Consider the following 54770-nt stretch of genomic DNA (forward strand, 5'->3'; position numbering starts at 1 on the left):
GGTCCCCCGCTCTGCGTGGCTCCCGCTCCGCCCGCCGGCGCCCCCCCCGCCCGGGCGGGCGGGGGGGGCGGGGGCCCCGGGGGGGCGCGGGGGGGGGGGGGGGGGGGGGGCCGGCCCCGCCCGGCTGGGACCGTCGTCACTCGGTGAGCCGGTGCATGTCGAGGCGGCCCCGGGCGAACGCGTCCACCCGGCCCCACCGGCCCGGGATGTCCAGCACCTCGATGCGGCCCATCCCGATCGGCAGCCGGGGGTCCACCGCGAGGTGCCCCTCGTGCGGCTCCAGGCCGAGCATCGTCCGCAGCAGCAGCAGCGGCGTGCCGGTCGACCAGGCCTGCGGGCTGCACGCCGTCGGGTACTCCACCGGGAACTTGGTCAGCTCCCGGGGATAGCCGCCGAACGCCTCCGGCAACCGGCCCTGGAAGTAGGTGCTCGCGTCGAGGATGCCGCTGGCGATGACCGCCGCCTCCTCGGCGAAGCCGTACCGACGCAGGCCCCAGGCGATGAACGAGTTGTCGAACGGCCAGATCGTGCCGTTGTGGTAGCCGACCGGGTTGTAGCGCACCTCCCCCTCGGCCAGCGTCCGCACCCCCCAGCCGGTGAAGAGCCGGGGCCCGACCAGATGGTGGGCGATCTTCTCGGCCCGCTCGTGGTCGACGATCCCGCTCCACAACAAGTGGCCGATGTTGGAACTCAGCACGTCGCACTGGCGGCCGTCCGGGTCGAGCGCCAGCGCGTAGTACTCGCCGTCCTCCACCCACCAGTCCCGGTTGAACCGTTCCTTCAGCGCCGCCGCCTCCCGCTCCAGCCGGTCGGCGAACTCCGGGTCACCCCAGAACTCCCGGGCCAGCCGGGCGGCCCGCAGCTTCCCGTCGTACGCGTACCCCTGCACCTCACAGGTGGCCCGGGGGAACGGCGGCAGCGTGCCGTCCCGGTAGGAGATGGAGTCCCAGGAGTCCTTCCAGCACTGGTTCTCCAGGCCGGTGTCGGTGTTGCGCCGTTCGTACCAGATGTAGCCGGTGCCGACCAGGTCGGCGTAGTCGTCGATCCACTTCAGCGCGGCGCGGCACTCCCGCTCCAACTCCATGACCAGCTCGACGTCGCCGGTCCACTTCTCGTACTCGTCGAGCAGCACCAGGAACAGCGGGGTGGCGTCCACCGACCCGTAGTACGGCGAGTGCGGCTGTTCCTCGAAGGCGGCAGTCTCGCCGTACCGCATCTCGTGCAGGATCCGGCCCGGGTCCTCGTCCCGGAAGTCGTCGAACCGGGTGCCCTGGAGGGAGGCCAGGATCCGCAGCGTGGTCTTCGACAGGTCCGGCGTGAACGGCAGCGTCTGCAGACAGGTCAGGATGCTGTCCCGGCCGAACATGGTCATGAACCAGGGCAGGCCGGCGGCCGGCAGTGACGCCCCGCCGAGCGACAGCGGCGAGAAGCGCAGCGCGGCCAGGTCGATCAGGCTGCGTCGGTAGGTCGCGGCGACCTGGTCGTGCTGGCTGTTCACCTTGGGCGCCTTGGCGATCCACTCCTCCAGGTCGTGCTGGAGGGCGAGCCGCTCGTCGCCGTGCGCCCCCAGCCCCATCCGCAGGTCCCGGCCCCCCTGAGCGCCGGCGAAGGTGCCGACCTCGATCTGGGCCTCCCAACTCTGGTTGGGTTCGAGGTGGATCGTGTAGGCGAAGCCGTTGCGGTCGTACCGGGCCGGCGGGGACGCGGAGATGGTCGTCTCCCGCCTGAAGTTGCCCCGCCGGTAGCCCAGGCGCAGCCGGTCGGTCTCGACCTCCGTGAAGATCTCGCCCTTCTTGTTCAGAATCTCGTCCTTGACCTGGAACAGGTCGGCGAAGTCGGACGCCGCGTCCATCCTGATCTCCAGGTCGACCGGCTTCTCGTCGTGGTTGAGGATGGTGAGCTGCTCCTGGAAGCTGCCCCCCACCGTCCGCTCCCGGATGATCGACAGCTTGGCGTCGATGTAGTGCGTCGCCATCCCCGGCACCAGGAAGAACCGCGCCTCGTAGTACTGGAGGTCGTCGTACGACAGCGGCGTGAGCCGCTCCCCGTTCACCGTCAGCACCCACGTGGACAGGAACCGGGTGTCCAGGGAGAAGAATCCGGTCGGCTCGCTCGGCGTGGCCTCGATGTCCCCGGTGTCCTCCGACACGACGAAGGTGCTGCCGTCCAGGATCCGGATCGTGTTGTTCCGCGCCATCACCGCACCTCCCGCTGACCCTGGAAACGCCGGCGGGGGCCGCGGGCGTCCGGGTGGCCGGGGAAGAGCCGCTCCAACTGCACCAGCAGCCGGAGTTGCCCCGACACCGTCAGGTCGCCCCGCAGCAGCGCCGCGATCCCGTCCTCCCGCCCGGTGGTGAGGTCCTCGAAGAGCGCCGGGGTGGTGCCGACCACCGTGTCGGCGTCCTGGTCCTCCTGGCTCACCCGGACCCGGCCCCGGTCTATCCGCACCAGCCAGTGCGTCGTCTGCGCCCCCTCGTGCAGGTCCAGGCGCAGGGTCCCGGAGGACTTGTCCAGCAGGGGCTCGTACTCCCGCCGGTCGAGGTCCTCGAAGAACCTCGTCGTCGCGTCCACCATCGGGTCCTCTCCTCCCCGTCGGTCATGTCCCGAACGGGGTCCCCGTCCCGTGCCGGGTCAACCTCGCCCGGATCGGGTGAGGCGGGCCAGCCCGGCGACGGCGGCGAGGTCGTCCCCGGGCAGTAGCGTGCGGGCAGGGCGAGTCGGGAGCGGAGGTCGGCAATGGGGGGCAGCGGTCCGGAGGTCGGTCGGGAGCGGGTTCTCGCCTACCGGGCGACGGCGCAGGAGTTGGGCCGCCCGGCGCGGCGGCCGGCCGACCTGGCCGTGACGGAGTTGGGCGTGCAGGACACGCCGCACGGCTCCGCCCGGCTGGCGCTCGCGGCCCGGGGCGTCACCGAGGTCGAGGACGACCGGCTGGAGCTGGTCTGGTCGATGCGGGGTGCGCCACACCTGCACCGCCGCGCCGGGCTGCCCGCGCTGGCCGCCGCGATCTGGCCGCTGAGCGACGCCGACGCCGCCCGCCGGATCGCCGGTCAGATCCGCGACGGCGCCAAGCTGGGACTGGCCGCGTTCGAGGCCGCGGCGCGCGCGTTCGCCGAGGTGGTGACGGCGCCGACGGCCCGCGGCGAGGCGAGCCGCGCGGTGAGCGACCGGGTGCCGGCCGAGCTGACGTACGACTGCGGCCCGTGCGGCGCCCGGCACGTCTCCGGGTCGCTCTTCCAGCAGGCCGGCCTGGCCGGGGGCGTACGCCTGGAGGTGTCGGGGCGGGCGACGACGCTCGCGCCGCTGCCGGGCTGGCCCGGGCCTCCCGAGCGGGCGACGGGCACCACCGCCCTGGTGCTCACCTGCCTGCGACTGCTCGGGCCGGCGACGCCGGCCGACATCGCGGGCTTCCTCGGCACCAGCGCCACCGCGCTGCGCCCCGTGTGGCCGGAGGGGCTCGCCGAGGTGCGGGTGGACGGCCGGCGGGCCTGGCTGCCGCCGGAGCAGCTCGACGCGCTGCGCGGCGCCCGGCCCCTGCCGGGGGTCCGGCTGCTGCCGCCCGGCGACCCGTTCCTCCAGGCCCGCGACCGGGCCGTGCTGGTGCCCGACAAGGCCCGCCAGTCGCAACTCTGGCGGATGATCGGCAACCCCGGGGCGCTGCTCGTGGACGGCGACGTCTCCGGCACCTGGCGCGCGAAGCAGGCCGGCCGGGGCGTGCTGGAGGTGGCCGTGACGCCGTGGGGCGCGCTGTCGGCCCGGGCGCGCCGGGAGGTCGACACCGAGGCCGCCGCCGTCGCCGCCGCGCGCGGTGCCGCCGACGTCCGGGTCACGGTCGAGGGGGCCTGACCACCCGGCGGGGCCGGCACCAGCCGGCCCCCGAACGGGACCTTCCAGGACCGGCGGGTCCCCGGCGGACGGCGCACGGTGCGGGTGCGCCCGCCGCCGCGCGGACCGCGACGCCGGCCCCCGGGACGGGAGCCGGCGCGCCCGCGGCGGACAGTCAGTTGTTCGGTTCGTCGGCGCTGATGTCGGCGAGCACCGACTGCGGTTCCCGCTCCACGGCGAGGTCACCCATCGAGACCAGGCCGACCAGCCGCCCGTCGTCGATGACCGGCAACCGGCGCACGGCGTAGGTCCGCATCAGGTCGGCGGCGGCCACCGCGTCGTCGTACTGGCTCACCGTGATCACGTCCTTGGAGGTGATCCGGTTGAGCGGGGTCGTGTTCGGGTCCATGTTCTCCGCCACGCCCCGGACCGTGATGTCCCGGTCCGTCACGATGCCGATGACATCGTCGCCGTCGGTCACCACCACGTCGCCGATGGCGCTGTCGCGCATCTCCTGCGCCGCGGCGGTCAGCGTGTCGTTGCCGTCCATCGTCACCAACCGGGTCGTCATGAACTCTCCGACCGTTGTCATGGTGCTCCCCTCTCGGTGTCGGCACAGGCCGTCTACCCGCCGGCCGAGCGGGGTAACGCGAACACGATCCGAGGAGGCCCCCGGTGCCCGGCCCGGCCGCCGCGCCGGACGGCCGACGACGAACGGGAGGTCCGCGATATCGTCCCGGCCCGCCGCCCGGGCGGGCTCAGCCGTGCGGCGGGGCGCCGTAGAGGCGTTCGACGTGCAGCCGGAGCACGAGGCGGCGCTCGGCGACCATCGCCCGCCGGTAGTCGGCCCAGTCCGGGTGCTCGCCCTGCACCGTCCGGTAGAGGTCGACCAGCTCCGCCACGGTCGTGTCGTCCGGGTCGGCGGCCACCGGCGTCAGCTCGGCGCGCGCCTCCGCCACCGCGTACGCCCAGCCGTCGTCGCTGCTGACGTGGAAGCTGGCCCGGGAATCCCGGCGCAGGTTGGCCGTCTTCGCCCGGCCGTCGGTCACCGAGACCCGGATGACCGCCGACGCGGGGTCGAAGGCGTAGATGACGGTGGACAGTTGCGGCCGGCCGTCCCGCTTGAGGGTGGCCAGCACCCCGAGCCGATGACCGGCGATCAGGTCCGTCAACACCCGCCGGGTCTCGTCGTCCGCCACGGCATCCTCCCGCTCGACCGGTCCCGATGCCCCCATCGAACCACGACGTACGCCCCGGGGGCGCCCACACGACGGGCCCGCCGAGGTCGGCGGGCCCGTCGCACGCGCGTCGGTCAGCGACGCTCGGCGGCGACCAGCTCGGCGATCTGCACCGCGTTGAGCGCGGCGCCCTTGCGCAGGTTGTCGTTGGAACAGAACAGGGCGAGGCCGTGCTCGACGGTCTCGTCGGCGCGGATCCGGCCGACGTAGGTCGGGTCCTGACCGGCGGCCTGCAGCGGCGTCGGCACGTCGCTCAGCGCCACGCCGGGCGCGCCGTCGAGCAGCTCGCGGGCCCGCTGCGGGGTGACCGGGCGGGCGAACCGGGCGTTGATCTGGAGCGAGTGGCCGGTGAAGACGGGCACCCGGACGCAGGTGCCGGAGACCTTCAGCCCGGGGATCTCCAGGATCTTGCGGCTCTCGTTGCGCAGCTTCTGCTCCTCGTCGGTCTCGAAGGAGCCGTCGTCGACGATCGAGCCGGCGAGCGGGAGCACGTTGAACGCGATCGGCCGCGCGAACGAGCGGGGGGCGGGGAACTCCACCGCCGCGCCGTCGAAGGCGAGCCCGGTGGCGTGCTCGGCGACCTTGCGGACCTGCTCGTCCAGCTCGGCCACGCCGGCCAGGCCGGCGCCGGAGACCGCCTGGTAGGTCGAGACGACCAGGCCGACCAGCTCCGCCTCGGCGTGCAGCGGGCGCAGCACCGGCATCGCCGCCATCGTGGTGCAGTTGGGGTTGGCGATGATCCCCTTGGGGCGTACGGCGGCGGCGTGCGGGTTGACCTCGGCGACGACCAGCGGCACCTCCGGGTCCGTCCGGAACGCCGAGGAGTTGTCGATGACGACGGCACCGGCCGCGGCGACCCGGGGCGCCAACTCCTTGGCGGTGCCCTTGCCGGCCGAGAAGAGCACGATGTCGAGCCCGGAGTAGTCGGCGGTGGCCGCGTCCTCCACCGTCACCTCGCCGCCCCGGAAGGGCAGGGTGCGCCCGGCCGACCGCGCCGAGGCGAACAACCGCACCTGCTCCGCCGGGAACTCCCGCTCCGCCAGCACCTGCCGCATCACGCCACCGACCTGGCCGGTGGCCCCCACAATGCCGATCCTCATGCCCGCGAGGCTACCCAGCCCGGGCCCGCGGCCGGGAACGCTTTCCCACCGCGCGGACGGACGTCACGCCGGGCCGGGCGGCAGCCAAGGCGCGCCCGGGACGGCCTCCCGCCCGGAACGTCACCGCCCGATCGCACCCGCGGCGAGAAGATCCGGGGTCCCGACCGCGCCCCGCCGGAGCATTGCCGCCGGCCGGCCGGCCCGTGTCGGAGCACCCGCCCCGCCCCGACCGCGACCGACATCACATCGCGGGCCACCCGGGCCGGGGGCAGCGGTCAGGGGGCGGCGTCGACGACCTCGCCCAGGCCGGTGGCGACCAGCTCGTCGCGGATCACCGCGGCGTCGCCCTCCACCACCAGGGTGAGCGCCTCCGGGCGCAGGTGGGTGGCGGCCGCCGCGGAGACCTGCGTCACGTCGGCGGCGAGCAGCGACTCCCGCAGCCGGGCGTGGTAGTCGTCCGGCAGGTCGTGCACGACCAGGGTGGTCAGCGCGGAGGCGATCGCCCGGGGGCTCTGCAGCTCGACCGAGAGCTGCCCGGCCCGCCAGAAGCGCGCCACCGCCAGCTCCTCCTCGGTCACCCCGGTCTCCTGCGTACGGGTGATCTCGCCGACCGCCTCGACCAGCGCCGGCGCGGTGACGGCCGTCTGCACGCCGGAGCTGACCGCGAACCGGCCGAACCGCCGGGACGAGGCGAAGTCGCCCCGGATGCCGTACGTGTAGCCGTGCACCTCGCGGATCAGGTGGTTGAGCCGGGAGGTGAACGCCCCGCCGAGCACCGTGCCGGCGAGGGCCATCGGCACGTGGTCGGGGTGGGCGCGGTGCGGCGACGGGTGGCCCAGCCGCAGTGTGGACTGCACCGAGCCGGGGCGGTCCACCAGGATGATCCGCCGGCCGGGGCGGGTCGGCACCTCGATCGGGCCGCCCCGGTCGACCGGACCGCCGCCGGTGCCGGCGAACGCCGCCGCGCCCAGCGCGTCCAGGTCGAGCCGGTCCAGGTCGCCGGCGACGACCAGGGTGCCGGGGCGGATGAACCACTCGGAGTGGAAGACGGTGACGTCCTCGACGTCCAGCCCGGCGACCGAGTCCGGGTCGCCGTACATGGGGCGGCCCCAGCGGTTCTGGGCGCCGAACAGGTCCGCGCGCAGCGCCGCGTCGGCGCGGGGGCCGGGGTTGGCCCAGTCCATCCGCAGCGCGGTCGCCTCGTCGTCGCGGACGCGCCGGACGTCCTCCGGATCCAGCTTCGGGGTGCGGACCGCCTCGGCGAGCAGCTCCACGGCGGCGCTCAGCCGCTCCACCGGCACCTGCACGCTGACCTGGAAGGAGTCCCAGTCCAGCCCGGTCACCAGCTCGGTGCCGAGCGCCTCGATCGCCAGGGCGTACGCGGTCGCGTCGCGCTGCGCGGTCCCCTCCTCCAGGGCCTTGGCGAGCACCCCGCCGAGCCCTTCCTTGCCGGTCGGCTCGCGCCCGGCGCCCGCGTCGAGCAGCAGCAGCGCCACGGCCAGGTTCTGCCCGGGCAGGTGCGCGGCGACGACCTGGCCGCCGGCCACCGTGCGGCGGACCACCTGCGGGAACCGGTAGGGGCGGGCGACGCCCGGCCCGGGTCGGTCGGTGATCAGCGTCATCAGGGCTTCTCCTCGGGCAGGTAGGTCAGGGTCACCCGGTCGTCGGCGGCGAGCACCTCGGCGGCGGCCTCGGCGATCTGCTCGGCGGTCACCGCGAGCCAGGCCGGCAGCCGCTCCGCGGCCTTCGCCGGGTCGCCGAACTGGGTGGTGTAGCGCCCGAGCGTGTCCGCCCGGCCCTCCACCGTGGACATCTGCCGCCACCACATGGTGCTGAGGAGGGACTTGGCCCGGTCCAGCTCGGCGGCGGTGACCGGCACGGTGGCCAGCTCGTCGACCACCTCGGCCAGCCCGGCGGCCAGCCGCTCGCCGCTCACCCCGGGGCGGGCCGTGGCGGTGGCGATCATCGGCGCGGGGGCGTGCGCCAGGTCCACCCCGTACGCGCCGACGAGGTCCGGCTGGGCGATCCGCTCCCCGTCGGCGAGGCGCTGGTAGAGCCGGCTGCCGCGACCGCTGCCCAGCACCGTGGCGAGCACGGTCACCACGTCGTAGCCGGGGCTGCCGAAGGGGTGGGTGCGGTGTGCGACGTAGACGCGGGGCGCCGGGACGTCGCCGGTGACCGTCTCCACGGCGGGCCGCCCGGTGGCCGGGACCGTCCGGCCGTCGGGCGCGGACGGGATGTCCTCGCGGGGCGGGATCGCGCCGAAGTACTTGTCTGCCAGCGCGAAGACCTCGGCGGCCGGGGCGTCGCCCGCCACGGTCAGCACGGCGTTGTTGGGCGCGTAGTACGTCCGGTGGAACGCCTGGAAGGTGGCCAGGTCGGCGGCGTTCAGGTCGGCCATCGACCCGATCGTGGCGTGGTGGTACGGGTGCCCGGGCGGGTAGAGCAGCGGCAGCAGCCGCAGCCAGGCGTCGCCGTACGGGACGTTCTCGTAGCGCTGGCGCCGCTCGTTCTTCACCACGTCACGCTGGTTGTCCAGCGTCTCCTGGGTCAGCGCCGGGACCAGGCCGCCCATCCGGTCCGCCTCCAGCCAGAGCGCCAGTTCGAGGTGCTCGGCCGGGACGGTCTCGAAGTAGTTGGTGCGGTCCGGGTTGGTGGTGGCGTTGAGGGAGCCGCCCGAGCCCTGCACCAGCTTCATGTGCTCGGTCTTCGCCACGTTGACCGAACCCTCGAACATCAGGTGCTCGAAGAGGTGGGCGAAGCCCGTCTGCCCCGTGGGCTCGTGGCGGGAGCCGACGTCGTACCAGAGGTTCACGGCGACCGCGGGGGCGGTGCGGTCCTCGCTCACCACCACGCGCAGGCCGTTGTCCAGTCGGGTCGTCTCGATGGGCCAGGGGTAACCGCTGTCGGGCATGGCACGACGCTATCCGATCGGGCGGGCCGGAAGGGGACACGCCGCTCGGGGCGAGGCATCGACCGTCGGCGGCCGGGTACCGGGGGAGGATGCCGCCTGCCGCCACCGTGACCGACCGCGCCGCCGTCGCGGTCGACCGCACGACCGCCGCCCTGACCCGGCTCCGCCGGGGCCGCCTGCTGCACCCGGCGGGCCGTTCCTTCGCCGGCGAGGTGACCGTCTGGGGTACGCCGGGACCGCCGACCGGGGTGCCGCTGCTGGACGACCCGGGGCGCTTCCGGGCGACCGTCCGTCTCTCCAAGGGGGTGCCCACGCCGGGCCGGTGGCCGGACGTGCTGGGGCTGGCCGTGCGGCTGCACCGGGACGCCGGGCAGCCGTTCGACCTGCTGGTCAGCTCCAGCGCGGCAGCGCCGGTGCTGCGGCACCTGCCGCTGCCGCGGCGGCGCTTCGTTGGGACGTACAGCACGATCATGTCGTTCCGGGCGGGCCGGCGCCGGCTCCTCCTGGCCGCGCTGGCCGACCCGGAGTCGCCCGATCTGGGTCGCAGCCTGGCCGAGGTGGCCGCCGCGGCCCGGACGGACGCGCCGCGCCTGGTGCTGGCGGTCGCGTCCGCGGTCGGGCCGTGGCGGCCGTTCGGGCAGGTCACCCTCGGCGAGCAGCTCGGCGCCGGGGAGGACGCCGCGCTGGCCTTCGACCCGGTCGGCAACCTGCCGCCGGGGCTGCGGGCGGCAGGCCCCGTCGCCTGGCTCCGGGAGCACACCTACCCGGCCTCGCAGCGGACGCGCGGCGCCGTGCCTCAGTCCGGGGGCTCGACGGGGGTCACCGTCTGATCGGAGGTACGCCGCTCCAGCACGGTGTCCGGCGCGGCGTTGCGGTCCTCCTCCCGGATGTCCGACTCCTCGAGGATGACCTCGGCCTGTGCCTGCGGGTCCTCGCTGCCGACGGCCGCCTCCTCGGGCAGCAGGTGCGCGCGGGACTCGACCCGCTCCTGGTCACTCTGCTCGTCACTCATGCCCGCCCACATACCCCGCCGGGTGGACGGGCACGCCCACATGATCGCGCCCGAACTTCTTCGCCCCGGTGGCGCGCAGGACGGTACGACGCTCCATCGAAACCTCCGGATGAACAGCGGTCGGTGTCGATGAAGCTATCGCTGGCGGCATCGATGGAGGTGAACGCGAGGCGCGTGTTTCCCGACGACCGGGTGGACCTTCCCGGGCCGTCGGGTACGCTGGGCGGCGTGACGCGTTCGTATCGATGGTTTAGGCAGCCGGCTCGCACGCCGGTGACTTCACCATGATCTGACGTCACCGCCATCGAGCCGGCCGGGCAGGAGCTTTCGTTCCTGCCCTTTTGCGTACGAGCAGCCGGCTCGTACCCGGGCACCGGCCCCGGGACGCGGTCGGCGGAAGGATGCCCACCGTGACGACCCCGGAGACCGATCGGGTCAGCGATCAGCGGATCGACCGTGTCGTGCCGCTGACCACCCCGGCCCTGCTGCACCACGAGCTGCCCCTGGACGACACGCTCGCCTCGGCCGTGCTGGCCGGTCGGCGCGCCGTCGGCCGGGTGCTGGACCGCGCCGACGACCGCCTGCTGGTGGTGGTCGGCCCGTGCTCGGTGCACGACCCGGCCGCCGCGCTCGACTACGCCCACCGGCTGCGCGTCGCCGCCGACCGGGTCTCCGACGACCTGCTGGTGGTGATGCGGGTCTACTTCGAGAAGCCGCGCTCGACGGTCGGCTGGAAGGGCCTGATCAACGACCCGGGGCTGGACGGCTCCGGTGACGTCAACACCGGCCTGCGTACGGCCCGGGCGCTCCTGCTCGACGTGCTGCGCCTCGGCCTGCCGGTGGGCTGCGAGTTCCTCGACCCGATCACCCCGCAGTACATCGCGGACACGGTGGCGTGGGGCGCGATCGGCGCGCGGACGGTGGAGAGCCAGGTGCACCGGCAGCTCGCCTCCGGCCTGTCGATGCCGATCGGCATGAAGAACCGCCCCGACGGCAGCATCGGCACGGCCGTGGACGCGATCCGCGCCGCCGGCGTACCGCACGTCTTCCCCGGCATCGACGTCTCCGGCACCCCGGCGATCCTGCACACCCGGGGCAACGCCGACGGACACCTCGTGCTGCGCGGCGGGGGCGGCCGGCCCAACTACGACGCCGAGTCGGTCGCCGGCGCGCTGGAGCTGCTGCGGGCGGCCGGGCTGCCCGAGCGACTGGTCGTCGACGCGAGCCACGCCAACAGCGGCAAGGACCACCGCAACCAGCCCAGGGTGGCGGCCGACGTGGCCGCCCAGCTCGCCGCCGGGCAGCGCGGCATCGTCGGGATCATGCTGGAAAGCTTCCTGCTCCCCGGCCGCCAGGACCTCGACCCGACCCGCGAGCTGACCTACGGCCAGTCGGTCACCGACGCCTGCATCGGCTGGGAGACCACGGAGGAGGTCCTGACCCACCTGGCCACCGCCGTCCGCACCCGCCGCCGCACCCCCGCCCCCACTCCCGCCTGACCCACCCACCCGACGTCGATCATGAGGTCGGCGGCACCTCGCCGCCGATCCCGTGGTCGACGCCGGGGAGAGACAGAAAGACAGCGCCGCCCCCGGGCCTTGTGGGCTCGGGGGCGGCGCTGGCGTCGGTGTGCAGGTCGCCTCTCGGCGAGTGGCGCGACGCGGCTCCAGCCGGACGGAACTCCGCGAGGGCTATATGGGTGAGGCCCGGGGACACTGGACACACCGACACCTCACTCAACCGGCCCCCCGCCTCCGGTGTTCCGGCCCCGACCATGACCGCCGTCACATCTCCCGCGTCCCACGCCGGGGACTCGTCCGGGACCGAGGCGCCACCGGTTGCCCTGCCGTGCTCGGCAGGTCCGGCGCGCGGGGGCCGGCCGGCGTGGTGACGTTTGACCGATTCGGTCGCGGGTAGCTGAGCCGACGTGACCGACGACGCACCCGTGACCGAAGCGCCCGTGACCGAGGCGGCCGAGGAGCCCGACATCCGGCGACTCGACGACCTGCTCGAGGACCTCTACCGCGGCCAGGAACGGATCAGCCAGGCGGACATCTACCGCCGCGCCGTCTCCGCGGAGCTTCCCGCGCAGCTCCTCACCCGGATCGCCGCGCTGCCCGAGGGCGAGTACGCGGTCGACGAGGCGGCCGACCTGCTCGGCGGATCGGTCACCTGACGACCCCGGGCAGCCCGTACGGCTCGTGGCGTCACGGCGGGCGGGCAGCCTCCCGGCACGGGCGGCCGACGAGGAGTGAGGAGAGCGAGATGTCCCACCACGAGGAGCAGCACAAGAAGCTGCCGGCGCTCGGTCAACCCCCCGAGGGCACGGACACCCTGCCGGAACCCGACTTCGCCAGCGAGCACGACAAGACCGCCGTCGACCGTGAGGTCATCACCGGCGCGGACAAGGACGAGCGGGAGCCGGAGGCTTCTCGGGGCTGGGCCGGCGAGGACCACGGCACGACCCCGACGTGACCGGGACACCATCAGACCCGACCGGTGGGGCGGGACATCGCGAAGGGGGCCGGTACACCGCCGGCCCCCTTCGGGACGTCTCCGCCTCCTCGCGTGCTCAGTCGTCGTCGTGCCCGGGGCCCTCGGCGGCCCGCTGCGCCATCGCGTACGCCATCTGGAGGAAGTCCGAGGCGGCCACGGCGGTCAGCGCGGTCGCGACCAGCCGGGTCAGCCGGGGCGAGAGCACGAGCCCGCCGGTGAGCCCGGTGGCGACCCAGACGGCGAGACAGAACGGGCAGCTCAGCAGCTCCCCTATCGCGTGACGGGTGCCGCTGCCCTGGTCGCGGACCTGCTCCATCACCTCGCCGCTGCCGATCGGCCGGTCGTAGCGGGTGAACGGCGCCCGCAGGGGGCTGGTGACCGCGTCCTTGGCCAGCAGCCGGCTGAGCTTGTGCGTCGCGATGCCGAGCAGCACCACGTCGGCCGTGGCGGGACGCTCGGGCACGTGCTGGCCGGTCGCCTTGACCAGCCCCGTGAGCGCCCCGGTCACCGCGGCGTAGGCACCCATCGACACCAGATAGCCGCCGAGCGGCCGGTGCTCGTGCGGCGCGTACGCCCGGCGTAACCGCGCCACCTTCTCCTTCACGTCGGTCACCCCGGTCTCCTCGGTCCTCGGGTCGGCCGGCCCCGGCTCAGCCGGCCTGCAGGTTGTCGGCGACCTCGCGGGCGAGGCTGTCCAGCGCCTCCTCGGCCATCCGGTCGGCGTCCGGCCCGCCGGTCAGGTCGAGCCGCGTCCGGGCTCCGCCCGCCAGGGCCGGGTCCACCCGGATCTCGGCGCACCAGTCCCCAGCGGCGCTCCACCGGGCCCGCAGCTCCTCCACGCTGACCTCCTCCGCCGGGCTGCCGTCGCCGCGCAGCGGGTCGGGCAGCCAGGCCGACGCCCGGTCGGGGTCGGTAGCGGTGTTGAACACCACCTCCGGGGGCGCGGACATCCCGCGCTCGGCGTGCGCCATCACGCGTCCCGCAGGCGGCTGGGGTCCACCTCCCGCCCGGGGTGCCGGGCGAGGTACTCGGTCTCCAGTTCGGCCGTGCGCCGCAGGTGGTTGGCGAGCGCGGAGTCGGCCGCGTGCCGCAAGGTGTCCAGCCGGGTGCGGTGCAGGCTGTGCATCTCGCGGATCAGGTCCTCGTCTCCCAGCTCGGCCGGGTCGACGCCGAGCAGCTCGCCGTCGACGTCCGCCTCGCCGGAGGCCATGTCGTGGACGTGGTCGCCGTCCCACGCGGGCATCCGCTGCTCCGGGCTCCCGAACTCGTCCTGCCGTATCGATCCGGTCATCATCGCCCCCCTGGTCGTTTTGGGCTGGCGTCTAAACGGATGCCCACACCGGGTGCCACCAAACCATTCCCCGCACTACGACACCGCGTCGGAGACCGCGGGCCGCCCCGGTACTCTCGATGCCATGAAGCGGCTCTGGACCCCGGCGTGGATCGCACGCCACGTGGCCATGGTCGTGCTGGTCGGCGGGTTCCTGGGGCTGGGCTGGTGGCAGGTCAGCCGGGCCGCCGCCGGCAACGCGATCAGCTGGGGCTACGCGGTCGAGTGGCCGATCTTCGCCGGCTTCGTGGTGTTCGTGTGGTGGCGTGAGGTCCGGCACACGCTGCGCAGCCGGCAGGCCCCGGCGGACGAGCCGTCGGCCGCCGCCGGGTCGCGGCCGGCCGACGCCCCGGCGCGTCCGGTCGTACGCCGCCCCGTGCGGGTCGCCCGCGTGCCCGCGGCGGCCGTCGACGGCGAGGACGCGGACCTCACCGCCTACAACCAGTACCTGAAATGGTTGACCGACAACCCGGGCGCCAAGCCCGGTGACTACCCCGGCTGAGGCCGGGCGCGGAAGGACGGACGAAGGTGGGCGCAGCCCTGACCCGGTACCGCGTGATCGCCTGGATCGTCGGCGTGGCGCTGATCCTGCTGGTCGTCATCGGCATGCCGATGAAGTACGGCTTCGACAACCCGATCCTGGTGGAGACCGTGGGCCAGGCCCACGGCTTCCTCTACATGCTCTACCTGGTGGCCGCCTTCGACCTGTCCCGCCGGGCCGGCTGGCCGCTGAAGCGGATGGTCCTGGTCATGTTGGCCGGCACGGTGCCGTTCGTCTCGTTCTACGCCGAGCGCCGGGTCAGCAACTGGGTGACCGCCGACCGGGCCGAGCGCACCCCGGAGCCGGTGGCCGGCTGAGCCGCGCTACCGGCGGGGCCGCCACGGGTCCACGGAGGCGAGCGGATCCTCCCAGCCGCCGTACCGGTTCATCTCCCGGGCCCGGCGCAGGGCCCGGGTGACCTGGCCGAACTGCCGCTCGTTGTCGCTGCTGAACAGCAGCACCCGCGCGCCGCGCCGCCGGCCCCACAGCTCGTACGCCGGCGGTCGCCACCGGTCCCCCACCACCGCGACCAGCACCGGCAGCAGGAAGACGGCGCCCAGGATGAGATACGCCCCGGCGGTGAGCCGTTGCAGCCCGCCGGTGAAGCCGAGCAGGAGCCCGACGCCGCCGAGCATCGCGCCCGTGACCACCACGGCGCGGACGGCGACGCGGTCGTGCGGCCCGCGGCTGGTCTCCAGGTGGGTCAGTTCCGTCACCCGCCAGCTGTTGCGTCCGACGGTGAACCGGTCGACCGTCACGATGATCCCGGGTCGGGCGTAGAGCAGGGTGTTCCGGCCGCCGGTCGCCCCCGGTGACCGCGTCTGTCGTGTCGTGGCGCCTTGAGGATTCACTGCGCTACCTCCCGCGGCTGCGTGCCGGGGTCGGCTCCCGCCGACGGAGCGCATCAATGCCGGTCGACGGGATTCCCGGCTCCGCGGTTCATTGTGTGGCGCACGTGCCAGCCGATACGGCGCTTTTCACCCACCCCCGGCGGGCGGCCGGCGGCGAGGCCGTCGGGTAGCAACCTCCATATCCGTCTTGTCGGTCATAGCGCCCCAGGCTCCGCCGGCATACGCCCAGAACGACGAAAGCCGCGTACCACCCGATCGACGACAATCAGCGCCACCATCCGGCGGCAGCGCACGATCGCCGGCAGGTACGCCCACCGGCGCGACCGACACACCCCGCCACTTTGCCAACATTCGCCCCGGCTTCAACTGCGGGCGACTCCTGCCCCGGGTTACGTTGTCCGGGCCGGCCGGTCGACCGCCGTCCACCAGGACTGCACCGGCCCGGTGTCGCCGAAGGCCTCAGCAGCCCGCGGCGGCGTGCTGGGAGAGGAGCCTTCCGCTCTTGTCGTCCCTCAGGAACACGCTGCGCGCCCTGGTGGTCGCCGCGGTGACGGCCACGTTGGTCGCGCCCGCGGTGCCGGCCCGGGCCGAACCCTCCCCCGCCGAGCTGACCCGGCGGATCGAGAAGTCCTCCACCGAGCTGGAGCACGTCGTCGAGGCGTACAACAAGCTGCGCGAGGAGATGAAGGCGAACCAGGCCGCCGTGACCCGGGTGCAGGACCGGATCGGGCCGCTGGAGCAGCAGGCCGAGCGGAGCCGGGCGGACGTCGGCGAGCTGGCGGTGACCGCGTACAAGACCGGCAGCCACCTGTCCACCACCGAGGCGCTGCTGCGTCCCGACGGCTCCGACACCCTGCTGGACCGGCTGCACATGATCGACCGGCTCACCCGGCAGCGGCAGGAGACCATCGCCACCTTCACCAACGACCAGCGCCGCCTGCTCGCCGAGAAGACCCGGCTGGACGTCACGCTCGGTCGGCAGGCCGCCCAGGCCCGCGAGCTGACCGCCGCAAAGAAGCGGATCGAGCGCGACCTGGCCCAGCTCTACGAGCTGCGCCGCCAGGCGTACGGCCGGGCCACCGAGAAGCCGGCCGCCCGGCCCGACAGCGCGGACGACGCGCCCGCGGTCTCCGGCCGGGCCGGCGTCGCCGTCCGGTACGCCTACGGCGCGCTCGGCAAGCCGTACGTCTGGGGCGCCGACGGACCGAACGGCTACGACTGCTCGGGCCTGACCTCGGCGGCCTGGCGGGCGGCCGGGAAGTCGCTGCCGCACAACGCCCGCATGCAGTGGGGCGCGGTCGCCCACATCAGCAAGGGCGAGCTGCGCCCCGGTGACCTGGTCTTCTACCGCGGGCTCGGGCACGTCGCGTTCTACGTGGGCGGCGGCCAGGTGATCGACGCGCCGAGCGCGGGGCGCAACGTGCTCAAGCGGGGCATGAACCTGATGCCCATCCAGGGCTACGGCCGGGTGCGCTGACCGCACCGCACCCGTACCCGCAGACGGCGAACGGCCGGCGTCCCCCTATCGGACGCCGGCCGTTCGCCGTCATTCCTACCAGCTCAGGCTGCCTGCAGCCCCTCCGCGCGGGCCAGCTCGCGGAGCCGGCCGAGCGCCTGGATCTCCAGCTGCCGGATCCGCTCCCGGGAGAGCGAGAACCGCGAGGCCACCTCGGTGAGGGAGTGCTCACGGCCGTCCTCCAGCCCGTAGCGGGCCCGCATGATGCCGGCCGACCGGTCGTCGAGGTGGTTGAGCAGGCCCTCGATCCGCTGCCGCTCCAGGCCGGTGAGGACGATCTCCTCCGGCGACGGGGCGTCGCTGTCGGCCACCAGGTCGCCGAGGTTGGTGTCGCCGTCGTCGCCGACCGGGGTGTCCAGCGACACCGTGTCCTGCGACCAGCGGACCAGCTCGTTGACCCGCTCGACGGTGACCCCGAGGGCCGCCGCGATCTGCTCCGGCTCCGGGTCGCTGCCCAGCTCGCGGGTGAGCTGCCGGGCCACGTTGCGCATCCGGTTGACGTCCTCGACCAGGTGCACCGGCAGGCGCACCGTGCGCTCCTGCTGGGCGATCGCCCGGCTGATGGCCTGACGGATCCACCAGGTCGCGTAGGTGGAGAACTTGTAGCCGCGCTCGTAGTCGAACTTCTCGACCGCCCGCACCAGGCCGGTGTTGCCCTCCTGGATCAGGTCCAGCATGGGCATGCCCGAGCGGACGTAGCGGCGGGCGATCGACACGACCAGCCGTAGGTTGGCCCGGATGAACAGGTCCTTGGCCCGTTCACCCTCGGCGACCAGCCGCTCCAGGTCTTCCCGGTCGGCACCGGCGGGGACGCGGTCCTCGCCGAGCAGGTGCTCGGCGTAGAGGCCGGCCTCGATGGCCTTGGAGAGGTCGACCTCCTTGGCGGCGTCCAGCAGTGGCGTCCGGGAGATCTCGTGAAGGTAGACGCCGACCAGGTCGCGCTCCTCGGCAACCTCGTCGGTTCGCATGCCGATGTTCTTGTCCACGTTGCCCACGGTCCCCTCGCTCGCGCCGGTTGCCCGGTTCCTTGCCATCCCCACGTCCATCAGCCCTCCCCCGTAACTTCCGCTGTGCCCACCGGTGCTGACACCTACACAACAGATGAGACGCGTCGGGGATTCCATGTCGTGAGTCGAAAGTGTCACGAATGCCTGATAATCCGCTGAGAGCACGATCCACGTTTGCTGTCAGCACCCCGTGTGGCGACGCTCCGATGGGCACCACGCGGGGTCGGCGGGTCGACGCGTCGCCGTTTCCCCGGTCCATGGCAACATCGCCCACCCCGGTGGCACAGCGACCCGGCTCACCGCAGCGCTGCGATCCTGGTCACTGCCAGATACGCGCCCGTGGGCCGGTCGGTTCATCCACGCCCGTGGTAATACCCCACCCCCCGATGAACAATCCGCGCCCCAGATCTATGCCCGGCACGTGACGCAGCTCGCAGGAAGGGGCGAACGGGAGGCGGGTGCGGCGTTGCCGGGGGTGGGTCCGGCAGCGCCACGCCGGCCGGCGCAAGCGGCCACACGGCCACGCGAGGCGCTGTGACGTGGCGACGCGAGGCGCTGTGACGTGGCGGCGGGCGAGGTGCGGGGTGACTCGGGCAACGCGCTTGGTACGGGCGGCCGGGTGAGGTCAGGGTGACGCGGGGACGGGATGAAGGCGTGGGTGGGCGGAGGGTGACGGCGGGCGCCGCCCGTCAGGAGGCCAGCAGGGCCAGGGCGCCGCGGTCAGGAGGCCAGCAGGGCCAGGTCGCCGCGGTCAGGAGGCCAGCAGGGCCAGGGCGCCGCGGACCTGGTCGGCGGAGCGGGCGAGGGCGGCCCGCGCGGCCGACACCTCGGCCCCGGAGACGAGCGAGACCAGCGCGGTCTTCATGTCGCCGTCGGCCTCGCCGAGGGCCCGTCGGCAGATCTCCTCGGAGCAGCCGGTGGCCTCCATCAGGATCGAGATCATCCGGCCGCGGAGCTTGGCGTTGGTGGCCACCATGTCGATCATCAGGTTCGAGTAGACCCGACCGAGCCGCACCATGACTGCCGTGGAGAAGGTGTTGAGCACCAACTTCTGCGCGGTGCCCGCCTTCATCCGGGTCGACCCGGTGACGACCTCGGGTCCGGTGTCCACGCCGATGAAGACGTCCACCGACCCGGCGGCCTCCGCCTCCGGGTTGGCACAGAGCAGCACGGTCGAGGCGCCCTTGGCCCGGGACGCGGCGAGCGCCCCCAGGACGTACGGCGTGCGACCGCTCGCGGCGAGTCCGACCACGAGGTCGCCGGCGCGTACGCAGTCGGCGGCCTCGGCCGCCCCGCCCCGGTCGTCGTCCTCGGCGTCCTCGACCGCCCGCCACATGGCATCCGGCCCGCCCGCGATGTGTGCGCAGAACCAGTGCCGGGGCGAGTTGAAGGTGGGGGCGAGTTCGGCGGCGTCGATCACGCCGAGCCGGCCGGAGGTGCCGGCGCCGAAGTAGTGCACCCGGTGCCCGCCGCGCAACGCGGCCACCGCCAGGTCCACCGTCGCGGCGATCTCGTCCAGGACGTCCGCGACCGCGCCGGGCACCCGCCGGTCCGCCTCGTTGATCACCGAGAGCACGTCCCGCGTCGACATCAGGTCGAGGTCGACGCTGTGCGGGTTGCGCCGCTCCGTCGGCGCGCCGACCCGGATCACCGGGCGGGCCGCCATCGGGGTGGCCACGTCCTGCGGTTCCACCGCGCCGGCCGTCATGCCCGCCTCCGTCCCGAGCCGACCCGGTGCGACTGGACTGCCTCGGCGGTTGCCTCGAGGGCCTTGCGGGCCCGCGACCGGTTACGCGCCGCCACCCCGACGAAGAGGCAGTCGACGACGGTGAGCTGGGCGAGCCGGCTCGCCATCGCGCCGGACCGATAGGTGGTCTCGCGGGCCGCCGTGGTGAGCACGAAGTCGGCGACCTCGGTGATCGGCGAGCGGGGGAAGTTGGTCAGCGCCACCGTGGCGGCGCCCCGGGCCCGGGCCTGCTCCAGCACCTCGACCACGTCGGAGGTGGTGCCGGTGTGCGAGATGCCGACCGCGACGTCGCCCCGGCCGAGCAGCGCGGCCGACGTCAGCGCGGTGTGCACGTCCGGGAAGTAGAAGGCGGTGCGGCCGATCCGGTGCAGCTTCTGCTGGAAGTCCGAGGCGACGAAGCCGCTGGCGCCGGCGCCGTAGACGTCGATCCGGCCCGCGCCCGCGATGGCCTCGACGACCTGCTCGCAGATCGCCGGGTCGAGCTGCTCGGCCGTCTCCTCGACGGCGCGCGCGTCGTTGAACGCGATGGTGGCGATGATCTGGGCGAGGTCGGCGCCGGGCGGGATGTCACCGCCGACGACCCGGGCGTCCGGCGGCTCGACCCGGCGGGCGGCCTCGGCGGCGAGCCGGATCCGCAGCTGTGGGTAGCCGTCCATGCCGACCGACCGGCAGAACCGGATGACGGTCGCCTCGGATGTCTCGGCGGCGGTGGCGAGGTCGGTGATGGTCCGACGCGCGGCGTCGGCCGGGTCGGCGACGACCAGCCGGGCGACCCGCTGCTCGGCCGGCGACAACGACGGGAGCAGGCCGCTGATGTGAACGATCAGTCCACCCGGCTCGTGACTCGCAGAAATCTTCGGACTCTTCGCCACGGATGAAACTTACTTTCATGAGGCGTGAGCGTCAACCATGACTCCGAGTGTTGGGGAAAACACCCCCCGCCGGGACCGCCGGATCTGCTCAGGGTGCCACTCCCCCGGTGCCGTCGCCTCCCCCGGGAGGGCGGCCCGGCCCTGCCGGTCGGCCGCGGTCTCCGGAGAGACCATGCCACCATTCCGCCTTCCGCGACGCCCCGTCACCGCGGCGGCGCCCCGGGCCACCCCACGCCGCCGGGACGACCTCCCGGCGGTCGGCGCCGGGGCCGGGCCGCCACTAGCGTGTGGCGCATGGCGGAACGCAGTGTGCTGGTCACCGGGGGAACGGGCGGGCTGGGCGGGGCGGTAACGGCTGCCTTCCTCGACGCGGGGTGGCGGGTCGTCGTACCCGGGCGGGAACGGCCGCCGGCGACGGAGCCGGCGGCGGGCGCTCCGGTCCGGCTGGTCGCGGACCTCACCGACCCGGCCGGCGCGGAGCGGGCGGTCGCGGCGGCCGCCGACGATCCCGCGGCGCCGCTGCGGGCGGTGGTCAACCTCGTCGGCGGGTACGCCGGCGGCGGGCTGGTGCACGAGACCCCGGTCGAGGAGTTCGACCGGATGCTGACGGTGAACCTGCGACCGACCTGGCTGGTGACCCGGGCGGCGCTGCCGCGCCTGGTCGCGGCCGGCGGTGGCGCGGTGGTCTGCGTGTCCTCCCGGGCGGCCGTCGCCCCCTTCCCCGGCGCCGCCGGCTACGTGACCGCCAAGGCAGCCGTGCTCGCCTTCGCGAACGCGGTGGCCGTGGAGTACCGGGCGGCCAAGGTTCGCTGCAACACGGTGCTGCCGAGCGTCATCGACACCCCGGCGAACCGCGCGGCGCAGCCCACCGCCGACCACTCGCGCTGGGTCACGCCGGCCGAGATCGCGCCGGTGGTCCGCTTCCTCGCCTCCGACGAGTCGGCGCCGACCAGCGGCGCGAGCATCCCGGTCTACGGCCGCGCCTGACCCGGCCCGGTCGCCCGCGTCCAGTCGGCCGGTCACACCCGGCGGGTCAGACGGTCAGGCGGCCCGCCGCGACCGGCTCCACGGCCGGCGCGGCCACGACGGCGGGGGCGGCCACCGCGTGGGACGGGCCGTCGCGCCCGTCGGCGGCGTCGAGCCAGCCGGCGAGGTGACCCCTGATCTGCCGGGACACCTCCTCCGGCGGGCGCCCGGCGTCGACCACCACGAAGGTCGGGTGCTCCGGCAGCGACCGGTACGCGGCGTCCGCGGCGGTCAGGTACCGCATGCTCTCGTGGTCGGTGCCGCGCTGCTCGATCCGCCGGTACGCCTCGGCCGGGTCGACGGTCAGCAGGAAGGTCACCTGCGGCCGCGGAAAGAACCGGTAGCCCACCCGGGCGAGCCGCTCCCAGCGCTGGCCCCCGTGGGCGCGGATGCTCGCGTACTGGCAGGCGGAGTAGCGGTCCATGACCGCGATCCGGCCCGTGGCCAGGCAGCCGAGCAGGGCGGCGGCGATGGCGAGCCAGCGCAGCACGGACTCCACGGCGAGCAGGCCGCCGCGCCCGACGAGACGCTGGGCGTCCGGCCGGCCGAGGCGGTGCGCGACGCGGCCGAGCCAGCGGCGCCCGCCCGCGTTGCGGTGATAGGTGGCGGGGTGCCCCGCCGCGGTGAGCGCGTCGGCGAGCCGGTGCGCCTGCGTGGTCTTGCCCGAGCCGTCGATGCCGATCAGGGCGACGGCGCGCAATCGGGCCCTCCCGCGCCGTGCCTCCGGTGATCTGGACACCCTGCACAGGCTATCCGATCCGCGCTCGCGTTGCCGGAGATTTGTACCGTCTGCTCCCGGTTGACCCCACCCGCGCCTCCTGCCAGGTGTGGCCCCCCGGGATGCCGGGTACCGGAGTTGGATCAGCCGCCTACCACCATCGACGGGAGACGCCAATGGCCGAGCGCGGGGACGAGAGCCTGGTGCACACGCTGAAGAAGGTCGCCGCCGTGCTCAAGCAGGAAGAGATTCCCTTCGCGCTCGGCGGCAGCTTCGCCGTGTACGCCCACGGCGGCCACTCCAGCGAGCACGACGTCGACTTCCTCATCCGGGAGGTCGACGTGGAACGCGCCCTGGAGGCCCTGGTCGCAGCGGGTTTCACGGCCGAGCGCCCGCCCGAGGACTGGCTGGTCAAGGTCTTCGACGACGGGCGGATGGTCGACCTCATCCACCGGCCCATCGAGACGCCGGTGACCGAGGAGACGTTCGCCGACACGATGGTCCGGCCGGTCGACGCGATCCACATGCCGGTGCTCTCGGCCACCCAGTTGATGGTGCACAAGCTGCTCAGCTTCTCGCAGCACTACTGCGACTTCGCCCGGGGCCTGCCACTCGCCCGTTCGCTGCGGGAGCAGATCGACTGGGAACGGGTACGCAAGGAGACGCAGCACTCGCCGTACGCGGAGGCGTTCCTGGTGCTGCTGGACCGGCTGGACGTGGTGCCGTACTCCGGCACCCCGCAGCGAGAGGGGACACCGTGACCGAGCACCGCGACGTCGCCACCGGGCCGCCCGACGAGTACGTCGAGGCAGAGGTGCACCGGCTGCTCACCGAGGACCCGGACGTGGCCGAGCAGGGGATCACCGTGGTCCGCCGGGAACGCGGCCTCGTGCTGTACGGCGAGGTGGAGAGCCCGCACCGGCGGGAGGAGATCCTGCGCCGGGTGGCCGAGCGCTTCCCGGACGTGCCGATCACCAGCGACATCGGGGTGATCCGCGCGCAGGCGCCCACGGAGATCGAGCAACTGCCCTGAGGAGGTGCCATGGTGATCCGGATCGCCGCCGTGGGTGACGTGCATCTGGACGAGGACGTGGTCGGCCGGTTCCGGCCAGCGCTGGAGGAGTTGCCCGAGCACGCCGACGTGCTGCTGCTCGCCGGTGACCTGACCCGGCACGGGACGGAGTCGGAGGCCCGGTGCGTGGCCACCGAGTTCGGCGGACTGGGCGTGCCGGTGGTGACCGTGCTCGGCAACCACGACCACCAGTGCGACCAGGTGCCGCAGGTGGTCAAGGTGCTGGAGGACGCCGGGATCAGGGTCCTGGAGGGCGACGGCGTCGTGCTGGACTGCGCCGGCGGCCGGCTGGGCGTCGCCGGGGTGAAGGGGTTCGGCGGCGGGTTCGCCGGGCGCTGCGCCAGCGACTTCGGCGAGCCGGAGATGAAGGCGTTCGTCCGGACCACCACCGGGAGCGCGGACGCGCTGGCCGCGGCGCTGCGGGGGCTGGACTGCGACGTGCTGGTGGCGCTCACCCACTACTCGCCGGTGCCGGACACGCTCGCCGGTGAGCCGCTGGAGATCTACCCGTTCCTGGGGTCGTACCAGCTCGGTCAGGCGATCGACTCGGCGCCGACCGCACTGGCGCTGCACGGGCACGCGCACGCCGGGACCGAGCGGGGCACCACGCCCGGCGGGGTACGCGTCCGCAACGTCGCCCACCCCGTGATCAAGCAGGCCTACAGCGTCTTCCACCTGGGCGACCACCTCGATCAACCGGAGGTTTCCCGCGTCGGCGGCTCGGGTATCCAGCAACCATGGAGCTGATTCTCTGGATTCTCGCAGTCGTACTCGTGGTCGCCGGCATCCTCGCGCTGTTCCGCCGGCAGATCCTGTGGGGCATCGTCCTCATCGTGGTGGGCCTGCTGGTCGGGCCGGGTGGTGTGAGCATCTTCAATTGACGTGGCGGCCGTCCGCCGCCGACCGGGACCCGCCGGGGTCGTCGTGACCGGAACTCCGTCCTCCCGACGGGAGCATCCGGACCCGACGACCCCGGCGCCGTGCTGTCCGCGGGTGGCCGCTCCCGGCACGCGTGCCGGATGACGGGGCCCCGGACGGTCCCGGGGCCCCGTCCCGCGCTCAGCAGCGGGGCACGTTGGGGATGTAGCCGTCGTGGCCGGTGTAGACGTACGCGTCGGCGATGTAGCGTCCGCTGCCGATCCGGTCCCAGATCGAACTGGTGCCGTAGGTGCCGGTGACGGTGGTGCCGCTGGTCTGGCAGTAGATGGTCACCCGGGTGCCGTCGGCGACGGTGCCCACCGCCTCGTAGCCGGTGCCGGGGCCGGAGCGGACGGTCAGCGGGGTCCCGCTGGTGTTGACCGTGCCGGAGCCGGTGGCGCTGCCGCAGCCGTTGTCGCTGGTGTAGGTCTTCGTCCCCCAGTAGAGGGCGAGCGCGCCGTTGAAGCGGACCTGGATGTCGTTGCCGTTGAGCCGCTGCTCGTAGTGCAGGTGCGGGCCGGTGGAGCCGCCGGTGCTGCCGACCCAGCCGATCACCTTCCCGTAGCCGACGGTCTGCCCGACGGAGACGTTGAAGCCGTTGAGGTGGGCGTAGTAGGTGCTGTAGCCGCCGCCGTGGTCGATCCGGACGTACTTGCCGTAGCTGGTCCCGCCGAGGTCCGTGACCCGGTCGACGGTGCCCGGCGCGCTGGCCACCACCGGGTCGCCGAGGTCGTCGGTGCGGTTGAAGTCGATCGCGTACGCCGGGCTGTGGCCGGTCCGCGTCTGGCCGGACCAGGACTGCCCGCAGGGGAACGGCACCTTGAACGTCGGCGCTGCCATCGCCGGGGCCGCCGGGAGCAGCGCGCCCACGGCCAACAGACCGGTCGCGAGCAGGCTGAGCCATCGCTTACGCATCCAGAACCTCCAATGTTGAAATTCTTCTATTCCTACCTCCAGCGTGACAGAAATCGCCACTCCTGAAAAGATGCGGACGCATGTCATGGGAGCGCGCCCATGAGGCGACGTCAGGGTTTCCGGATTGTTACTCGGTCGTGTCCGGGTAGGGGTGGACCGGGCTGGATGCAAGCGCTTACATGTGTTGATGCCAATCGGACCGGCGCGCGTTCGATTCCCCCACGCGCCGGCAAGGAAGGAGAACGGCATGGCGTTTGCCAGATCACGCCAGGCTCTCGCGATCGCCGGCGTACTGGGGCTGGCGCTGAGCGTCACCGCCTGCGGCACCGGCAACGACAAGAAGAGTGACGCCGCGGGTTCCGCGGAGTGCGCCGCATACGACAAGTACAAGGGCCACGACGGCAAGAAGGTGACGATCTACTCGTCGATCCGGGACATCGAGGCCGACCGCCTGGCCGAGTCCTGGAAGCAGTTCGAGGACTGCACCGGCATCAAGATCGACCACGAGGGCAGCGCCGAGTTCGAGGCCCAGCTGGGTGTCCGGGTCGACGGCGGCAACGCTCCCGACCTGGCGTTCATCCCCCAGCCCGGCCTGCTCAAGCGCTTCGCGGACTCGGGCAAGCTCAAGCCGGTCGGCGCCGACACCAAGAAGATGGCCGAGGAGAACTACCCGGCCGACTGGCTGAAGTACAGCACCGTCAACGGCCAGTTCTACGGCGCCCCGCTCGGCTCGAACGTGAAGTCGTTCGTGTGGTACTCGCCGAAGACCTTCAAGGAGAAGGGCTGGACCGTCCCGACCACCTGGGACGACCTGATCGCCCTGAGCGACAAGATCGCCGCCACCGGCACCAAGCCGTGGTGCGCCGGCATCGAGTCCGGTGACGCCACCGGCTGGCCGGCCACGGACTGGATCGAGGACGTGATGCTGCGGACGCAGACCCCCGAGGTCTACGACCAGTGGACCACCCACGGCATCCCGTTCAACGACCCGAAGGTCGCCGAGGCCGTCGACAAGGCCGGCACCATCCTCAAGAACGAGAAGTACATGAACGGCGGGTACGGCGGCGTGAAGAGCATCGCCACCACCGCCTTCGGCGAGGCCGGCCTCCCGATCACCACCGGCAAGTGCGCGCTGCACCGGCAGGCGTCCTTCTACGCGAACCAGTGGCCGAAGGGCACCAAGGTGGCCGAGGACGGCGACGTCTTCGCCTTCTACTTCCCGGCGATCGACCCCGCCAAGGGCAAGCCGGTGCTGGGCGGCGGCGAGTTCGTCTCGGCCTTCACCGACCGCCCCGAGGTCCAGGCGGTGCAGACCTACCTCGCCTCCGGCGAGTACGCCAACAGCCGCGCCAAGATCGGTGACTGGGTGTCGGCGAACAACAAGCTCGACCTGGCCAACGTCGCCAACCCGATCGACAAGCTCTCCGTCCAGATCCTCCAGGACAAGAGCTCGGTCTTCCGCTTCGACGGCTCCGACCTGATGCCGGCCACGGTCGGCGCGGGGACGTTCTGGAAGGGCATGGTCGACTGGATCAACGGCAAGGACACCGCGACGGTGCTGAACGGCATCGAGAGCAGCTGGAAGTGATCTGAACGGTGGGCCGGTCCGCGGGCGCGGGCCGGCCCACCGGCAGATCCAGACCTGGGAGGGTCGATGGAGTTCGACTTCGCGGAGGAACAGCCGAAGTTCCTCATGCTGATGTACGGGCTGATCGCTTTCGTCGCGGTGGTGGGCGGTCTGCTCCTGCTCCTCGACGTGGTGCCGGCCTGGTTCGCCCGCCGCCGGGAGGCGCAGCTCGTCGCCGCCTCCACGAGCGGCGCCCCGCTCCCCCGCCGGCGCAAGCCGCGCGAGGGCGTGTTCGCGCTCTTCTTCCTGCTGCCGACGCTGCTGCTGCTGACCGTCGGGCTGGTGGTCCCGGCCATCCGCACCACGATGCTGTCCTTCATGGACGCGGGCAGCAACGACTGGGTGGGGCTGCGCAACTACGGCTGGATGTTCTCGGAGGACTCGATCGTCCGGGTGCTGCTGAACACCCTGATCTGGGTGCTGCTCGTCCCGCTGGTCGCCACCGCGTTCGGCCTGATCTACGCGGTCATGGTGGACAAGGCCCGGTTCGAGGCGGTCGCCAAGTCACTGATCTTCCTGCCGATGGCGATCTCCTTCGTCGGCGCCAGCATCATCTGGAAGTTCGTGTACGCCTACCGCGGCGACGGGCAGGAGCAGATCGGTCTGCTCAACCAGATCGTGGTGAGCCTCGGCGGCGAACCGAAGCAGTGGCTGCTGGAGTCGCCGCTGAACACGCTGCTGCTGATCGTGATCATGGTGTGGATCCAGGCCGGGTTCGCCATGGTGGTGCTCTCCGCCGCCATCAAGGCCATCCCCGCCGACATCGTGGAGGCGGCCCGCCTCGACGGGGTCACCCCGTGGCAGATGTTCTGGCAGATCACCATGCCGAGCATCCGGCCGGCGCTGATCGTGGTCGTGGTGACGCTGTCGATCGCCACGCTCAAGGTCTTCGACATCGTCCGGACGGCCACCAACGGCAACTACGACACCAGCGTGATCGCCAACGAGATGTACAACCAGGCGTTCCGGTACGGCCAGAACGGGCAGGGCTCGGCGCTGGCGGTCTTCCTGTTCGTCCTGGTGGTGCCGATCGTGATCTACCAGATCCGCAACCTCCGACAGCAGCGGAAGGGCTGAGATGACCACCGCAACGCCCACCGTCGCCGCCGGGACCCAGAAGACCGACGGCCACACGTCCACCGCCGCCGCGCGGGTGCGCAAGCGGCTGAACAGCCGCACCGCCACCCTCGTGTCGATCGTCATCGCGGTGCTCTGGACCATCCCGACCTTCGGCCTGTTCATCTCGTCGTTCCGGCCGGAGGACCAGATCAAGAGCAGCGGGTGGTGGACCTTCTTCACCGACCCGCAGTTCACCTTCGAGAACTACCAGGAGGTGTTGTTCGGGCGTTCCTCGTCGTCCGGGCAGCTCGCCAGCTACTTCATCAACTCGCTGGCGATCACCGTCCCGTCGGTGCTCTTCCCGCTCGCCTTCGCGGCCCTGGCCGCGTACGCGCTGGCCTGGATCAACTTCCGGGGGCGGGACTGGGTGTACATCGCGATCTTCGCGCTGCAGATCGTGCCGCTGCAGATGGCGCTGGTGCCGCTGCTGAAGTTCTTCTCCACCGGGGTCACCGTCGGCGGGGTCACCGTGCTGCCCGCCTGGGACCTGGTCGACGAACAGAAGTTCGCGCAGGTGTGGTTCGCGCACACCTGTTTCGCGCTGCCGTTCGCGGTCTTCCTGCTGCACAACTTCATCTCGCAGCTCCCGGGGGACCTGATGGAGGCCGCCCGGGTCGACGGGGCCACCCACCCGAAGATCTTCCGTACCATCGTCCTGCCGCTGATCACCCCGGCGCTGGCCGCGTTCGGCATCTTCCAGTTCCTCTGGGTCTGGAACGACCTGCTCGTCGCGCTGATCTTCGCCGGTGGCGGCAACGAGACCGCTCCGCTCACCGTCCGGCTGGCCGAGATGGCCGGCACCCGGGGCAACGAGTGGCAGCGGCTCACCGCCGGCGCGTTCATCTCGATCGTCGTACCGCTGATCGTCTTCCTGTCCCTCCAGCGCTACTTCGTGCGGGGCCTGCTCGCCGGCAGCGTCAAGGGCTGACGCCGCTCCGCCGCCGCCGGGACACCGGCGGCGGCGGAGCCGGCGCGAAGCGGGGGTACCGTGACGAAGATCGATGATGTCGCACGCCTGGCCGGGGTCTCCACGGCCACCGTCTCCCGGGCGCTGCGCGGGCTCCCGGCGGTCTCGGCCGCGACCCGGCGGCGCGTGCTCGCGGCGGCCGAGCAACTGGAGTACGCCGTCTCGCCGAGCGCCTCCCGGCTGGCCGGCGGGCGCACCGGCGCCATCGCGGTCGTGGTCCCGCGGATCACCCGGTGGTTCTTCGCCACCGTCGTGGAGGCCGTCGAGGAGTTCCTCCACGAGTCGGGCTACGACCTGCTGCTGCACAACCTCGGCGGGCGGGAGCAGACCCGCCAGCGGGTGCTGCGCGCCGCCAACCTGCACAAGCGGGTGGACGCGATCATGCTGGTCGCCACGCCGCTGCGCCCCGCCGACCTGATCGCCCTGACGAAGCTGGAGCTGCCCGGGGTGACCGTCAGCTCCGGCTCCGTCGTGCCGGGCTGGCCCTGCGTACGCATCGACGACGTGGACGCCGCGCGGACCGCCACCCGGCACCTGCTCGACCTGGGCCACCACCGGATCGCGCACATCTCCGGCGACCCGGAGGACGAGCTGGCCTTCACCACCCACCTCGACCGGCGGCGGGGCTACCGGGACGCGCTGCGCGACGCCGGCCTCGCCCCGGACCCGGGCCTGGACGTGGAGTCGCAGTTCACCATCGACGGCGGCACGCGCGCCACCAAGGAACTGCTCCGCCGCGGCGAGCCGCCGACGGCGATCTTCGCGGCCTGCGACGAGATGGCGATGGGGGCGATGACGGCACTGCGGGACGCCGGCCTGCGGGTGCCGCAGGACGTCAGCGTCATCGGCGTCGACGACCACGACCTGGCCCGCGTCGTCGGGCTGAGCACGATCGCCCAGCCCGCGGCGGAACAGGGCCGGCTGGCCGCCCGGATGCTGGTCGACCCGCTCGTCGGCCGGCGACCGGAGCCGCCCGACCCCGACGCGGGCGCGGGCTCCACCCCGGCCCGCCGGGCAGCCGGTGACCCGCCGGAGACGCCCGTGATCCTGCCCACTCGACTGATCGTGCGGGAATCGACCGCGCCGCCCCGGGCACACTGACGGGGACCGCCGATCCCCCGGCACCACGCACCCGACCGTACGGCTCGACACACGGGAGAAGGCCCTGAACAGCAACCCGACACACCAGGACACGCCCGCCGACGCGGCCACCGGTTGGTGGACGCGGGCCGTCATCTACCAGGTCTATCCGCGCTCCTTCGCCGACTCGGACGGCGACGGGATCGGTGACCTGCCCGGCATCACCGCCCGCCTCGACCACCTCGTCGAGCTGGGCGTCGACGCGGTCTGGCTGTCGCCGTTCTATCCGTCGCCGCAGGCCGACGCCGGCTACGACGTGGCCGACTACCGCGACGTCGACCCGCTCTTCGGCGGCCTCGCCGACGCGGACCGGCTGATCGCCGAGGCGCACTCGCGCGGGCTGCGGGTGATCGTCGACCTGGTGCCCAACCACACGTCGTCGGCGCACCGCTGGTTCACCGCGGCGCTCGCCGCCGCCCCCGGCAGCCCGGAGCGCGACCGGTACGTGTTCCGGGACGGCCTGGGACCGGACGGCGACCGGCCGCCGAACGACTGGCAGAGCGTCTTCGGCGGGCCGGCCTGGACCCGGGTCACCGACCCCGACGGCCGACCCGGCCAGTGGTACCTGCACCTGTTCGACACCGGGCAGCCCGACCTCAACTGGGACAACCCCGAGGTGCGGGCGGAGTTCCTGGACGTGCTGCGGTTCTGGCTGGACCGGGGCGTGGACGGTTTCCGGGTCGACGTGGCGCACGGCCTGATCAAGCAGGCCGACCTGGCCGACTGGCAGGAGCCGCAGGAGATCCTCTCCGGGCGGGAGGTCGACAAGCCGCGCCCGCCGATGTGGGACCAGGACGGCGTGCACGACATCTACCGGGAGTGGCGCCGGCTGCTGGACGGCTACCCGGGCGAGCGGATCCTGGTCGCCGAGGCGTGGGTCGAGCCGGCCGAGCGGCTGGCCCGGTACGTGCGCCCCGACGAGATGCACCAGGCGTTCAACTTCGAGTACCTGCTCGCCTCGTGGACCGCGCCCGCCCAGTACGCGGTGATCACCCGCTCGCTGGAGGCCACCGACGCGGTCGGCGCCCCGACCACCTGGGTGCTGTCCAACCACGACGTGGTCCGGCACGCCTCCCGGCTCGGGTTGCCCGTCGGCGGCAAGCGGCCCAACGGCATCGGCATCGGCGACCCGCAGCCGGACGCCGCGCTCGGCCTGCGCCGGGCCCGGGCGGCCACCCTGCTGATGCTCGCCCTGCCCGGCTCGGCCTACCTCTACCAGGGCGAGGAGCTGGGCCTGCCGGAGCACACCACGATGCCCGACGAGGCGCGGCAGGACCCGACCTGGGTACGCAGCGCGCACACCGAGCGGGGCCGGGACGGTTGCCGGGTGCCGATCCCGTGGGAGGCCGACGCCCCGTCGTACGGCTTCGGGCCGACCGACGCGAGCTGGCTGCCGCAGCCACCGGTCTGGGCGGAGCACGCCCTGGACCGGCAGCGGGGCGTGCCCGGCTCGACGTACGAGCTGTACCGGACGGCGCTGCGGCTGCGCCGCGAGCACGACCTCGGCGCGGGCACGCTGGAGTGGCTCGCCAGCGGCGACGAGGTGCTCTCCTTCCGCAACGGCGGGCTGACCGTGCTGACCAACTTCGGCGACGCCGCCGTGCCGCTGCCGGCCGGCACCGAACTGGTGCACGCCAGCGCCCCGCTCGACACCGACAACGCCGTGCCCACCGACGTGACGGTCTGGGTCCGGCCGGCCTGAGCTGTAAGGAAGGGCCCCTTGTTAACGCATAGCGTTAACAAGGGGCCCTTCCTTACAGCTGCTCGGCGCGGGTGTGCAGGAGGTCGTGGACGTCGGCGATGTCCGTCGGCGAGGTCCGCGACGCCAGCCAGTACATGATCCCGGTCGGGATGAAGAAGAGCTGGAAGGCGGCCAGCCCGACGGCGTAGTTCAGCGGCGGCGGGAAGGCCGCCCGCAGCCCGTGGAAGGCGACCCCGACCAGCCCGTTGCCGGCCGCCCGACCGACGCCGTTCACCAGGTTGCCGAGGCTGTAGACGGTGCCCCGGTGCTCGGGCGGGTTGACGTCGGCGATCAGGGCGAACCAGTTCGGCGAGTTCGCGGAGGTCAGCGCCAGCGCCACCACGGCGGTGAGCAGGCTCAGCCCGACCGTCGGCTCGGTGACCACGCTGGCCAGCACCGCCCGGACCACCGTCCCCGCGCCGGCGCCGTCGGGCACGTCGATGCGGATCGGCACGAAGAAGAGCACCAGGTAGAACGGCAGCGCCGCGAGGATGCCGACCGCCGCGACCAGCGCCCGCCCCCTCGGCGTACGGCGTTGCAGGGCGTCGCCGACCAGCCCGCCGACGATGGAGAGCACCCCGCCGAGCTGGAACAGGGTGGCGAAGACGCTGCCCACCACCACGGCGGTGGCGGCGGAGTAGCCCTGGTCCTCGGCCCGCTCGGCGAAGAGCACGGGCAGCCAGACCAGCGACCCGAAGGCCGCCTGCGCGGTGAGGCCCTGCATGATCAGCCACCGGTTCGTCCGCCGGCCGAGGATCCTCGGCAGGTCCGCCCGGCTGATCCGGTAGTCGTACTCGGCGCCGGTGGCGAGCGCGTCGGCCAACTCCGGTTCGCTCTGGCCCCGGCGGATGTCGTAGGTGAACAGGTAGGCGGCGGTCGCCAGCAGGCCGACCACGGTCAGCGCCAGGAACGGCCGCCGCCAGTCGGCCGCCCCGAGCAGCCCGCCGACCAGCGTGCCGGCCAGCGTGCCGACCCCCTGGGACAGCCCCCAGAAGCTCATCACCAGCCCCCGCCGGCGGGGTGAGATCAGGTCGGTGACGACCGAGAACCCGACCGACCCGACGGCGCCCAGCCCGACCGCCGCCAGCAGTTGCGCGGCCAGGAACGCGGGGTAGTTCGCCGCGACCGCGCTGCCGCCGGTGCCCAGCGCCCAGATCAGGGTGCCGACCATCAGCAGCGGCTTGCGGTTCGCGCGGTCGCCGACGTACGCCCAGCCCACCGCCGCCACCGCGCTGGCCAGGAAGCTCACGGCGGTGACCAGGCCGAGCAGCCGCCGTGGCACGTCGAAGGCGTCGGCGATCGGCCCGTACAGCGGGGGCACCAGGCCGATCGCCACGTTGTCCAGCGAGGCGAGCAGCACGAAGACCACGACGCTGTAGAACCGGTGCGCGGCCGAGCCGCCCCAGGCCCGCGCCGCCCCGCCGCTCATCAAGGTCATGAGCGGCAGCCAACCAGGGTCAGGTCACGACCGGGTGACGGCGCGCGGGCGGGTCGGGCGGCTCAGAGGTAGCCGCCGATCGCGGGCGGGGCCGCGGGCGTGGCCGGCGTGCCCGCACGCAGCGCGTACAGCTCGGCGAGGGTGGCCCCCTGGGGCGGCACCCCCGCCGACGTGCCCAGCCAACCCGTGGCCTCCTCGTACGACAGCGGGCCCACCTCGATCCGGGCCAGGCAGCGCCCCGGCCGGACCACGGCCGGGTGCAGCCGGGACAGGTCCTCGTTCGTGGTGATGGCGACGAGCACGTCGCGCCCCTGCCCGAGCAGCCCGTCGGTCAGGTTGAGCAGCCGGGACAGCGCCTGGCCGGCGGCCTGCTTCGCCTCGCCCCGGATCAGCTCGTCGCAGTCCTCCAGGATGAGCAGCCGCCACCGGCGACCCGTGCCCGGCTCGCCGTCCTCGTCCCCGACCGCCACCTCCGACAGGTACGCCGGGTCCGCGAAGAGCACGTCCGGGTCCAGCACGGCGTCGACCTGGCACCACTCGCGCCACGCTCGGGCGAGGGCGCGCAGCGCGGTGGTCTTCCCCGTCCCGGGCGCCCCGTGCAGGAGCACCAACCGGCCGGCGAGCTGCTGCGGGGTGGTCGCCATCAGCGCGTCGAGCGCGGTGCGCGCCCCGGCGGCGTAGTTCGGCCGGATCTGCGCCCACTCCGGCGCGGCGATCGACCGCACGTCCCGCTGGCTGCCCCGGCGGGGGTTCTGGTGCCAGAAGCCGATCCGGCCGGCACCCGGGTCCTCCGGTTCGGCGGCCCCGTCGACGATCCGGTCGAGGGCCGCCCGGCCGACCTCCTCGGTCACCGCCGTGACGGTCACCTCGGCGCCCCGCCCCTTCCAGGTGACCACCCGGGCCGTCCAGCCGTCGCCGGCCAGCAGGCGGGACCGCTGCCGGTTCTCCACCGCCGTACGCAACAGTCGCCCGTCGGGGGCGGTCAGGGGCGCGTCGGGGCGCACCCGGGAGAGCCGGACCGTGTGCGACCACGGGTGCCGGCCGGTGACGAAGTCCGCCAGGACCAGCGCGTCGATGACGTCGCAGGGGGTGTCCGCGTCGTCGTACTGGAGCATCGAGGGGATGCCTGTCCCGACGGTCACCGGCGCCTCGTCCGCTTGGGGGGTGGTTCGCATTCGTCGATGATCGCGAGCCGGGGCGCGCCCGTACAGTCGTTTACCTTTCGCCGGCCGGGGCGCGGTCGAGCCGGTCGAGGAAGCGGTCGCGGGCGGCGGCGTACCGCTCGCGGACGGCGGGAACGGGCGCGGCCGCGTACTCCTCGGTGTCCCGGACCGACCAGGTGGGGGGCGCCGCGCCGCCCAGGGCGACCCAGGCGGCCTGGCGGGCGGCGCCGTCGGCGACGTACTCCCCCGGTGGCGGGACGACCACCGGCACCCCGAGGACCTCGGGCGCGATCCGGCGCACCGCCACCGAGCGGGCTCCCCCGCCGACGAGGATCACCCGGCGGACCGTGGCGCCCTGGGCGGTGAGCGCGTCGAGGCCGTCGGCGAGAGCGCAGAGCAGGCCCTCGACGGCGGCCCGGGCCAGGTGGGCCGGGGTCGAGGTGCGCAGGGTCAGCCCGTGCACCGCGCCGGTCGCCAGCGGCCGATCGGGGGTCCGCTCGCCCTCGAGGTAGGGCACCACGACCAGGCCGTCCGCGCCGGCGGGGGCGGCGAGCGCCAGCGCGGCCAACTCGTCCAGGTCGACCCGGAGCAGGGCCGCGGCGGCGTCGAGCACGCGGGCGGCGTTGAGCGTGCAGACCAGCGGCAGGAAGCGGCCGGTGGCGTCGGCGAAACCGGCGACCGTGCCGGTCGGGTCGGCGGCGGGGGTGTCGGCGACGCTGAACACGGTGCCGGAGGTGCCGACGGAGAGCACCACGTCGCCCGGCCCCGCGCCGACCCCGAGCGCGGCGGCGGCGTTGTCTCCGGTGCCGGGGCCGAGCACGGCCCCGTCGGGCAGTCCCGGGCCGGCCCGGAAGGCGTCGGGGCGCAGCGCGCCGGCCGGTTCCGCCGGGCCGAGCACGGCCGGCACGTGCGGGCGCCGGCCGAAGGCGCGCTCCAGCAGGTCGAGCCGATAGTCGCCGGTGGCCGGGGACCAGTAGCCGGTGCCGCTGGCGTCGCCCCGGTCGGTGCGCAGCGCCGCCAGGCCGGGCGCGCCGGCCAGCCGCCAGGTCAGCCAGTCGTGCGGCAGGCAGACGGCCGCCACCCGGGCCGCGTGCTCCGGCTCGTGCCGGGCCAGCCAGCGCAGCTTGGTGGCGGTGAAGCTGGCCACCGGCACGCTGCCGATCGCGTCCGCCCAGAACCGGCGGCCGGCCGCCCCGCCGCCGGCCTCCTCGACCAGTTCGGCGGCGGCCCCGGCGGAGCGGGTGTCGTTCCACAACAGCGCGGGCCGGACGACGGCGCCCGCCTCGTCGAGGCAGACCATGCCGTGCTGCTGGCCGGCGACGGAGACCGCCGCGACGTCGGCCAGCCCGCCGGCGGCGTCGACCGCCGCGGCCAGCGCGGACCACCACGCCGACGGGTCGACCTCGGTGCCGTCCGGGTGCGGTGCCCGGCCCTGCCGGAGCAGGGCGCCGGTCTCCGCGTCCCGGACGACGACCTTGCAGGACTGGGTCGAGGAGTCGACCCCGGCGACGAGCGGCATCTCCGGCGGCCCTCAGCGCGCGCCGAGCAGGTGCTCGACGGCGAGCTGGTTGAGCCGGACGAAGCCGAAGCCCCGCGCGGCGGCCCCGTCGACGTCGAACTCCTCGAACGCGGAACGGTCGGCGAGCAGGTCGGCGTGGCCCTCTCCCGGTGCCAGCGTCGGCGTGCCGAGGTCGGCGACCCGGCTGGCCGCCAGCGCCTCGGCCACCTCCGGGTCGGCCCGGAAGGCCGCCGCCCGCTCCTTGAGCAGGAGGTACGTCCGCATGTTCGCCTCCGCCGACGCCCAGACGCCGGTCGTGTCCTCGGTGCGCGAGGGCTTGTAGTCGAAGTGCCGGGGGCCGTCGTAGGCGGGCGCGCCGCCGGGGCCGCCGTGCTCCAGCAGGTCGACCAGGGCGAACGCGTTGAGCAGGTCGCCGTGGCCGAAGACCAGGTCCTGGTCGTACTTGACGCCGCGCTGGCCGTTGAGGTCGATGTGGAACAGCTTGCCCTGCCAGAGCGCCTGGGCGATGCCGTGGACGAAGTTCAGGCCGGCCATCTGCTCGTGCCCGACCTCGGGGTTGAGCCCGACCAGCTCGGGGTGGGCCAGGGTGGAGATGAAGGCGAGGGCGTGCCCGACGGTGGGCAGGAGGATGTCGCCGCGCGGCTCGTTCGGCTTGGGCTCCAGGGCGAAGCGCAGGTCGTAGCCGCGGTCGACGACGTACTGGCAGAGCAGGTCGACGGCCTCCCGGTAGCGGTCCAGGGCGGCCCGGACGTCCTTGGCGAGGTCGTACTCGGCGCCCTCCCGGCCGCCCCACATCACGAAGGTGCGGGCGCCGAGGTCGGCGGCGAGGTCGACGTTGCGCAGCACCTTGCGCAGCGCGTAGCGCCGGACGTCGCGGTCGTTGCTGGTGAATCCGCCGTCCTTGAACACCGGGTGGGTGAACAGGTTGGTGGTCACCATGGGCACCACCAGGCCGGTCTCGTCGAGCGCCTTGCGGAACCGGGCGACGTGCCGGTCGCGGGTGGCGGCGTCCGCCCCGAAGGGCACCAGGTCGTCGTCGTGGAAGGTGATCCCGTACGCCCCGAGCCCGGCGAGCCGGTGCACCGCCTCGACCGGGTCCAGCTCCGGCCGGGTGGCGTCGCCGAACGGGTCGCGGGCCTGCCAGCCCACCGTCCAGAGGCCGAAGGAGAACTTGTCGGCGGGGGTGGGACGGGGCGCCATGGCAGACCTCCGGGGGTGTCGTCCGCTATTTGTTCAGCGGTTGAATTATTTGGTCGGCCTGTGGCAGCGTCAAGGGGTGACCCGTCCCGACGCCCCGCCCGGGCCGGTCCGGCAGGGCAGCCTGCGCGAGTGGAACCTCGCCGTGGTGCTCGGCCGGATCGCCGCCGCCGACCGCCCGCCGTCCCGGGCCGAGCTGGCCGCCCGGACCGGCCTGACCCGGGCCACCGTCTCGGCCGTGGTGGAGGACCTGCTCGCCGGCCGGCTGGTGCGCGAGGCGGAGCCGACGCCGCGGACCGGCGCGGGGCGGCCGTCCCGAAGCCTGGTGCTCGCCGCCGACGGCCCGGCCGGGCTTGGCCTGGAGGTCAACGTCGACTACCTGGCCGCCTGCGTGGTCGACCTCGCCGGCCGGGTCCGCCACCACACGGTGCTCCGCGCCGACCTCCGGCCGGTCTCCCCCGCCGAGGCCGTCGCCCGGCTGGCCGACCTGGCCGCCCACGCCCGCGCCGAGGCGGCCCGCGAGGGGCTCACCCTGGCCGGCGCGGCCCTCGCGGTGCCCGGCCTGGTCGACGACGCCGGGCTGGTCCGCCTCGCGCCGAACCTGGGCTGGCGCGACGTGCCCGTTCCCGCCCTCCTCGCCGGGCATCCGCCGCTGACCGCGCACGTGGACGGCGTGCCACCGCTGGTGGTCGACAACGAGGCCAACCTCGCCGCGCTGGGCGAGCTGCACGCCGGACCGGCCGGCCCGGCCAGCTTCCTGCACGTCTCCGGCGAGGTCGGCATCGGCGCCGGGATCGTCCTGGACGGCTCCCTGTTCCGGGGCGCCCGGGGCTGGAGCGGCGAGATCGGCCACGTCCCGGTCCGCCCCGACGGCCGGCCGTGCCGGTGCGGGGCTCGGGGCTGCCTGGAGACGTACGCCGGTCAGGAGGTCATCCTCGCGGCGGCCGGCCTGGCCGGCGCGGACCTCCCGGCGGACACCGCGACGACCCGGCTCGCGGAGCTGGCCGGGGCGGGCGACCCGGCGGCGCTGCACGCCCTGGCCGACGCCGGTACCGCGCTCGGGGTCGCGGTGGCCGGGGTGGTCAACCTGCTGGACCTGGACACCGTGGTGCTCGGCGGCGGATACGCCCCGCTGGCGCCCTGGCTCCGCCCGCCGGTGCTCGCCGAGGTCTCCCGCCGGGTGCTCACCGCGGCCTGGTCGCCGGTCACCGTCCGCCCCGCGGCGCTGGGCGGCGCGGCGGCGGCCGTCGGCGGGGCCGGTTCGGTGGTCCGCCGGATCCTCGCCCGACCCGCCGGCTGGCTGACCCGGCAGCCCTGAGCCCGGCTTCCTCCGATGGGCGTCGGGCAGCCGCCTCGGTACGCTTGCCCCGGGGCAACGATCCCACCCGGAGAGTGCCCGACCAGCGGCCCCGGGGCGGCGAGGTGTTCGGCGAACAGCGGCTGCGCGGGGCGCTGGCCTCGGCGGCCGGGCTGCCCCCGCCGCGCTCGTCGACCGGCTCCTGCGCCTGGTCGAGGAGTGGGTGGACGGGCAGAGCCAGGACGACATCGCGATGCTCGCGGTGGCCGCGGCGCCCGACGCGTGACAGCCGCCCCGCCCGCCGGGCACCCGGTGCGGACGGTCCGGGCGTGCGCCGGCGGGTCAGGCCGTCCTGGCCACCCTCGACTCGTCGCCGGGCCACTCCCGCTTCGGTAGGCCGACCGGAGGCTCCGCCGGGCCGCCCGCGTCCGACCAGGGGCCGGCCGGCTCGACGGACTGGACGGACGCGTGGCGGCGACGCGCCGCCTCGTCGAACTCCCGCATGCCCCGCAGCAGGGCCTGCCGCCCCTCGGGGGTCATGTCGCCGAGGATCGCCGCGAGCTGCTGGCGCCGATCGTCGCGCAGCTCGGCGAGGAGCCGGTGGGCCTCCGGGGTGAGGTGCAGCGAGATCTCCCGCCGGTCGAGGCGGCCCGGCTCGCGTTCCAGCATGCCGGCGGCGACCAGCCGGTCACAGAGCCGGCTGGCGGAGGAGAGCAGCATGTCGAGCCCGGTGGCCAGGCGGCGGAGGTTGATCCCGTCGTGCTGCTCGACCAGCATGACCGCGCGCAGCTGGGCGCCGGAGACACGGCTGGTCGTGCGCTCCCGCGCGGCCTCCCAGACCGTCAGCAGGGCATCGGCCACCGCGTCGAGCTCGGCAGCCATACTCGTCTGGGGCCCCTGGGGACCGTGCACTTCCGCCATGGTGCGCCCGAGACTACTCCGAAACCGCTGGTGCGGGCTCGCGACCAAGGAGCGAAGGATGAGCGAACCGGTCAACCGGGTACGGCGCGCCCTCAACGAGGCGCCCGCCGATCTCCTGCTGGACCGGGTCGCCGACACCCTGGCCGGGGCCTACGGGATCACCCGGGTGCAACTCCTCCAGGTCGACTACCGGCTGTCGGCGCTGCTGCCGCTCGGTGACGGGGAGCCGGTCACCGGCCCGGGGCACCCCGCCTGGCGCTGCTTCGACCACCAGACCCCGATCGTCGCCGACGACACCGCGTACCTGCCGGTGTCGATGCGCGGGGAGCGCCGGGGGGTGCTGCGGGTGGCGCCGGCCCCCGGCGACCCGGGGACGCTCCACGAGCTGGCGGAGACCGCCACCGCGCTGGCCCACGAGATCGCCGCGGTCAGCGCCGGCACGGACGTCTACCGGGCCGCGCGGCGCAGCAGGAGGCTCACCCTCGCCGCCGAGATGCAGTGGGAGATGCTGCCCGGCCGCAGCCGGATCCGGCCCTCGTTCAGCCTCGCCGGGCAGCTCGAACCGGCGTACGCGGTGCGCGGCGACAGCTTCGACTGGTCCGACGACGGGGAGCGGGTCTGGCTCTCCACCATCAACGGCACGGGCGAGGGGGTGGCCGCCGCGATGCTCACCTCGCTCGCCACGTACGCGCTGCGCAACGCCCGCCGGGCCGGGCTCGGCCTCGCCGACCAGGCGGCCCTCGCCGACCAGGCGATCTACGACCTGCACCGCGGCGACCAGCACCTCGCGGCGCTGCTGATGGACCTCGACCTGCGCTCGGGGGTGCTGACCGTGGTCGACGCCGGGTCGCCCCGCCTCGTGCTGCTGCGCGACGGGGAGGTCCACCAACTTCCGCTGGAGGCGCAGTTCCCGCTCGGCATGTTCGAGGCCACCGACTACCACGAGCAGCGGTTCGAGCTGTGCCGGGGAGACCGGCTCTTCGTGGTCAGCGACGGCGTCGTCGACGCCACCGGGCAGGACGTCCGGTACGGCGAGACCGCGCTGGACCGGTTCCTGCGCCGGACCGGGCCGATGGAGCCGCTGGACGCGGTGCGCTCGCTGATCGGCGACCTCCGCGCGTTCGTCGCCGGTGACCTGGTCGACGACGCGGTCGTGGTGTGCCTGGACTGGACCGGCCCGCAGGACTGACTGTCCCCACCGGCGGGTCAGTACGCCCCGCGACTGTTGACCACGGCACCGAAGGTCTTCCAGAGGATCGTCAGGTCGGCCGCGAGCGACCAGTTCTCCACGTAGTACAGGTCGAGCCGGATGCCGTCCTCCCAGCTAAGGTCGGACCGGCCGCTGACCTGCCAGAGCCCCGTCATGCCGGGCTTGACCAGCAGCCGGCGGGCCACGTCCCCGTCGTAGCGGGCCACCTCGGAGGGCAGCGGCGGGCGGGGGCCGACCAGGCTCATCTGCCCGAACAGGACGTTGACCAGTTGCGGCAGCTCGTCCAGCGACCACTTGCGCAGCAGCCGACCGATCCGGGTCACCCGCGGGTCGTCGCGCATCTTGAACATCAGGCCGTCGGTCTCGTTGCGGGCGGCCAGCTCCGCCAGCAGGGCGTCGGCGTTCACCACCATGGTGCGGAACTTGTAGACGCCGAACTCCCGGCCGCCCTGCCCGACGCGGGTCTGGCGGAACAGCACCGGCCCCCGGCTGTCGAGCTTGATCGCCAGCGCGATGACGGCCAGCAGCGGCAGCAGCAGCGTCAGGGCCAGCGAGGAGGCCGCCCGGTCGACGAAGCCCTTGACCAGCTTGCGGGCGCCGCGGAACTCCGGCGCCTCGACGTGGATCAGCGGCAGGCCGGCGACCGGCCGGGTGTGGATGCGTGGGCCGGCGACGTCGGTCAGCGCGGGCGCCACCACCAGGTCGACGCCGGTGCCCTCCAGTTGCCAGCCCAGCCGCCGCAGCCGGGTGGCGGTCAGCTCGCCGGAGGCGGTCACCGCGACCGTGTCCGCGCCGATGGCGGTGGCCGCCTCGGGGATGCCCCGGAACGAGCCGACCACCGGCACGTCGCCCAGCCGCTGGGCGACCGGGGCGAGCAGCGCGTCGGGGATGCACGCGCCGACCACCTGGTAGCCCGCGTACGGCTCGCGCCGCAGGGTGTGCACCAGCTCCAGCACGTGCGCGGTGTCGCCGACCACCAGCACCTTGCGCGACCAGCCCGCGCCCCGGGACCGCGCCCGGTGCAGCCGCTTGCGCGCGGCGAACCGGGCCACCTCCAGACCGACGGCGCCGACCGCGAACGAGATGCCCAGGAAGCCCCGGGAGACGCCGACGTCGGCGATGTAGCCGACGATCGCGATGCCGCCGGCGAGGCGCAGGCTGGCGGCGCTGACCCGCCGGTACTCGTCCGCGCCGTACCCGAGGACCCGGTCGTCGTAGCAGCGCAGCACCCGGAGCGAGATCAGCCAGGCGAGGACGAGCCCGGGAGCCACCACGACGTACGGGACCTTCGAACCGCCCGGGGTGTCGCCGCCGAAGCGGGCCACGTACCCGATGAGCACGGCAATGGTCAGGATGGTGGTGTCCAGCACCACCAGGGAGCGGACGTAGGCACGTTCGTCGGTGCGGGCCGCCTGCCCGGACCACGGCTGGTCCGGCGACGCCGCTCGGGCGGGGGTCAACAGCGTAGCCGAGGTCACCGGCCCTCCCCACTTCGCATGCCGACGGCCCCGGTCGTCGACCGGCCCGTCGCGGGCCGGCCGCGGAGCACTACGACATCCTGCCCCGACAACCGTGGTGGCCGATTGCTTCCGACGTATTGCCGTCACTTTTCCCGACGGACCCGGTGGCGGGAAAGGGCCCGCGGTACCGGATCCGACGGTACGACGGGCCCTGCACGCCCTGCTTCGTCACTCAGGCCGGGGCCTTGCGCAGCGCGACCGCCCGGAGGAAGATTTCGCCGATCTTGGTCGGGTCCTCGGTGACGAAGGCGCCGCCGCCGGTCACGTCGGTGATCGACTTCAGCTCGGCCTTGCTGACGTCGCCGCCGATACCGATGATCACGACCTGCACCGGCCGCTCCGGGTCCTTGATCTTGTTGAGTTCGGCCAGCAGCTGCTGCTGGGTGATGCCGTCGGAGTCCTCGTTCTTACCGTCGGTGAACAACACGATCGAGTTGACCCGGCCCGGCTCCCAGTTGTCCTGCACCTTCTGGTAGGCCGCCAGCATCGTGTCGTAGAGGCCGGTGCTGCCGCTGGAGGACCGGATCGAGCCGAGCGCCTGCTCCAGCTTGCCGCGCTGCCGCGACAGCGGCCCGATGGCGACCAACTCCTGGTGGTCGCGGGAGCCGACCAGCTCGGTGGAGAACGTCCAGAGGCCGATGGACCAGGAGTCGTCAAAGAGGTTGAGCCCGCGCCGGGCCGCCTCTGCGGTGACCTGCTGCCGGGTCGCGTTGCCGGCGTTGGCCACCTTCTCCTTCATGGAGCCGGAGACGTCGATGACGGCGAGCATCCGGCCGGACTGGGTGGCGATCGACCAGCTGGAGAGCGCCCGGTCCATGTTCTGCGGGTCGAGCCCGCCGGACGCCGCGGTGCCGCCGGTCGCCGGCGGGGCCGACGCGCCGCCCGCCGGGCTGGGTGCGCCCTGCGGGGCGTCGAAGCCCGCGCCCCAGTTGCCGTCCGGCGCCCGCAGCGCCTGGGCCGCCAGCCTGTCGCGGAAGTCGGCGGTGGTGAGCACCTCGTAGAGTTCCCGCGCCGCCGACGCCTTGGCCGGCTCAATGCCGGGCAGCACCGCGTACGGGTAGTCCAGCGGCGCGGGCGCCGGCTCCAGGTAGAGCGCGGCCAGCGGCACCGGCGGCTTCTTGCTGTTGTACTGGATCACGTCCTCTTCGGACAGCGCCGCCGCGCCGAGACTGCTGGCGATCGTCGTCGCGTCCGACGCGGTGGGGAACCGGGCGAGCAGGTCCGGCCGCAGCGCCGAGCGGTCGGTGGCCAGCGCCCGCAGCGCGGCGACCTTGTCCTTCTCGGCGTCCGGGCCGCCGGTGGCGCTGGCGGCGGCGGTCAGCGAGAGCAGGCCGGACAGCCCCGCCGCGTCGCGGGTCGGCTCGACGATGCCGGTACGCAGCGGCTTGTCGCTCTGGACCTGCTGGAGAAGCTGGGTCCAGCTGAACTTCTTCTGCGGCCAGCCCAGCCGCGAGGCGGTCGGCACCGGCATCGCCACGACCACCGGGCTGCGGGCGATGGACGCGCCGTTGCCGGGGTCGAAGGCGGTGGCGCCGCCGGTCTTGAGCCGCAGCAGCCAGGTGGAGGAGTCGGGCACCCAGACGTCCGGGCTGACCGCCGTGCCACTGGCCTGGCCGACGCCGGCCAGCGTGACACCGTGCTTGGCGGCGACCGTCGCGGCCACGTCGACCGGGTCGGAGGCCGAGACCTTCACCGCGATGCAGGTCCCGCCGACTGCGGCCCCGTCCTCGACCCACCGCGTGGCCGCCGCGTCGACGGCGGGGGCGAGTTCGTCGGCGACGGCGACGGACAGCTCGATCCTGCCGGAGCAGTCCGGTTGCGCCAGCTGCTGGTAGCCGAACCAGCCGCCGGCCGTCACGGCGAGCACGCCGACGGCAGCAGCGGCGGTAGCTGCGTGAACGTTGGAACGCATGCGATGGCGGCCTGCTGACACGCTGACCATACTGCGTACCCGCCTCGGTGGCTGCCACAACCGTTCGGACGAAAGTTACGCAGGATATACAGTTGACCACCAAATTGTCGACGATGAGTAACCGTCTCGCCTCGCCGCGTTGATCTGGCCTGGTCAGGGCAGGACGCAGGTGGGGCTGGGCACCGCCACCGGCTCCCCGACCGGGGCCGGGACACCGGTGGCCGCGTCCACCCGGAAGACCCGGACCATGTCGGCCCGCTCGTCGGCCACGTAGAGGTGCTCCCCCGCCCGGGCGAAGTGCCGCGGCCATTCCCCGCCCGTGTCCACCTCGGCGACCAGCTCCGGCAGCTCACCGGCCAGGGCGAAGACCGCGACCGTGCCCACCCCGCGGTTGGCCACGTAGAGGAAGCGGCCGTCCGGGCCGACCGCGATCTCCGACGGCTGGACGTGCCCGGCCCGGTCGCTGGCGTCGACCCGGCCTCGCTGGTGCAGCGCACCCTCGGCGGTCAGCTCGTACGCGGTCACCGAGGCGTCCAGCTCCCCCGCCACCCAGCACCGCTGGCCGTCCGGGTGCCGGGCCAGGTGCCGGGGGCCGGAGCCGGCGGCCGCCCGCACCCGGGGCGCCCGGGGCACCAGTCGACCGGAGGCGGCGTCCAGGTCGTAGCGGTAGATCGAGTCGGTGCCGAGGTCGACCGCGAGCAGCGGGCCCCGGCCCGGGTCGGGGTTGACCATGTGGGTGTGGGCGCCGGCCTGGCGCTCCGGGTCCGGCCCGTGCCCCTCGTGCCGCACCAGGTCACTGCGCTCGCCGGGCACCCCGTCGGGGCCGAGCGGGAACACCGCCACGCTGCCGCCGCCGTAGTTGGCCACGACGAGGTGGCCGCCGTCCGGGACGACCGCCAGGTGGCAGGGCTCCGCGCCCCCGGTGGACCGGGTGCCGAGCGGGGTGAGGTCGCCGTCGGCGGCCACCCGGAAGGCGCTGACCTCGCCGTCGGGCAGCTCGTTGACCGCGTACAGCACCGGCAGCCGCGGGTGCCGGGCGAGGAAGGAGGGCGCCGGGGTGACCGCGACGGTGCCGAGCGGGGACAGCTCCCCGGAGCCCGGGTCCCGCCGCGCCGCGACGATGCCGGTGCCCCGGCCCCCGCCGTGTGCCGTGTAGCCGCCGATGTGGACGACCGCGCCCTGCTCCGTCACCGGTTCCGCCCTCCGCCGATTCCTCCGTCGATCCAACCAGAGGCTTCCCCCTGTGCCGGCTCCTTGCCCCCGAAAGCCGCGCCTAATCGCGGCCGGTCGACGGGACCGGCCGCGCCGGCGGGCTCAGGCCGCCGGCACCGGCTCGCCGCGTTGCCGGGCCACGTGCTCGACGAGGGCGATCAGCACCTCCTTGCCCGACTGCCGGTCCCGCGCGTCGCAGAGCACCAGCGGCACGTCGGGGTCGAGGTCCAGCGCCTGGCGTACGGTCTCCAGGCTGAACCGCCGGGCGCCGTCGAAGCAGTTCACCCCCACCACGAACGGGATGCCCCGCTGCTCGAAGTAGTCGATCGACGGGAAGCAGTCCGCCAGGCGACGGGTGTCCGCGAGCACCACCGCGCCGAGCGCCCCGAAGGCCAACTCGTCCCAGAGGAACCAGAAGCGGTCCTGGCCCGGGGTGCCGAACAGGTAGACCTGGAGGTCGTCGTTGATCGTGATCCGGCCGAAGTCCATCGCCACCGTCGTGGTCGACTTCGCCTCGACGCCGGACAGGTCGTCGGTGTCGACCCCGGCCCCGGTCAGGATCTCCTCGGTCTGCAACGGCCGGACCTCGCTGAGCGCGCTCACCAGCGTCGTCTTGCCGGCGCCGAAGCCCCCGGCGATGAGGATCTTCAGCGCGAGCGGGATCCGGGGGGCGGAACCGGCCTCGTCACAGCGCACGGAGTCCACTGACCACCGCCTTGAGGATGTCGTCGTCGGGCAGGTAGGCGGCGGCCGTCGGCTGGTGCACCGCGACCAGTCCCCGGGCCAGCAGGTCGCCGAGCAGGACGCGGACCACGCCCACCGCGAGGTCCAGCTCGGCCGCCAACTCGGCGACGGGCACCGGCCGGGCGGCCAGCGACACCAGGCGCCGGTGCTCGGGGTGCAGCTCCGGGTGGGCGGCCGGGTCGGCGGCCGGCTCGGCCAGCACGTACGCGACCAGGTCGAAGCCGTCCGCGGACGACCGGACCCGCCCGCCGGTGAGGGTGTACGGCCGCACGACGGGTCCGGCGTCGTCGTCGAGCCACTCGTGCTGCGGCCCGGGGGACTCAGCCCGCATCGGCAGCCCCCGCCGCCGACCGGGCCGGGGCGCTCAGGTACTCCCCCACCCGGGTGACCAGCATCGCCATCTCGTACGCCACCAGGCCGATGTCCGCGTCCGCGTCGCTGACCACCGCCAGGCAGGCCCCCTGCCCGGCGGCGGTGACGAAGAGGTACGCCGATTCCATCTCCACCACGGTCTGCCGAACCGCCCCGCCGGCCACCTGCCGGCTCGTGCCCCGGGCCAGGCTCGAGAAGCCGGACGCCAGCGCACACAGGTGCTCGGCGTCGGCGCGGTCCAGGTTGGTGGAGGAGCCGAGCAGCAGCCCGTCGGCCGACAGCGCCACCGCCTGGCGGGCGGGCGGCACCCGTTCCACCAGGTCGTCGAGCAACCAGTCGAGATCGGCGCTCTGCCTCGTCGGATGCAGCATCAGGCGTCCCTCTCAGTCGCGGTCACGGAGTCCGGTTCCGCCAGCGGCTCGGCCGGGGTCGGAGTCGGAGTCGGGGTCGGAGTCGGGGTCGGAGTCGGGGTTTGGGTCGGGGTCGGGGTCGGCTCTGCGGCCTCCGGTGTGTCGCCACCGGCCGCCGGGGCGGCGGCGGCCGCTGCCGCGTCAGCCGTCGCGCCGCCGGCCGCGGCGCGGCCACGGGCGGTGCCTGCCTGCAGGGCGGACATGGCGCGCCGCGCCTCCTCGGGAGTGCGCGGGGTCGGGCTCTCGATCACCGGTGGCCGGGGCGTCGGGCCGTCGACGACCGGGTGCCGGGCCGCCGCGGGCCGCCCGACCGCCGGACCGCCCCGGGAAGCGTCCGGCGTCGAGCGCCGCTGCCGGACGGCCGGCCCGTGGCGCCGCACCCGGCGCGGCAGCCCGTCGATCTCCCCGGCGCTCTCGGCGGGGCCGGGGCCTCCGGGCACCCGGCCGGCGAGGGCTGGGCCTCGGGACGCGGAGGAGGCCCGGTCCGGGCCGGCGGAGGCCGGGCCCCCGACGCCGGACGTGGCCGGGGCCGGGCCGGCGGCGCGGCCGGGCTGGTCCGGCGCGGCGGAGGCGGAGGCAGCGGAGGCCGGGGATGCGGCGGGCGGGGGTGCGGCGGGCGGGGCTGCGGAAGGCGGCGTCGCGCCGGGTTCGGCGGCTCGGGCGGAACGGGGCCGGGGCAGCGTGCTCAGCCGGCTCGCCCGGGCCATCCGCCGGTCCTCCGGCGTCGCCCCGGACTGGCGCTCCGGCGGGGCGACGCCCTCGGGCAGCAGGGACGGCTCGTCGGTGACCAGGTCGGCGGGGATGAGCACGACGGCGGTCAAGCCGCCTCCGTCGGACGGGCGCAGCCGCACCCGGACCCCGTGCCGGGCGGCGAGCCGGGCCACCACGAAGTGGCCGAGCCGGGCCGTCTCGGCGGGCTCGAAGTCGGGGGAGCGGGCCAGCCGCCGGTTCGCGTCCTCCAGCGCGGCGGCGGTCATGCCCAGGCCGCGGTCGGTGACCTCGACGGCGTAGCCGTTGGCCACGTGCTGTCCGGAGACCTCCACCCGGCTGTGCGGCGGGGAGAACGCCGCGGCGTTCTCGATCAGCTCGGCGAGCAGGTGGATCACGTCGCCGACGGCCCGCCCCAGCGTGCCGCCGGGCTGCACCGCGGCGATGTCGACGCGGTCGTACGACTCCACCTCGGAGATGGCGCCCCGGATCAGGTCGACCATCGCGACCGGGTTGCGCCAGCCCCGCCCGGGGGCGGCGCCGGCCAGGATGACCAGGTCCTCCGCGTGCCGCCGCAGCCGGGTGGCGAGGTGGTCGACGCGGAACAGCTCGGCCAACTCGTCCGGGTCCTCGGTGTGCCGCTCCATCCGGTCGAGCAGGGCGAGCTGCCGGTGCACCAGCCCCTGGCTGCGGCGGGCGATGTTGAGGAAGACCTCGTTGAGCCCCCGGCGCAGGGTGACCTCCTCGACGGCCGAGCGGACCGCCGTCCGCTGCACCTCGGTGAAGGCCCGCGCCACCTGGCCGATCTCGTCGCCGCCGTACTCCAGCGCGGGCGCCTCCCGGGCGACGTCGACCTGCTCGCCCCGGCGCAGGCGGGCCACCACGTCGGGCAGCCGGCGTTCGGCCATGTCCAGCGCGGCCGTGCGTACGCCGGTGAGCCGCTGCGCGAGGGAACGACCGACCCGCAGCGCCACCAGGACCGAGACCACGACGGCGGCCAGGCCGAGCACCCCGGCCGCGGCGAGCCGGACGAGGATGCCGACGGCCGTCGGCACCGACCGGTCGGCGAGCCCGTCGGCCTGGGCCAGCTCGAACTCCCGCAGCGCCTGCTGCACGGCCTCGTAGCTGGCCTGCCACTGCGCCGGGTCCACCGCCGGCCGGCTCGACGACCGGGCGCCGACCAGGGCGTCCTGCATCGCCCGCAGCCGGCCGAAGACCTCCCCCTCGGTCAGCCGCTGGAACGCGGCGCGCTCCGCATCGGGCAGGTCCGCGACCGCCGCCTCGGCGAGGAACCGCTGGTTGGCGATGGTCTGCACGGCCTGGGTGTGCTCGCCCTCGGCGAACCGGCCGGCGGTGAACGCCCCGGCCAGCAGGGCGTCGGTCTGGCCGAGCAGCTCCCGGCTGCGGCCGAGCGCGGTGACGGCGAGCGCCTGACGGTTCAGGTCCTGGTCGGGCAGGTTCGCCATGGCCGAGAACGCCTGGAAGGCCGAGGAGATCATCCCGCTGTAGAGCCCGACCGCGCCGGCCCGGTCGACCTCGCGCCGGTCGATGAACCCCCGCCCGGTGGGCAGCGCGTCCAGCGCGGTGACGAGGCGGTCGAGCCGGGTGTCGAGGTGGTCGCCGGCGGCGTCGCGCAGTTCCTCCCCGCCGACCCGGCGGCGCAGCTCGGCGACCGCGCGGTCGGTCCGCTGGCGCTGCTCGGCGAGCCCGGGCGCGACGTCCCCGCCGGCCAGGTGCACCACCGAGAGCCGGCGCTCCCGTTGCAGCTCGGCCACCACCGTCTCGCCGGGGCGGCCGAGGTCGTAGAGGAGGGTCCGGGCAGCGAGCAGGTCGAGGGCCGGCCCGAAGGTCAGCGTCGTGGCGAAGATCCAGAGCGCCAGCAGCGCGGTCACCGGGACGACGACCAGCGCGGTCAGCTTGGAGCGGATCGGCCAGTCGCGGGATTTCAATCAGACCTCGCCCGGAAGGTGCGGCTGCGGGGGCGCCGGCGCCGGCCGGGCAGCGTCCGGGTCGGACGGTCGCGGCCCACGGTGCCGGCCCGTCCGGCGGACGCCTTGGGAAGGATACGTAAATCCCGCCCGATGCACTACCGTCCGTCGCGTCGGGCCTACCGGACGGACGTCCACAGCGGACGAACGCCCCGCCGGGGCCGGCGGGGCGTTCGGTGGGTGTGCGGATCAGGCGCTGACGGAGATGCCGAGACCCTCGGCGACCCGACGGCCGTAGTCCTCGTCGCACTGGCTGAAGTGCCAGACCATCTTCTCCTGGATGTGCTTGTCGCACTGGGCCAGCAGGGTGGTCAGGTTGAGGATCAGGTCGTCGCGCTCCCAGTCGGCCATCTCGCGGTAGCGGCGGCCCGCCTGGGAGTAGTTGTTCTGCCGCTCGATCGGGGCCTTCATGACCTGACCGGAGACGAACGGGCGGTACTCCCGGTAGGACTCGTCGGCCTCCCGGAGCCCGGCAACCGAGGACGGCTCGAAGTTGATGTGCGGGTTGCCGCCCCGGTTGTCCACCCCGTACGACATCTGGCCGCCGCCCTGGTTGGTGCTGACGACCACGTCCTCCCGCGGCCGGTTGACCGGCAGTTGGAGGTAGTTCGGCCCGACCCGGTAACGCTGGGTGTCCGAGTAGGAGAACGTGCGCCCGACCAGCATCTTGTCGTCGGAGAAGTCGATCCCGTCGACCAGCACGCCGGTGCCGAAGGCGATCTGCTCGTTCTCGTCGTGGTGGTCGGTGATGTTGCGGTTGAGCGTCATCATGCCGACCGGCAGGTAGGGGAAGTCCTCCTCCGGCCAGATCTTGGTGTCGTCGAGCGGGTCGAAGTCCAGCTCCGGGTGCTCGTCGTCACTCATGACCTGGACGTTGAGTTCCCACTTCGGGTACTCGCCACGCTCGATCGCCTCGTAGAGGTCCTTGGACGCGTGGCCCAGGTCGGTGGCCTGGATGGCGTCCGCCTCGGCCTGGGTGAGGTTGTGCTCGCCCTGCTGCGACAGCCAGTGGAACTTGACCAGCACGCCCTCGCCCGCGGCGTTGACCAGCCGGTAGGTGTTCACCCCGGACCCGCGCATGGTCCGGTAGTTCTTCGGGATGCCGTACGGGGAGAAGAGCCAGGTCAGCATGTGCATCGACTCGGGCGTGTTCGACATGAAGTCGAAGATCCGGTTCGGCTCCTGACGGAAGGTCACCGGGTCCGGCTTCAGCGAGTGGATCACGTCGGGGAACTTGATCGCGTCGCGGATGAAGAAGACCTGGAGGTTGTTGCCCACCATGTCCCAGTTGCCGTCGTCGGTGCGGAACTTCACCGCGAAGCCGCGCGGGTCGCGGGCCGCCTCGGAGGAGTCCCGGCCGCCGATGACGGTGGAGAAGCGGATGGTGACCGGGGTCTTCTTGCCCTTGGCCTGGAACAGCTTGGCCCGGGTGTACTTCGACGCCGGCTGGTCGCCGATCGTCCCGTACGCCTCGAACTCGCCGTGCGCGACGAAGCCGCGCGCGTGCACCACCCGCTCCGGGATGCGCTCCCGGTCGAAGTGGCTGATCTTCTCGAGGAAGTGGTAGTTCTCCAGCGTCGCCGGCCCACGCGAACCGACCGTCCGCTGCTGCTGGTTGTTGTGCACGGGGTGACCCTGACGGGTGGTGAGGATCGGCTTGCTGGGCTGCGGGTCGCTCATGGCGCTCCTCCTGATCGGTGTGACGGCTGGCGTCACCGGTGGTGCTGCTGCTGGCACGTGGGGCACCGGCCCCAGTAGGTGACCTCGGTGGACTCCACGGCGAAGGCGGCGCCCCCGGGGTCGAGGCAGGGCCCGGGGGCCCGGTTGCGGCGGGTGTCCACGATCGCCCCGCACTCCCGGCAGACCAGGTGGTCGTGGTCGTCCCCGGCCAGCTCGTAGCGGGCCGGCCCGCCGGCCGGGGCGAACCGGCGCAGCAGGCCCACCCCGGTGAGCGCGTGCAGGACGTCGTAGACCGCCTGGACCGAGATCCGCCCGAGGCGGACCCGGGCGAGCCGGGTGATCGTGTCGGCATCCAGGTGCGGCCGGTCGCGTACCGCCGCGAGCACCGCGAGCCGGGGCTGCGTGACCCGCAGCCCGGCGGCCCGGAGGCGTTCGACGTCGGTCTCGACCGGCATCACCCCACCCAAGCGCCTTTTCTGGAATGAGTCAAGTTTTCGGGGGCGATCACCCTGTGCGACTCGTCATGTCGGTACGGGGAATGCCGCCCGGGTCGGGTTCGTCAGGAAAGTGCCGCGGAACGGGATTGGCGATCACGAAGCGGAGGGAATACCAGTGGCCGAAGGAGGAGCCATGTCGCCCACGCAGGTAATCGTCATAGTTCTCGTCGTGCTGGTGATCGCGGCGCTGGCCGTGGCCGCCCGGTCGTACGCCCGCCGTCGGGCGCTGCGGTCGCGGTTCGGTCCCGAGTACGACCGCGCCGTCGCCGAACGGGACAGCCGCACCGCCGCCGAGCGGGAGCTGCGCGAGCGGGAGCGCCGCCACGCCGAGCTCACGCTCACCCCCCTCGCCCCCGAGTCCCGCGCCCGGTACGCCGCCGCCTGGGAGGAGATCCAGGTCCGCTTCGTGGACTCCCCGGCCGAGACCGTGGGCGACGCGGACGAACTGGTCACCCGGCTCATCGCCGAACGGGGCTACCCGGCCGGCGGCTTCTCCGACCAGATCGCCCACCTCTCGGTGGAACACGCCCGCACGCTGGGCCACTACCGCGACGCCCACGAGATCCACCTGCGCAACTCGCGCGGCGAAGCCAGCACCGAGGAGCTCCGCCAGGCCGTGGTCCACTACCGCGCCCTCTTCGCCGACCTGCTCGGCGAGGAGCCGGTCGGGCACCGGCCGCCCGAGCAGCGCAGTCCGGACAGCCAGCACGACGTCACGAGCCGCTGAGGAGACCGCGATGCGACAGGAAGAGCAGCGGGTGGGCAACGAGCACCCCGAGGCCGTCCGCTCCACGCCGGTGCCGGTGCCGCCACCCGGCGACCAGGCCGGCCGCGCCGAGGTGCCCGAGGACGCCCTCGACGACCGGGGCACGTTCGACGACCCGGCGGTCGCCGGCGAGCGCGCCCCGCGCCGCGGGACCGCCGACGACGAGCGGTCCGGCGGCCGGGACGCCGACGGCGGGCGGCCGGAGTTCCACGAGCCGGGCCCACTGCCGACGGCCTTCGGCGCCACCACCGTCGGCGACGCGGTCGCCGCGTCCGCCCTGGCCAGCCCCCGCCCGGAGGACGAGGTCGACCCGCGTACGGAGTCGACCGCGCGTCCGGGCGACGGGGCCGTGGACGGCGCCCGGGAGGGACGCCGGGCCGACCCGACCGCCGAGTTCCGCGGTGCCGGTGAGCGTGGCGAGGGCGGACCCGACGAGCGCGGCGGGTCACGGGGCGGCACGACCGTGCTGCCGCCGGACACCACCGACGGTGGCCCCGAGCGCCGGACCGACCTGACCGGCTGGACGGGCGACCCGGAGACCGCCGCGGCCGGCGGGCCCGGGTACGGCAGCGCCACCCCCGCCATGGTCGACCCCGACGCCGAGCACGCGTCGGCCGGGCGCACGGGTGCCGCCGCCGGCTCGCTGGAGTCGGCCGGGACGTCCCGGCCGGCGGGGTCGACCGTCGCCGCCGAGCCGGCCACGCTCTTCGACCCCGCCGCGGCGCAGGGTTTCCGGGACCGCTGGCGGGACGTCCAGCTACGGTTCGTGGACGACCCCCGCGCGGCGGCCGGGGAGGCGCAGTCGCTGGTCGACGAGGCGATCCAGGCGCTCGCCTCGGCGCTGTCCGCGCAGAAGAACAAGCTGGGCGGCTGGCAGGACGCCGGCTCGGCCGACACCGAGCAGTTGCGGATGGCGGTCCGCCACTACCGCGACTTCCTCGACCGCGTGCTCGGACGCTGACCGCTCCCACGGGCCCCCGGGCGGACCGGCCCGGGGGCGCCCGGCGGTGCGCTCGTACCGGCGCGGGCCCGCGTTCGGCTTGTCGGGTGCTGCTGCGGCGGTGGCGAGCCGCCGGATGCCCCCGACGAGACGCGCGCTGAACCGCCCGGCCCGCATCCGGGCATGGGCGCCGCCACGCGGGGTACGCCGGGAGGATCAGGAAACCACCTGGCGGCAGGAGGGCAGCCACATGACGGATCGTGACCGTGACCGACCGCTGGAGGAGAGCCCCGAGGTGGCCGCGGCGGTCGAGGACGACACCGGCATCCCCCAGCTGATGACCGGCGGCGGCGCCGACCGGGACACTCCGTCGTTCGCGGAGCCCGGTGAGCAGCCGCGGGGCGGCGCGCCGACCGACCAGCTGATCGGTGACCCGTACGCCGCCGGCACCGGGGCCACGGGCACCGGCACGGGGGCGGCGCCGGACAACATCCGCACCGGCGCGGAGCAGCCCTGGGAGCCGGAGGACCTGGTGGCGGCCCGGGGCCAGGATCTGACGCCGGAGAACATCGAGCGGGCCCGCCGGGACCTGGCCGAGCTGGGCCGGGCGGCGATCGAGAGGACGGTTCCCTGACCGCCGTACGTGCTGAGCCCCGGCCCGACCGTCGACCGGTCGGGCCGGGGCCCGGCGCCTACCCGCCGCCGGAGCCCACTGCCGGCGGCGGGTGCGCGCCGGTGCCAGGAGAGCGGTGCGTACGCGTTCTGCATGAGCTGGGTGAACTGCGATCCGCCGGTCCACCCGGCCGCCGTTGACGTAGGTGTCCACACTGGTCGTCGGGCCCGGGCCGGTGGGCGGGCGGAGCCGCCCCAGCCGCTGCGGGAGGTGTCGGCCAGCATGCCGATGTTGACGTCGAAGCCCACCTGGACCAGCTCGTCGCGGAACGCCTGGGCGAACGACAGCTCGTCGACGCACTGATTCCAGTCGATCAACCTGGACTGGCGCACGGTCCGGCCGTGCACCGTGCCGGTGACCTGACGTACGGCTCCCGCAGGGCCGAGTAGTTGGCCGTGTCGACGATGAAGCCGTGCACCTCGTCCACGGTGCTGCCACAGGCGACCGCGGCTCTTCAGCATGTCGGCGGTCGGGCCGAAGTTGCTGTCCCAGCCGATCCAGCCGTGCTGGGCGGCGTCGATGCGGTTGTGGACGTTGCCGATCGCACCCACCTTCGCCAGGCGTACCCGATGCCGTTGACGTAGGCGCCGTTGGCCGTGACCGTGTCGCACATGTTCGACACCCGGTTGTCGCCCGGCACCGACTCCGCCTCGGCCTTCCACTCCGGGTTCACGTACCCCTGGGCGTCAGATAGGAGTTGTCCATCCGCTGCCCGCGCGAAGGCCGGGTGGTCGGCGGCGGGGTCGCCGGGACGGGACGATACACACCGAGGGCCCCGACCGGCACGACGCAGCCGTCGCGGTGCTGCCGGGCGGGAGCGGCACAGCTAGCCACATAGAGTGCGAAACCGGGCATATCACGCCTGCCGCCCGCATGCCCTACATAGGTTAAAACACGAATCTTTCCCTGTATAG

General features: G+C 73.9%; 54 protein-coding genes and 1 pseudogene. 23 read left to right on the forward strand and 32 right to left on the reverse strand.

What is annotated here, in order from left to right:
- Nucleotides 1–136 precede the first annotated feature (136 nt).
- Both AB0G14_RS21205 and AB0G14_RS21210 read right to left on the reverse strand, forming a co-directional pair.
- The gene (locus tag AB0G14_RS21205; protein ID WP_357699859.1) at nucleotides 137–2197 is read right to left on the reverse strand and encodes a glycogen debranching N-terminal domain-containing protein; all 2061 of its coding nucleotides are present in this window, start codon (nucleotides 2195–2197) and stop codon (nucleotides 137–139) included.
- Entirely contained in the window at nucleotides 2197–2574 is a 378-nt protein-coding gene (locus AB0G14_RS21210; protein ID WP_357699861.1) for an SCP2 sterol-binding domain-containing protein, read from the reverse strand. Before AB0G14_RS21210 ends, AB0G14_RS21205 begins: the two co-directional genes overlap by 1 nt.
- Before the next feature lie 162 nt (nucleotides 2575–2736).
- Here AB0G14_RS21210 and AB0G14_RS21215 point away from each other — a divergent pair, with 162 nt between their 5' ends.
- Nucleotides 2737–3843, forward strand: coding sequence for a crosslink repair DNA glycosylase YcaQ family protein (locus AB0G14_RS21215; RefSeq protein ID WP_357699863.1), 1107 nt, complete (start codon nucleotides 2737–2739; stop codon nucleotides 3841–3843).
- 154 nt (nucleotides 3844–3997) lie between these two features.
- On the opposite strand, the gene AB0G14_RS21220 is transcribed toward AB0G14_RS21215, so the two are convergent.
- From AB0G14_RS21220 to AB0G14_RS21240, 5 genes are all read right to left on the reverse strand, one after another.
- Nucleotides 3998–4414, reverse strand: a complete 417-nt coding sequence (locus tag AB0G14_RS21220; RefSeq protein ID WP_357699865.1) for a CBS domain-containing protein — start codon at nucleotides 4412–4414, stop codon at nucleotides 3998–4000.
- Nucleotides 4415–4580: 166 nt separating this feature from the next.
- Nucleotides 4581–5021, reverse strand: coding sequence for a PPOX class F420-dependent oxidoreductase (locus AB0G14_RS21225; protein ID WP_357699867.1), 441 nt, complete (start codon nucleotides 5019–5021; stop codon nucleotides 4581–4583).
- A gap of 113 nt (nucleotides 5022–5134) precedes the next feature.
- Nucleotides 5135–6160, reverse strand: a complete 1026-nt coding sequence (locus AB0G14_RS21230) for an aspartate-semialdehyde dehydrogenase (RefSeq protein ID WP_357699869.1) — start codon at nucleotides 6158–6160, stop codon at nucleotides 5135–5137.
- Between the two features lie 275 nt (nucleotides 6161–6435).
- Nucleotides 6436–7782: a pitrilysin family protein gene (locus AB0G14_RS21235; RefSeq protein WP_357699871.1), complete on the reverse strand. Its 1347-nt coding sequence runs from the start codon at nucleotides 7780–7782 to the stop codon at nucleotides 6436–6438.
- Nucleotides 7782–9074 (reverse strand): pitrilysin family protein, encoded by a 1293-nt coding sequence (locus tag AB0G14_RS21240; protein WP_357456028.1) that lies wholly within the window; start codon nucleotides 9072–9074, stop codon nucleotides 7782–7784. The genes AB0G14_RS21235 and AB0G14_RS21240 overlap by 1 nt, the downstream gene beginning before the upstream one ends.
- An 89-nt stretch (nucleotides 9075–9163) precedes the next feature.
- Here AB0G14_RS21240 and AB0G14_RS21245 point away from each other — a divergent pair, with 89 nt between their 5' ends.
- A complete protein-coding gene (locus AB0G14_RS21245) occupies nucleotides 9164–9904 on the forward strand; it encodes a phosphodiesterase (RefSeq protein WP_357699873.1) in 741 nt (246 codons plus the stop codon).
- Here AB0G14_RS21245 and AB0G14_RS21250 read toward each other — a convergent pair.
- Complete coding sequence (locus tag AB0G14_RS21250; protein ID WP_357456034.1) at nucleotides 9871–10086, reverse strand: hypothetical protein; 216 nt, start codon at nucleotides 10084–10086, stop codon at nucleotides 9871–9873. The genes AB0G14_RS21245 and AB0G14_RS21250 overlap by 34 nt on opposite strands.
- A 401-nt stretch (nucleotides 10087–10487) precedes the next feature.
- On the opposite strand from AB0G14_RS21250, the gene AB0G14_RS21255 reads away from it, so the two are divergent.
- The 3 genes from AB0G14_RS21255 to AB0G14_RS21265 all read left to right on the forward strand — a co-directional run bounded on the left by AB0G14_RS21255 (nucleotide 10488) and on the right by AB0G14_RS21265 (nucleotide 12561).
- Nucleotides 10488–11585 carry a 3-deoxy-7-phosphoheptulonate synthase gene (locus tag AB0G14_RS21255; protein ID WP_357699876.1) on the forward strand — a complete coding sequence of 366 codons (1098 nt, stop codon included), beginning with the start codon at nucleotides 10488–10490 and terminating at the stop codon, nucleotides 11583–11585.
- Nucleotides 11586–12013: 428 nt separating this feature from the next.
- Nucleotides 12014–12262 (forward strand): hypothetical protein, encoded by a 249-nt coding sequence (locus AB0G14_RS21260; RefSeq protein ID WP_357456040.1) that lies wholly within the window; start codon nucleotides 12014–12016, stop codon nucleotides 12260–12262.
- An 89-nt stretch (nucleotides 12263–12351) separates the two neighbouring features.
- The gene (locus AB0G14_RS21265) at nucleotides 12352–12561 is read left to right on the forward strand and encodes a hypothetical protein (protein ID WP_357699878.1); all 210 of its coding nucleotides are present in this window, start codon (nucleotides 12352–12354) and stop codon (nucleotides 12559–12561) included.
- Between the two features lie 97 nt (nucleotides 12562–12658).
- Here AB0G14_RS21265 and AB0G14_RS21270 read toward each other — a convergent pair whose 3' ends face one another.
- The 3 genes from AB0G14_RS21270 to AB0G14_RS21280 are packed head-to-tail and all read right to left on the reverse strand — an operon-like array spanning nucleotide 12659 to nucleotide 13876.
- Complete coding sequence (locus AB0G14_RS21270; RefSeq protein ID WP_357699880.1) at nucleotides 12659–13195, reverse strand: DUF1360 domain-containing protein; 537 nt, start codon at nucleotides 13193–13195, stop codon at nucleotides 12659–12661.
- 37 nt (nucleotides 13196–13232) lie between these two features.
- Nucleotides 13233–13553, reverse strand: coding sequence for a hypothetical protein (locus tag AB0G14_RS21275; RefSeq protein ID WP_357699882.1), 321 nt, complete (start codon nucleotides 13551–13553; stop codon nucleotides 13233–13235).
- Nucleotides 13553–13876, reverse strand: coding sequence for a DUF6158 family protein (locus tag AB0G14_RS21280; protein ID WP_357699884.1), 324 nt, complete (start codon nucleotides 13874–13876; stop codon nucleotides 13553–13555). The genes AB0G14_RS21275 and AB0G14_RS21280 overlap by 1 nt, the downstream gene beginning before the upstream one ends.
- Nucleotides 13877–13997: 121 nt before the next feature.
- Here AB0G14_RS21280 and AB0G14_RS21285 point away from each other — a divergent pair, with 121 nt between their 5' ends.
- Together AB0G14_RS21285 and AB0G14_RS21290 are read left to right on the forward strand one after the other, a co-directional pair.
- Nucleotides 13998–14414 (forward strand): hypothetical protein, encoded by a 417-nt coding sequence (locus tag AB0G14_RS21285; RefSeq protein ID WP_357699886.1) that lies wholly within the window; start codon nucleotides 13998–14000, stop codon nucleotides 14412–14414.
- A gap of 26 nt (nucleotides 14415–14440) precedes the next feature.
- Nucleotides 14441–14770, forward strand: a complete 330-nt coding sequence (locus AB0G14_RS21290) for a DUF3817 domain-containing protein (RefSeq protein WP_357456058.1) — start codon at nucleotides 14441–14443, stop codon at nucleotides 14768–14770.
- Between the two features lie 6 nt (nucleotides 14771–14776).
- On the opposite strand, the gene AB0G14_RS21295 is transcribed toward AB0G14_RS21290, so the two are convergent.
- Nucleotides 14777–15304, reverse strand: coding sequence for a DUF6232 family protein (locus AB0G14_RS21295; protein ID WP_357699888.1), 528 nt, complete (start codon nucleotides 15302–15304; stop codon nucleotides 14777–14779).
- A gap of 502 nt (nucleotides 15305–15806) precedes the next feature.
- Here AB0G14_RS21295 and AB0G14_RS21300 point away from each other — a divergent pair.
- Complete coding sequence (locus AB0G14_RS21300) at nucleotides 15807–16781, forward strand: NlpC/P60 family protein (protein WP_357699890.1); 975 nt, start codon at nucleotides 15807–15809, stop codon at nucleotides 16779–16781.
- An 83-nt stretch (nucleotides 16782–16864) separates the two neighbouring features.
- Here AB0G14_RS21300 and AB0G14_RS21305 read toward each other — a convergent pair whose 3' ends face one another.
- From AB0G14_RS21305 to AB0G14_RS21315, 3 genes are all read right to left on the reverse strand, one after another.
- Nucleotides 16865–17854, reverse strand: coding sequence for a sigma-70 family RNA polymerase sigma factor (locus AB0G14_RS21305; protein WP_357699892.1), 990 nt, complete (start codon nucleotides 17852–17854; stop codon nucleotides 16865–16867).
- A gap of 724 nt (nucleotides 17855–18578) precedes the next feature.
- Nucleotides 18579–19535 carry an N-acetylmuramic acid 6-phosphate etherase gene (murQ, locus tag AB0G14_RS21310; RefSeq protein ID WP_357699894.1) on the reverse strand — a complete coding sequence of 319 codons (957 nt, stop codon included), beginning with the start codon at nucleotides 19533–19535 and terminating at the stop codon, nucleotides 18579–18581.
- Nucleotides 19532–20446 carry a MurR/RpiR family transcriptional regulator gene (locus tag AB0G14_RS21315; RefSeq protein WP_350708619.1) on the reverse strand — a complete coding sequence of 305 codons (915 nt, stop codon included), beginning with the start codon at nucleotides 20444–20446 and terminating at the stop codon, nucleotides 19532–19534. Before AB0G14_RS21315 ends, murQ begins: the two co-directional genes overlap by 4 nt.
- Nucleotides 20447–20740: 294 nt before the next feature.
- On the opposite strand from AB0G14_RS21315, the gene AB0G14_RS21320 reads away from it, so the two are divergent.
- Nucleotides 20741–21433, forward strand: coding sequence for an SDR family NAD(P)-dependent oxidoreductase (locus tag AB0G14_RS21320; protein WP_357699896.1), 693 nt, complete (start codon nucleotides 20741–20743; stop codon nucleotides 21431–21433).
- A gap of 46 nt (nucleotides 21434–21479) precedes the next feature.
- Here AB0G14_RS21320 and AB0G14_RS21325 read toward each other — a convergent pair whose 3' ends face one another.
- A complete protein-coding gene (locus AB0G14_RS21325; protein ID WP_357699898.1) occupies nucleotides 21480–22211 on the reverse strand; it encodes a dTMP kinase in 732 nt (243 codons plus the stop codon).
- Between the two features lie 101 nt (nucleotides 22212–22312).
- Here AB0G14_RS21325 and AB0G14_RS21330 point away from each other — a divergent pair, with 101 nt between their 5' ends.
- From AB0G14_RS21330 to AB0G14_RS21345, 4 genes are read left to right on the forward strand one after another with little or no spacing between them, the layout of a single operon-like run.
- The gene (locus AB0G14_RS21330) at nucleotides 22313–22951 is read left to right on the forward strand and encodes a nucleotidyltransferase (RefSeq protein ID WP_357699900.1); all 639 of its coding nucleotides are present in this window, start codon (nucleotides 22313–22315) and stop codon (nucleotides 22949–22951) included.
- On the forward strand, nucleotides 22948–23223 hold the full coding sequence (locus tag AB0G14_RS21335) for a hypothetical protein (RefSeq protein WP_350678265.1): 276 nt from the start codon (nucleotides 22948–22950) through the stop codon (nucleotides 23221–23223). Before AB0G14_RS21330 ends, AB0G14_RS21335 begins: the two co-directional genes overlap by 4 nt.
- A gap of 9 nt (nucleotides 23224–23232) precedes the next feature.
- Entirely contained in the window at nucleotides 23233–24009 is a 777-nt protein-coding gene (locus AB0G14_RS21340) for a metallophosphoesterase (protein WP_357699902.1), read from the forward strand.
- The gene (locus AB0G14_RS21345; protein ID WP_007464364.1) at nucleotides 24000–24143 is read left to right on the forward strand and encodes a GPGG-motif small membrane protein; all 144 of its coding nucleotides are present in this window, start codon (nucleotides 24000–24002) and stop codon (nucleotides 24141–24143) included. The genes AB0G14_RS21340 and AB0G14_RS21345 overlap by 10 nt, the downstream gene beginning before the upstream one ends.
- 178 nt (nucleotides 24144–24321) lie before the next feature.
- Here AB0G14_RS21345 and AB0G14_RS21350 read toward each other — a convergent pair whose 3' ends face one another.
- Entirely contained in the window at nucleotides 24322–25095 is a 774-nt protein-coding gene (locus AB0G14_RS21350) for a peptidoglycan DD-metalloendopeptidase family protein (RefSeq protein WP_357699904.1), read from the reverse strand.
- Between the two features lie 247 nt (nucleotides 25096–25342).
- Here AB0G14_RS21350 and AB0G14_RS21355 point away from each other — a divergent pair, with 247 nt between their 5' ends.
- The 5 genes from AB0G14_RS21355 (at nucleotide 25343) to AB0G14_RS21375 (ending at nucleotide 31650) form a co-directional block, all read left to right on the forward strand.
- Nucleotides 25343–26683 (forward strand): ABC transporter substrate-binding protein, encoded by a 1341-nt coding sequence (locus AB0G14_RS21355; protein WP_357699906.1) that lies wholly within the window; start codon nucleotides 25343–25345, stop codon nucleotides 26681–26683.
- A 66-nt stretch (nucleotides 26684–26749) separates the two neighbouring features.
- A complete protein-coding gene (locus AB0G14_RS21360) occupies nucleotides 26750–27799 on the forward strand; it encodes a sugar ABC transporter permease (protein ID WP_357699908.1) in 1050 nt (349 codons plus the stop codon).
- A gap of 1 nt (nucleotide 27800) precedes the next feature.
- On the forward strand, nucleotides 27801–28769 hold the full coding sequence (locus tag AB0G14_RS21365; protein WP_357699910.1) for a carbohydrate ABC transporter permease: 969 nt from the start codon (nucleotides 27801–27803) through the stop codon (nucleotides 28767–28769).
- Between the two features lie 60 nt (nucleotides 28770–28829).
- Nucleotides 28830–29909, forward strand: a complete 1080-nt coding sequence (locus tag AB0G14_RS21370; protein WP_357699912.1) for a LacI family DNA-binding transcriptional regulator — start codon at nucleotides 28830–28832, stop codon at nucleotides 29907–29909.
- A gap of 64 nt (nucleotides 29910–29973) precedes the next feature.
- Nucleotides 29974–31650 (forward strand): alpha-amylase family glycosyl hydrolase, encoded by a 1677-nt coding sequence (locus AB0G14_RS21375; protein WP_357699962.1) that lies wholly within the window; start codon nucleotides 29974–29976, stop codon nucleotides 31648–31650.
- Nucleotides 31651–31702: 52 nt separating this feature from the next.
- Here AB0G14_RS21375 and AB0G14_RS21380 read toward each other — a convergent pair whose 3' ends face one another.
- From AB0G14_RS21380 to xylA, 4 genes are all read right to left on the reverse strand, one after another.
- Nucleotides 31703–33127 (reverse strand): MFS transporter, encoded by a 1425-nt coding sequence (locus tag AB0G14_RS21380; RefSeq protein WP_357699914.1) that lies wholly within the window; start codon nucleotides 33125–33127, stop codon nucleotides 31703–31705.
- 62 nt (nucleotides 33128–33189) lie between these two features.
- The gene (locus AB0G14_RS21385; RefSeq protein WP_357699915.1) at nucleotides 33190–34302 is read right to left on the reverse strand and encodes a DUF5925 domain-containing protein; all 1113 of its coding nucleotides are present in this window, start codon (nucleotides 34300–34302) and stop codon (nucleotides 33190–33192) included.
- Nucleotides 34303–34342: 40 nt separating this feature from the next.
- Nucleotides 34343–35809 carry a xylulokinase gene (gene xylB, locus AB0G14_RS21390; protein ID WP_357699917.1) on the reverse strand — a complete coding sequence of 489 codons (1467 nt, stop codon included), beginning with the start codon at nucleotides 35807–35809 and terminating at the stop codon, nucleotides 34343–34345.
- Nucleotides 35810–35821: 12 nt separating this feature from the next.
- Entirely contained in the window at nucleotides 35822–37009 is a 1188-nt protein-coding gene (gene xylA, locus AB0G14_RS21395) for a xylose isomerase (RefSeq protein ID WP_357699919.1), read from the reverse strand.
- Between the two features lie 76 nt (nucleotides 37010–37085).
- Here xylA and AB0G14_RS21400 point away from each other — a divergent pair, with 76 nt between their 5' ends.
- Nucleotides 37086–38324, forward strand: a complete 1239-nt coding sequence (locus AB0G14_RS21400; protein WP_357699921.1) for an ROK family transcriptional regulator — start codon at nucleotides 37086–37088, stop codon at nucleotides 38322–38324.
- A 321-nt stretch (nucleotides 38325–38645) separates the two neighbouring features.
- Here AB0G14_RS21400 and AB0G14_RS21405 read toward each other — a convergent pair whose 3' ends face one another.
- Complete coding sequence (locus AB0G14_RS21405; RefSeq protein WP_357699923.1) at nucleotides 38646–39185, reverse strand: MarR family transcriptional regulator; 540 nt, start codon at nucleotides 39183–39185, stop codon at nucleotides 38646–38648.
- Nucleotides 39186–39282: 97 nt separating this feature from the next.
- Here AB0G14_RS21405 and AB0G14_RS21410 point away from each other — a divergent pair, with 97 nt between their 5' ends.
- Nucleotides 39283–40413 (forward strand): PP2C family protein-serine/threonine phosphatase, encoded by a 1131-nt coding sequence (locus tag AB0G14_RS21410; protein WP_357699925.1) that lies wholly within the window; start codon nucleotides 39283–39285, stop codon nucleotides 40411–40413.
- Between the two features lie 17 nt (nucleotides 40414–40430).
- On the opposite strand, the gene AB0G14_RS21415 is transcribed toward AB0G14_RS21410, so the two are convergent.
- The 9 genes from AB0G14_RS21415 to AB0G14_RS21455 all read right to left on the reverse strand — a co-directional run bounded on the left by AB0G14_RS21415 (nucleotide 40431) and on the right by AB0G14_RS21455 (nucleotide 51435).
- Nucleotides 40431–41912: a sugar transferase gene (locus AB0G14_RS21415; RefSeq protein WP_357699927.1), complete on the reverse strand. Its 1482-nt coding sequence runs from the start codon at nucleotides 41910–41912 to the stop codon at nucleotides 40431–40433.
- Nucleotides 41913–42126: 214 nt separating this feature from the next.
- The gene (locus AB0G14_RS21420; RefSeq protein WP_357699929.1) at nucleotides 42127–43887 is read right to left on the reverse strand and encodes a VWA domain-containing protein; all 1761 of its coding nucleotides are present in this window, start codon (nucleotides 43885–43887) and stop codon (nucleotides 42127–42129) included.
- Between the two features lie 132 nt (nucleotides 43888–44019).
- Nucleotides 44020–45057 (reverse strand): lactonase family protein, encoded by a 1038-nt coding sequence (locus AB0G14_RS21425; RefSeq protein ID WP_357699931.1) that lies wholly within the window; start codon nucleotides 45055–45057, stop codon nucleotides 44020–44022.
- A 123-nt stretch (nucleotides 45058–45180) separates the two neighbouring features.
- Entirely contained in the window at nucleotides 45181–45783 is a 603-nt protein-coding gene (locus AB0G14_RS21430) for an ATP/GTP-binding protein (protein ID WP_350708658.1), read from the reverse strand.
- Complete coding sequence (locus AB0G14_RS21435) at nucleotides 45764–46153, reverse strand: DUF742 domain-containing protein (RefSeq protein ID WP_357699934.1); 390 nt, start codon at nucleotides 46151–46153, stop codon at nucleotides 45764–45766. Before AB0G14_RS21435 ends, AB0G14_RS21430 begins: the two co-directional genes overlap by 20 nt.
- Entirely contained in the window at nucleotides 46143–46568 is a 426-nt protein-coding gene (locus AB0G14_RS21440; RefSeq protein ID WP_357699964.1) for a roadblock/LC7 domain-containing protein, read from the reverse strand. The genes AB0G14_RS21435 and AB0G14_RS21440 overlap by 11 nt, the downstream gene beginning before the upstream one ends.
- Nucleotides 46565–49261: a nitrate- and nitrite sensing domain-containing protein gene (locus tag AB0G14_RS21445; protein WP_357699936.1), complete on the reverse strand. Its 2697-nt coding sequence runs from the start codon at nucleotides 49259–49261 to the stop codon at nucleotides 46565–46567. The genes AB0G14_RS21440 and AB0G14_RS21445 overlap by 4 nt, the downstream gene beginning before the upstream one ends.
- A gap of 228 nt (nucleotides 49262–49489) precedes the next feature.
- On the reverse strand, nucleotides 49490–50980 hold the full coding sequence (locus AB0G14_RS21450; protein ID WP_357699938.1) for a catalase: 1491 nt from the start codon (nucleotides 50978–50980) through the stop codon (nucleotides 49490–49492).
- A gap of 32 nt (nucleotides 50981–51012) precedes the next feature.
- Nucleotides 51013–51435 carry a Fur family transcriptional regulator gene (locus AB0G14_RS21455; protein WP_357699940.1) on the reverse strand — a complete coding sequence of 141 codons (423 nt, stop codon included), beginning with the start codon at nucleotides 51433–51435 and terminating at the stop codon, nucleotides 51013–51015.
- Between the two features lie 175 nt (nucleotides 51436–51610).
- Here AB0G14_RS21455 and AB0G14_RS21460 point away from each other — a divergent pair, with 175 nt between their 5' ends.
- The 3 genes from AB0G14_RS21460 (at nucleotide 51611) to AB0G14_RS21470 (ending at nucleotide 53817) form a co-directional block, all read left to right on the forward strand.
- The gene (locus AB0G14_RS21460) at nucleotides 51611–52204 is read left to right on the forward strand and encodes a hypothetical protein (RefSeq protein ID WP_357699942.1); all 594 of its coding nucleotides are present in this window, start codon (nucleotides 51611–51613) and stop codon (nucleotides 52202–52204) included.
- A gap of 10 nt (nucleotides 52205–52214) precedes the next feature.
- Nucleotides 52215–53204 carry a hypothetical protein gene (locus AB0G14_RS21465; RefSeq protein WP_357699944.1) on the forward strand — a complete coding sequence of 330 codons (990 nt, stop codon included), beginning with the start codon at nucleotides 52215–52217 and terminating at the stop codon, nucleotides 53202–53204.
- Between the two features lie 229 nt (nucleotides 53205–53433).
- Entirely contained in the window at nucleotides 53434–53817 is a 384-nt protein-coding gene (locus tag AB0G14_RS21470) for a hypothetical protein (protein ID WP_357699946.1), read from the forward strand.
- Between the two features lie 275 nt (nucleotides 53818–54092).
- Here the strand turns inward: AB0G14_RS21470 and AB0G14_RS21475 are convergent.
- A pseudogene (locus tag AB0G14_RS21475) lies at nucleotides 54093–54518 on the reverse strand (glycoside hydrolase family 6 protein); the annotation flags it as partial.
- Nucleotides 54519–54770 lie beyond the last annotated feature (252 nt).

Origin of the sequence: Micromonospora sp. NPDC023814, from assembly GCF_040639595.1 — a bacterium.
Classification (GTDB): domain Bacteria; phylum Actinomycetota; class Actinomycetes; order Mycobacteriales; family Micromonosporaceae; genus Micromonospora.

What these genes read in the sequence shown, in the direction of transcription:
- AB0G14_RS21205 (WP_357699859.1), bottom strand. Translation starts at nt 2,197, where the DNA reads ATGGCGCGGAACAACACGATCCGGATCCTGGACGGCAGCACCTTCGTC.
- AB0G14_RS21210 (WP_357699861.1), bottom strand. Translation starts at nt 2,574, where the DNA reads ATGGTGGACGCGACGACGAGGTTCTTCGAGGACCTCGACCGGCGGGAG.
- AB0G14_RS21215 (WP_357699863.1), top strand. Translation starts at nt 2,737, where the DNA reads ATGGGGGGCAGCGGTCCGGAGGTCGGTCGGGAGCGGGTTCTCGCCTAC.
- AB0G14_RS21220 (WP_357699865.1), bottom strand. Translation starts at nt 4,414, where the DNA reads ATGACAACGGTCGGAGAGTTCATGACGACCCGGTTGGTGACGATGGAC.
- AB0G14_RS21230 (WP_357699869.1), bottom strand. Translation starts at nt 6,160, where the DNA reads ATGAGGATCGGCATTGTGGGGGCCACCGGCCAGGTCGGTGGCGTGATG.
- AB0G14_RS21235 (WP_357699871.1), bottom strand. Translation starts at nt 7,782, where the DNA reads ATGACGCTGATCACCGACCGACCCGGGCCGGGCGTCGCCCGCCCCTAC.
- AB0G14_RS21240 (WP_357456028.1), bottom strand. Translation starts at nt 9,074, where the DNA reads ATGCCCGACAGCGGTTACCCCTGGCCCATCGAGACGACCCGACTGGAC.
- AB0G14_RS21245 (WP_357699873.1), top strand. Translation starts at nt 9,164, where the DNA reads ATGCCGCCTGCCGCCACCGTGACCGACCGCGCCGCCGTCGCGGTCGAC.
- AB0G14_RS21250 (WP_357456034.1), bottom strand. Translation starts at nt 10,086, where the DNA reads ATGAGTGACGAGCAGAGTGACCAGGAGCGGGTCGAGTCCCGCGCGCAC.
- AB0G14_RS21255 (WP_357699876.1), top strand. Translation starts at nt 10,488, where the DNA reads ATGCCCACCGTGACGACCCCGGAGACCGATCGGGTCAGCGATCAGCGG.
- AB0G14_RS21265 (WP_357699878.1), top strand. Translation starts at nt 12,352, where the DNA reads ATGTCCCACCACGAGGAGCAGCACAAGAAGCTGCCGGCGCTCGGTCAA.
- AB0G14_RS21275 (WP_357699882.1), bottom strand. Translation starts at nt 13,553, where the DNA reads ATGGCGCACGCCGAGCGCGGGATGTCCGCGCCCCCGGAGGTGGTGTTC.
- AB0G14_RS21280 (WP_357699884.1), bottom strand. Translation starts at nt 13,876, where the DNA reads ATGATGACCGGATCGATACGGCAGGACGAGTTCGGGAGCCCGGAGCAG.
- AB0G14_RS21285 (WP_357699886.1), top strand. Translation starts at nt 13,998, where the DNA reads ATGAAGCGGCTCTGGACCCCGGCGTGGATCGCACGCCACGTGGCCATG.
- AB0G14_RS21305 (WP_357699892.1), bottom strand. Translation starts at nt 17,854, where the DNA reads ATGGCAAGGAACCGGGCAACCGGCGCGAGCGAGGGGACCGTGGGCAAC.
- murQ (WP_357699894.1), bottom strand. Translation starts at nt 19,535, where the DNA reads ATGACGGCCGGCGCGGTGGAACCGCAGGACGTGGCCACCCCGATGGCG.
- AB0G14_RS21320 (WP_357699896.1), top strand. Translation starts at nt 20,741, where the DNA reads ATGGCGGAACGCAGTGTGCTGGTCACCGGGGGAACGGGCGGGCTGGGC.
- AB0G14_RS21330 (WP_357699900.1), top strand. Translation starts at nt 22,313, where the DNA reads ATGCCGGGTACCGGAGTTGGATCAGCCGCCTACCACCATCGACGGGAG.
- AB0G14_RS21340 (WP_357699902.1), top strand. Translation starts at nt 23,233, where the DNA reads ATGGTGATCCGGATCGCCGCCGTGGGTGACGTGCATCTGGACGAGGAC.
- AB0G14_RS21345 (WP_007464364.1), top strand. Translation starts at nt 24,000, where the DNA reads ATGGAGCTGATTCTCTGGATTCTCGCAGTCGTACTCGTGGTCGCCGGC.
- AB0G14_RS21350 (WP_357699904.1), bottom strand. Translation starts at nt 25,095, where the DNA reads ATGCGTAAGCGATGGCTCAGCCTGCTCGCGACCGGTCTGTTGGCCGTG.
- AB0G14_RS21355 (WP_357699906.1), top strand. Translation starts at nt 25,343, where the DNA reads ATGGCGTTTGCCAGATCACGCCAGGCTCTCGCGATCGCCGGCGTACTG.
- AB0G14_RS21360 (WP_357699908.1), top strand. Translation starts at nt 26,750, where the DNA reads ATGGAGTTCGACTTCGCGGAGGAACAGCCGAAGTTCCTCATGCTGATG.
- AB0G14_RS21365 (WP_357699910.1), top strand. Translation starts at nt 27,801, where the DNA reads ATGACCACCGCAACGCCCACCGTCGCCGCCGGGACCCAGAAGACCGAC.
- AB0G14_RS21380 (WP_357699914.1), bottom strand. Translation starts at nt 33,127, where the DNA reads ATGACCTTGATGAGCGGCGGGGCGGCGCGGGCCTGGGGCGGCTCGGCC.
- AB0G14_RS21385 (WP_357699915.1), bottom strand. Translation starts at nt 34,302, where the DNA reads ATGCGAACCACCCCCCAAGCGGACGAGGCGCCGGTGACCGTCGGGACA.
- xylB (WP_357699917.1), bottom strand. Translation starts at nt 35,809, where the DNA reads ATGCCGCTCGTCGCCGGGGTCGACTCCTCGACCCAGTCCTGCAAGGTC.
- xylA (WP_357699919.1), bottom strand. Translation starts at nt 37,009, where the DNA reads ATGGCGCCCCGTCCCACCCCCGCCGACAAGTTCTCCTTCGGCCTCTGG.
- AB0G14_RS21405 (WP_357699923.1), bottom strand. Translation starts at nt 39,185, where the DNA reads ATGGCTGCCGAGCTCGACGCGGTGGCCGATGCCCTGCTGACGGTCTGG.
- AB0G14_RS21410 (WP_357699925.1), top strand. Translation starts at nt 39,283, where the DNA reads ATGAGCGAACCGGTCAACCGGGTACGGCGCGCCCTCAACGAGGCGCCC.
- AB0G14_RS21435 (WP_357699934.1), bottom strand. Translation starts at nt 46,153, where the DNA reads ATGCGGGCTGAGTCCCCCGGGCCGCAGCACGAGTGGCTCGACGACGAC.
- AB0G14_RS21450 (WP_357699938.1), bottom strand. Translation starts at nt 50,980, where the DNA reads ATGAGCGACCCGCAGCCCAGCAAGCCGATCCTCACCACCCGTCAGGGT.
- AB0G14_RS21455 (WP_357699940.1), bottom strand. Translation starts at nt 51,435, where the DNA reads ATGCCGGTCGAGACCGACGTCGAACGCCTCCGGGCCGCCGGGCTGCGG.
- AB0G14_RS21460 (WP_357699942.1), top strand. Translation starts at nt 51,611, where the DNA reads ATGTCGCCCACGCAGGTAATCGTCATAGTTCTCGTCGTGCTGGTGATC.
- AB0G14_RS21465 (WP_357699944.1), top strand. Translation starts at nt 52,215, where the DNA reads ATGCGACAGGAAGAGCAGCGGGTGGGCAACGAGCACCCCGAGGCCGTC.
- AB0G14_RS21470 (WP_357699946.1), top strand. Translation starts at nt 53,434, where the DNA reads ATGACGGATCGTGACCGTGACCGACCGCTGGAGGAGAGCCCCGAGGTG.